Here is a 57,671-nt window from a genome sequence, read left to right as displayed (position 1 = left end):
GCAAAATGGCTTTTAAGGGCGCCGAAAGTACTGATTCTGGATGAGCCGACCAGAGGTATCGACGTAGGAGCAAAATACGAAATCTACAAACTGATGTGCGAACTGGCCCGCAAGGGTGTGGCGATCATTATGATCTCATCTGAAATGCCGGAGATTCTGGGTATGAGCGATCGTATAGCAGTTATGTCTCAGGGATATCTGACGGGAGAACTGCCGGTAGCAGAGGCAACGCAGGAAAAAATAATGGAGAGTGCGATGAAAGGATTCGAGCAATGACAAATACAAAAACGAATAAAAAATGGAGTGTGGCTGAGATTTACAGCCGGTTTGGTATATTCATCATCTTAGTAATAGCAGTGATCGTCGCATCATTCTTAAGTGATGCATTCTTTACAACACGTAACCTGAGCAATATCATCCGCCAGAATGCGGTTATCATGATCATCGCGTTTGGTTCACAGATGGTACTGATCACAGGCGGATGTGATCTGTCACCTGGATCTGTCTGTGCACTGTCAGGAGTTATTTCCACAATGGTCATGGTATCTACAGGGAATCCTGTGATCTCGCTTGTGGTTGGTATTTTGATCGGTGCATTTTGCGGATTTATCAATGGTCTGGTTATTACATCCTGTGGAATCCCGGACTTTATCATGACGCTTGCTTCTCAGTTCATCTGCCGGGGTGCCGTACTGGCATTGACTCAGGCACAGCCGGTTTCCGGATTTGATGAGAGTTACACCGTGTTTGGCCAGGGATATGTTGGTCCGGTTCCGGTTCCTACCATTATTTTGATATTAGTACTTGTTTTCTACTGGGTACTGATGAACCGTCGCCGTTTCGGACGTTACGTATATGCAGTAGGCGGCAATACGGATGCGGCAAGAGCTTCCGGTATCAATACCAAAAAAGTAAAAACTCAGGCGTATCTGTTTGCGGGAGCAGCAGCAGGGCTTGCCGGTGTTATCCTGATGAGCCGTATGAATTCCGGACAGCCAAACGGCGGTGAGCAGTATGAGTTCGATGCGATCACAGCGGCTATCATCGGTGGTACATCCATGAATGGTGGTACAGGTAAAGTATACGGTGTTGTAGTCGGTGCACTGTTTGTCGGTGTACTGCTCAATATCATGACACAGATGGACGTTTCTGCATACTGGCAGAAAATCGTAAAAGGTCTTATCATCGCGCTGGCAGTTATCATCGATGTGCAGGTGCGCAAAACAAGAAAGGCATGATTTTTAAGGTTTCTAAATTTTAAGCAAACAATAAAAAGGAGAGAAAAAGATGAAAAAAAGAATGGTGAAACGGTTATTGGCAATGCTGACGGTATCTGTACTTTGTGTCGGGATGCTTGCGGGCTGCGGCGGTAAGAAAGAGGAGAGCGGCAGCAGCAGTGAAGCGTCTGCTGAGGAAGGCGGATCAGATGATGCAAAAGAAAGCGGAGACTACGTATATCGTGTAGGATTTGCAAACATCGACAACGCAGATAACTGTTGTTATCCTGCAATGCAGAAGTTTGTAGAGTACGTGGAGAGCGATGAATTCGCAAAGTCTGTAGGTGCGGACAAAGTGGAAGCTCTGACGGCGGACTCTGCAAAAGATATCGAAAAACAGACAACAAATGTTGAGACACTGCTCAGCAAAGGTGTGGATATGATGTTCATCATCGGTGTTGATACGCAGGGAAATACAACTGCAGTCAAAGCCTGCAACGAGGAAGGGGTGCCGGTGTTCATGGTTGGTACCGAGGCATCCGGTGGTGAATGGAAATTTATCGGATTTGATGAGAAAGCGCTGGGACTGGGACAGGGCAAATGGTGCGCAGAAAATCTGCCTGAGAATGCTAACATCTGCTATCTGCAGGGAACACCTGGACGTGAAGCAACACTTCTGCGTGAGGAAGGCTTTATGGAAGGAATCTCTTCCCGTGATGACCTGACAGTTCTGTCTTCACAGACAGGTGAGTTTGAAACTGCTACGGCAATGCAGGTTACTGAAGACTGGATTCAGACATACGGTGACAAGATTAACTGTATCGTTGGCGCTGACGGCAAGATGATCGTCGGTGCAGTGGAAGCGCTGAAGGCAGCAGGGATGGCTGATGATGTTACGACAGTAGGCGTTGTCAGTGTTGAAGACGACGGTTATCTGATCAAGAACGGCGAACAGAAATATGCAATCTTTGTAAGCTGGCCAAGCATTGGTACTCTGTGCGGCGAGATCGCAGAGAAAGTTTATAAGGGTGAAGAAATCGAAGAACGTACAAATATCGAAATGTCCGATATGACGCAGGACAATTATGAAGAGCTGATCGCAACAACAAGATAAAAAACTCCTAAACAGGCACTCCCATCTGGGAATGCCTGTTTTTCATAAGTTCTCAGTATTATGATAATCGATCATATCCAGTAAAATAGCCCGACAGGTTTCAAAATCTCTGTTTTCGATGGCGTGGCAGAGATTCCAGTGGTGTTCGATGGAAGTTATGTCATCCGTAGTAGTCAGATGGATCAGCCGTCGGTGGCCAAGCGTTAGTGTATATTCTCTGATTGCTTCCTTTGCGGTGGAATATGCGTAGATCAGCAGCTCATTGTGAGACATTTTGCACAGCTGGCTGTGAAGCTCGATGTCACTGTCATTTAATGCAGTGAGAAGAGTCTTCCTGTCTGGGGAATTATGAGGCGTGGATACATAGGCGATGACTTTATCTTCAAAATCCTTACAGCAGGAGCGCAGTTTTTCAATTTCATCGGGGGTAGCCCGCATGACAGCCAGCCGTGCACATTCAACTTCAATCATGGAGCGAAACTCGGCAACATCATCCAGAAGCTCCGGGGTCATGTAGAATTCAGAGATTGTCTGCAGGTGTTTTTCGAAATCAAAAGAGCAGACGTAGGTTCCGTCTCCGACTTTTGTCTGAAGTACGCCAAGTGTATTTAATTTCTGCAGTGCCATTCTGACGGTGAAACGATTGACGCCAAACGTATCGGCCATTTCGCTTTCTGAGGGGATTTTCTGCCCTTTCTGCCAGATTCCCTGGGCGATCAGGGATTTCATCTCTTCACAAACCAGATCAGGAGCAGATGGTTTTTTGATTTTTAAGTTTCTGCTTAACTCTGCCATATCAGATTACTCCATATCATTTTTATTCATTAATTATAAACTGACTTTGTGAAAAACGCAAGGTTAGTGATTGGATTATTTAATGATGTATGGTATAATTCACTTGTTGAACAAGTGATGCAGGAATGACAGGAGGAATGGTAATGCTGAATGTCAGAACAATTGATCGGTTACTGGTTATTGAAAAATACGGAAGTATCGCAAAAGCTGCAGATGAGCTGCATATATCCAGATCAGCATTAGTGCAGCAGATTAAACAGATTGAAGCGGATGTAGGTTTTGAGATTTTTTCCAGGGATCACAAAGGGGTATATGTTACTGAAGAAGGAAAATATTTTTTGGAAGAAAATCAGATACTTCTGAGAAAATATGAACAGCTGCTGAAACAGTGCCGGAATAGTCAGGACAGTGAAAAGGAAAGAGTCGTGATCGGGTCCATACCAAACCTGAAGCCGATTCTGCTGTCGGATATCTGCCGGGAATTTAAGCAGACACATCCAGATGTAAAAATTGAATTTCGGGATTTTGTTCCGGAAGAATATTTTAAAGAATTTCAGAAAGGCAGCTTTGATATCTGTGCAGAATATACGATGAATTACTATTGCCCGGATCATGCGGATGTTTCGTTTACCGGGCTGCTGGAAACCCGTTTTTCCTGTGCAGTTCTTCCGGACCATCGGCTGGCGGACAGAAAGCTCCTTCGTTTTGAAGATCTAAGAGGCGAAAGACTGCTGATCTATCAACGGGGTATCGCCAGGTGTGAGGACCGTCTGAGGGATTATATCCTCCGTAATGAGCCGGAAATTCAGCTGGCGGATATCGGCAGCTATGACAGCATGCTCCATCTGAAATGCGATATAGAGAAGTCAGTTTTGCTGACCTATGCCAGATACGAGGACAGTTTCTCGGAATTTAAGATTATTCCAACAGACTGGGAAATTCCCATTGTACTGGGGATCGGCTGCCATCGGATATGCCGGCCTGTGATACAGGAGTTTGTAAAGACTGCCGAACGGGTCTGCCGATGATCGGACGTCAGCGTACGTTATTAATATAGAAGAATGGAGATATATGGACAGGAAAAAACTTGTTGATCAAAGCATTGATTATATTATGCAGCATTTAGATGAGGGCTTATCGCTTGATACCATATCTGCTCAATTTTATGTATCAAAGTACTATTTTAGCCGAATGTTCAAAGAAGAAACCGGTGAAAGTGTTTATGCGTTTATTAAACGCTGTAAGGTTGACCAGAGCGCAATTGATATGAAACTAAACCCAAGGAAAGCAATTACAGACATTGGTTTAGATTATGGATATAGTTCCTCCAATTATAGTTCGGTATTTAGAAAGCACCATGATATTTCCCCTGCCATGTTTAAACGGTCAATACCAACGCACAGCATGCCTGTTCCGTTTACACCGGATCGGATTGTCCACTTCAAAACTGTGGAGGAGTATGCCGCCCATACAGAAATTCAGGAGCTTAAAGATTTTTTAGTGATATATGAGCGGTTTATTGGAAACTATTCGGATATTGAAAAACACTGGTATCATTTTTTAGATAAATACAACTCGTTTTTGAATGAGAGGACAATCCTGATAGAGCGCTTTTTTAATGACCCGGCCATTACAGACTTGTCACAGTGCATTTGCGATATCTGTATGACGGTGGAACAGGATTGTGACCTGGACAATGTTATGCTGATCAGAGGCGGCAAATGGATTGTGTATCATTTCGATGGAGAAATCAGCGATATCTTTGAGACATTACAAGGTGTTTTTAACGTTTGGCTGCCCCAAAGCGGTTACAATATGGCGCAGAGATATGGATTGAATATTTATCGCCATATTGAACGTGGCAATCACAGTGTTGTTATGGATTTATGTATCCCCGTTTTATAAAAGCAAGAATTCAGAAGTCAGCGGGATGACTTTCTTTCTATAATTTAGAAGTGTTTAGAAATACTTCAAATAGAAAGGAGGTCATTTTTTAATTTGCAGAAAATTTCTGCGTCAATCAATGAGTGAAGAATACGGAGGAGATTATGTTTGACATAAGAAAAATTCAGGAGAAAGTAATTTATGAAGCAGTTAAAACGGAAAGCAGTGCGGCTGTGGCGAATGAGGTGGTGTATGGTAAGGAGCAGCCTGACAATGCAGAAAAGAATCCTGCCTGGGTGAAATCTGCAATGCAACGTCTGGAGAGTAAATTTGAATTTGAGACCATAAAGAAAATACGAATGAACTGCCAATGTGGTTACGGAATGGACGAAAAACTTGCGCTTGTAGAGGAATTGAAGTCAACTGCAGCAAGCATAGAAGAATTAACAGATTCAGAGAAAGCGAGAGCCGCAGGGCTTTTCTGTAAAGACGGGGAGCTTTATCTGCAATTTGGTTATTGTCCCTGCCCGATGCTTGCGGACGTGGAAAAATTGGAGACAAATACATGGTGCCAGTGTACTACCGGCTACAGCAAGGACCTGTTTGAAAAGGCGTTTGACTGCAGTGCTGATGTGGAGCTGCTGAAGAGCATAAAGATGGGCGACAGAGTATGCCTGATGAAGATTACGCTCCACAATCCCAAATGGCAATGAAAAAAGCTTTTATTGTGCAAAAACGACAATAAAACCTCCGAATATTTTGCATGTATATATTTTGTGAACAAATGTTAAGGAAATTCAATCTTCTCAGATGGCGGTTTACAGTGTAAGCTGAATACATGTAGAGTTGTTGAACAAGTCAAACAGTTGAGAGGGATAAGGAAAGGATATGTCGAGATGGCGAATATGTGTGAGATCATCATGCTGCTCTGTTTTGGAGCTTCATGGCCAATTAATTTCAGAAAGGCATTTCTGGCGAAAACTACGAAAGGTGTCAGTCTGACCTTTCTGTGTTTCATCGAAATCGGATACCTGTGTGGAATGGCGGCAAAAATTCTAAGTCACAACATCTCCTATGTGCTGTTCTTCTATATTTTAAACCTTATCGTTGTTGCGGCCAATATTGTCCTCTATTTTGTAAATAAACAAAGGGAACAGAGAAACTAAAAGGAATACTGAGGGAGGGATGAGATGACAGAAATTCTGAATATCCTGTCAGGGCTGATGACAGAACATCTGTGGATTGCACCGCTGCTGTCTCTGATGGCAGGCATACTGACATCTTTTACACCATGCTCTCTGTCCAGTGTTCCGGTAGTTGTTGCTTATATTGGAAGCTCTGCAGGTGATGACCGGGGAATAGCACTGAGGTTATCACTTACCATGGCGTTTGCCATGGCTCTGACATTCGGGGCTTTCGGCACGATGGCTTCTGCGATCATTCCGCACTGCCATCATCCGGAAACAGCAAAAAAAGGATATATCGGAGCGTTTACCGCAGGCATTTTAAGTGGGTATTTGCCTCACACTGTGCCACTCCGGTTATGATCGCTCTGCCGGCTGAGGATACAGCGCAGTGGACCGATGGATACACGATCCAAAGTATGAAAGAAGCAGCAAAAGGCTGCGTGCCTTACTGGCAATCGCTATTGGCTTGCTCGGTGTGCTCATGACTGGCTTTGCGTTTTTACCTGATTAAACGGGTAAGAACTCAAGAATACATGAAATATGGGAGGAGGTTTCAAATGACACTGGTAAAAAAGTTTATAGAGGACGTGGACAAAAATGATTTTTTTATCCTGGCAGCACAGGTGCGTAAGGATGGGGAAGTCGCGGACGAGTGGACACGGTTCGAGGCAAAACCGCGGTTTGAACTTTATTCCGTCGGAAAGACCTTTATTGGAGCTGCAGCGGGGCTTGCTCTGGAAGAGGGACTGATCACGCTGGATGAGCGGGTGATGGAAAGCTTTCCGGAGGCCAGCTACGATATTACCAATGAAAATGCGGCGGATATTACAGTCCGGGATTTACTGACGATGCGGACCGGACTCAGCGAGACGATGTTCTGGCGGGATGGTTATGAACGGAAACATGTCCGTGACTGGGTACGGTTCTTCTATACGGACGGCAAATTCGATCAGAAACCGGGATCAGCTTTTCTGTACAATAATGCAAACCCATATATACTGGGGTGCCTGATTGAGAAAAAGTGTGGACAGAATATGCGGGAGTATCTTCGCTATCGCCTGTTTGAGCCTATTGGCATTCATAATGTGGAATGGACCAGCTGCCCGATGGGACACACGATCGCAGCAAATGCACTGCAGCTGAATGTTGACGAAGTCGGACGCTTCGGTCAGATGCTGGTCAATGGCGGTGAATACAAAGGAAAGCGGATTCTTTCAGAAGAATATGTAAAAGCCATGACGACTTCTTACTCTGTAACGGGAGAATTCATTCCGGGCGATCCCCCGGCTGCGGCAGGATATGGTTATCAGACCTGGATTGATCCGGTCAATCATGCGTCGTATATGTGGGGAATCTTCGGGCAGTATTGTGTCATGCTCCCGGAGAAAAATGCGGTAGTCAGTGTGATAGCTCTGGAAAAGTCCGATGGCGGATCAAATGGTGTATATGCCACTTCACCCCTGCGAAAACTGATCTGGGAGGATCTTGTGACACAGGTTTAAAACCGGTAGCAATTAACATTTAAACGATATAATTTTAAGGAGGTAACACCTATGAGTACTAACAAAGACATTAAGATCTGTATCAACCCTCATTTCGACGCTGTTTCTCTCTGGATTGGATCGTGGGGAGGCGAGGACTCTCCCTGTGATATCTCACGTGGTGTGCATGGAGCAAAGCGCGGTGTTCCGCGACTGATCGATCTGTTTAACCGCTGCAGTATTCCGGTAACCTGGGGTGTGACCGGTCATTCTATGGAGAGCTTTCCAAAGGCAGCTGACATGATCTGTGACCGGGTGAACAATGCCGGTGATGAAATTGCGATCCACGGATACGTTCATGAAAATCCGCTGGCTATGACGAGACAGCAGGAGGCGGATGTTCTGGACCGTACGATCAGTGCCATCGAAAAAATCTCCGGAAAGAAGCCTGTGGGATACCAGGCGCCCTGGTGGGAGCTGAGCAATAATACCGTGGAACTTCTGTTTGAACGGGGCATTACTTATGACAGCAGTCTGATGGAAGACGATTACTGGCCATACTATGTACGCATCGGCGACAGCTGGACAAAGATCAACTACAACGGACCGGCGGAAGACTGGATGAAACCATGGGTTCCGGGAAAAGAAGTAGATCTTGTGGAAATTCCCTGCAGCTGGCACCTGGATGACGCACCGCCGATGATGTTTGTAAAAGCATCCTCCAACAGCCATGGCTGGGTAACAGGAACGGCACTTGGTGAGATCTGGCAGGATCAGTTTGACTGGGTATATCGTCATTATGACTATGCAGTTATCAATATCACGATCCATCCGGATGTTTCCGGTTGTAAGCCGCACGTTCTTATGATGCTGGAGCGTCTGATCGACCATATGAAACGCCACGATGGCGTCAGCTTCTGTACAATGGAAGATGCAGCAGCTGATTACCGCAGACGTGTTCCTTTCGGGACAAAGGATGACCTGGGTGTTGTCAGCGGTCTGCACGTATAACAAAAAGATATGGAGCTGTTTATCTGCGACTGTAAAGCTGCACCTTTATGGTGCGGCTTTTACTGCTTCGCCAGGACTTTTTCGTTGCATGGTCAGGAGGGATTTTTATGTGTGCAGCATGCGGTGTGTTAAATGGAGGCGCCGACTGGTTGGAACGTGCCGGAAATCCGGAAGGGATCGGTACAGATGATGGGGTGACAAAAACCGGAGAACGCGCAAATCTGGTGCGGATGGTAAATATACTGCTGTCCCCGGGCAGGACTAAATTAAGAGATTTTTATACGAAACTCACCATCCAGGGTCCGACCGGACAATCAAAGGTGGTAGACGATCTTGCTCATGTCTGGATGACTGCAGATACGATAGGTATGTGCCCGGTGGATCCTCTGGATCAGGATTATCTGGAAGCAATACAACAATTAAAGGGGTGAGAAAGATGGATGACAGGATTCCTGTTACGGTATTAACAGGTTTTTTGGGAAGTGGCAAAACCACAATCTTACAGCGTTTACTGAGCTGTGAAGAAGGAGCAGGTGTCGCAGTGATCGTCAACGAACTGGGAGAGGTGTCTCTGGATCATCTCTTCGTGCAGAAACTTACGGAGAGTACGATCGTGCTGAAAAACGGCTGTATCTGCTGTACCCTGAGGGAGGATCTTCAGACGGGGCTGCGGGAACTGATCGATAACCGGGATCGCGGTCTGATTGCTCCTTTTGACCGTGTGGTCATAGAGACAACCGGACTGGCAGATCCTACGCCGATCGCCATGACACTGGACGGAGATCTGCTGCTTAAGAGACAGGTTCGGCTAGCCAATATCATTGCAACGATCGACGCGATGTTCGGTGCAGATCAGCTGTGTGACCATGAGGAAAGTATGCGGCAGGCTGCTATTGCAGACCGTCTTGTGCTTACGAAGACAGATATTGCATCAAAGGAGGAGATCACCCGCACACGTGAAAAGATTCATGCAGTCAATCCGATGGCAATGGTGCTGGATGCGGGCAGATCAGAATCCCTTTGGACACAGCTGTTTACTATCGATCCCTTTGATCCGGAGACAAAGTCTTCGGAGGTACAGCACTGGCTGAAACGACTGCCATCGATTGAGGTTCTGAAGTCAAATCGTTCATCTGGCAGGTATCAGGGGAAGAACGGAAAAAATGTTATGATCCGGGGTTACCATAAAGATAAAAATGAAGAGGCAAGCGAGATACAGACATTTGCAATACGCACAGAAGAACCTCTGAACTGGACAGCATTTGCGATTTGGCTTTCCGCGCTGCTGCATCGCCATGGCAAAAGTATTCTGCGGATCAAGGGTCTTTTGAATGTTCCGGGGGCGCTCGGACCTGTAGTGCTGAACGCAGTACAGAGTCATATCACACCACCGATGCATCTGGATGAATGGCCGGATGAGGATCAGACATCCCGTATTGTCTTTATTGTGCAGGGGCTTTCTCCTGCGCTGATACAAAAATCACTGGATTGTTTTCTTTCTGTGTTGGAATAGAAACAAAATATTGGGAGGGATAGAATGGAAAAAATTAAAAAACTTACACCGATCGCACTTTTTGTAGGCCTTCAGGCATGTTCTGTTCAGCTGCTGGATATCTTATTTCATGGAATATTTCCGCCGGCTGCCAACCTGGGATTTTCCGCCATCGTATTTCTTGCATGGCCTACTTATTTCATGTCAGGCTGCAACATCAAAGGGGGAATCAAGTCCTTTGTCGCATTCCTTGTCGGTATTGTGGCAGGTATCATGATCTTTGTGATGGGAGGACTGTTCGGAGCGCTTGGTGCATTTGCATCGGTGCCTGCTGTTTTCATTGTCGCATGGCTGTTATTCTATTACGAACTGCTGCCGGGAGTATTCAATCATCTTGCGGCATGTTATATATCCTGCGGTACGTTCTTCCTGTTCATGAATTATGTTCCGGGAGCCACATTTATAAACTGTTTTATTACAGAAATGGTTTATCTGACAATCGGATTGTTTTATGGATGGATGACGATCGCATTCAGGACCTGGGTCGAGGGAAGGCAGAATAAGTAAAGGAGTATATCGATGAGTATTTTCCCCTATATTGAAATTGAAGGAACTTCTTACGAAATCGGGTTTCAGGAAGGTGAGAACTTTCGGGAACATATTCAGGGAAGTATTGAGTGCTATAAGAAAATGTTTATGGACTACTCCAATCTGGAGTGGTGCAGGGCGAAAGAACTTTCCAGAAAATTTATTGATGTGATCAGAGAATTTAATGCTGACTATCTGGAAGAGATTCGGGGAGTAGCTGACGGATCCGGCTTCGAATTTGAAGATATTCTGGCATTGAACTGCCGCAGTGAGATCGTGTTTGTGGGTAAGGAATTTGATAAACAGGACGGCGGCTGTACGTCCATCGGCATCACCCGCGACAGAGCGATGAATGGTGAAGCGCTCTGTGCCCATAACTGGGACTGGAAAACCAGTCAGAGAGCCAATATGGTCATGATGAAAATTCATCAGAAGAATGGAAAGCCAAGTATTTTTATGGTTACGGAGGCGGGAATCATCGGAAAGACCGGATTTAACAGCGCGGGACTGAACGTCTATCTGAATGCCCTGTCCACGGATCAGGCTCCGGGCGGTCTGCCTCTGCACATAGCCATGCGGGCAGTCATGGACTGTGAGACGCTGTCGGAAGCTTTGACGGAGGTAACCCGTATGCAGCTTGGCTGCTGCGCAAATTTTATGCTGGGGCATAGAAACGGGGAATGTGTTGATGTGGAGATAGAAAATGCGGATTTCGATGTTTTATACCCGCACGACGGAATCATCGTACATACGAATCATTTTCTAAGTGCCAGACTGCCGATTCTGCCGAGAAAAGATACGACAAAATATAAACTGACTGACAGTTTTGTCAGACTGGGCAGGGCAGACAAGCTGCTGCGGAAAATGGGAAATTATATCAGTGTGGATCATATTAAGGAAGTACTGAAGGATCATGTGGAATTTCCAAATTCCATCTGCCGTCACGACAATCCAAAAGTTCCGGAGGGACTGCGGATGGGAACCGTATTCTCCATGATCGTCAATCTGACGGCAGGGGATATCTATTTTTGTAAAGGCAGCCCCTGCGAAACGGAATATGAACATTATCATATCTAAATGGAAGAGCCGTCCGTTGAAAAAACGGACGGCTTTTTGTGAAAAGTCCCTCTTTACTTTTGAGTATTTTCCGCTTATAGTAAAAATTATCTGGGATTAGAATGGAGGGCAGAAGAATATGAAAGTGACACTGGAACAGGTGGCAAAATATGCTGGAGTGTCAAGAGGAACGGTTGACCGTGTGGTTAACAGGAGGGGGAATGTTAAACCGGAGGTAGAGCAGCGGGTTCGGGAAGCACTTCAGGCTTTGGGCTATGAACGAAATAAAATAGCGAGTGCGCTTGCGTACAGCAAAAATGAAAAGAAAGTATGCGCGATGTTTCAGAAAACAGATTCTGAAGATTATAACGCGAAAATCATGCAGGGGATCCATGATGCAAAAAAGGAACTCAAGGATTTCGGTATTACAGTGGAAGTAGCAATCTGTAATTCATCCGATGCCGGGGAATTTATTCGGAAAATTGACGTTATGATTCAGGAGGAAATCTGTGGTTTTGCGATCAAGGCGCCAAGTTTTCCTGAGATATCGGAGAAAATTGACTGGCTGGTGCAGCAGGGGATGCCGGTCATTACGTTTAACTCAGATATTCCGGAAAGTCACAGGACGTGTTTCGTAGGGCAGAATCTGTATCAGAGCGGCAGAGTTGCCGGAAATATTATGGCAAGTCTTATAAGACCTGGTGAAAAAATAGTAATCGGCTGCGGCATACCTCAGTATAATGCTCATCAGGAACGTGTAGACGGATTTGTGTATGAATTGAAAAAACGCGGCTTTCAGGAAGAGCAGTGGAAGGTATTTCATACCGACCAGAATTACGAGGTCACGTACCGGTGTCTGGAAGAAATTTTTAAAGAGGAAGAGAATATACGGGGAATTTATATGTCGGTGGAGCCGAATGAGGCATGTGGAGCTTTTTTAGAAGAGCATTCATCCCTCCAGCCTCCGTATGTCGTCTGCCATGATACAGCACCGGAAACGATCGAGTATCTAAAAAAGGGAGTATTTGATTATATTATCGATCAGGATGTTTATATGCAGAGCTATTATTCACTGCTGCTCCTGAGAGATGCCTTTCGTTATGGGACTTGTGACCCAGGGAAGATATTGGATGTTAACATCTACAATGCGGCCTGTTTTGAATAAATATAGACAAAAAATGAAGGTGGTTTATGGATAATACAGCAAAATATACAAAAAATATTGACAGGATTTGAAGTTTGAGGTAAGATAAATTCATAATAACTGTGCGCGCGAACAGTCATACAACATGGGACTATACAGCGAACAGTTTTTAATAAGCCCAAACTGTGCGCGCGAACAATTGGGCTGGATGAGAATATGAACAGTGTAAATGAAAGGCGTAAGATAAATATGACATCAAAAGAGAGAGTTCTGGCATCGCTGGATCATAAACAGCCTGATAAGATACCCATAGATTTCGGCGGCCATGTATGTTCCATGATGAATGCAACGTGTGTGGCAGCCTTAAGAGATTATTATGGACTGGAAAAAAGACCGGTACGTATTTGGGATGTCTCCACTATGACGGGCGAGATTGAGAAAGACTTGCGGGATGTGATGGGGGTTGACTGTGAACCTTTTCCTACGTATGATCTGTGTTTCGGTCTGAAAAACACAGAAAACTGGAAAAGCTGGGAATACAGAGGGATGGAAGTGCTGGTTCCGGAGAATTTTGAAGTGAGGGATGATGGGAAAGGAGGATATTACATATATCCCGAAGGGGATACCAGCGTCGCGCCAAGCGGTCATCTTCCCGCAGGAGGTTATTATTTTGATGATCTTGTCCGGCAAAAAGACCTGGATGAAGATGATATGAACTATGAAGACAATCTGGAAGAGTATGGACCGATTTCAGATATGAGTCTTGAGTTCCTTCGTCAGCGGGTAGATGCTTTCAGAAATTCAGATAAAGCTGTTGTGATGATTCCAGGCGGATCAGCACTTGGAGATGCGGCAAACATACCGGGCAACAGTCTGAAAGATCCAAAAGGAATCCGCAGTATACCGGATTGGTTTGCAGCACCTCTTTTATATCCGGACTATGTGCACGATGTTTATTCTCATCAGGTTGACCGTATGATCGAGAACTGGACGAAAATATATGATATCGTAGGAGACGCCGTAGATGTTGCTTATATCTGCGGAGCTGATTTCGGCACACAGATCTCGCAGATGTGTTCAATGGAAGTGTTTGATGAGTTTTATCTGCCTTATTATAAAAGAATCAATGACTGGGTGCATGAACATACAGAATGGAAAACGTTAAAGCATACCTGTGGAGCCGTGTATCCGTTTATTCCCAGGCTGATTGAAGCTGGGTTTGATGCGGTAAATCCAGTTCAGTGTTCCGCAAGAGGGATGGACCCCAGACGGCTTAAAAAAGATTTTGGCAGTAAAATCACGTTCTGGGGCGGAGGCGTTGATACACAGAAATTACTCCCATTCGGAACACCGGAGCAGATCAGGGAGCAGGTATTGGAACGGTGTGAAATTTTTGGGGAGGGCGGAGGGTTTATTTTTAACTCCATACATATTGTTCAGTGCAATACACCGGTTGAGAACATTGTGGCAATGATAAATGCAGTGCATGAGTATAATGGCAACTAAATAAGGAATTATAATTATTGAGAGATCAGGAGGTATGATCATAATGAAAAGAAAAATGGCAAAACGATGGTTGGCGATGGTTACAGCTTCAATGCTTTGTATCGGGACTCTGGCCGGGTGTGGAAACGGCTCGGGTGGTAACAGTTCCGGAGATGACGGCAGTGGGGGAAAGCAGGAAAGCAGTTCTGATTCCGGGGAAGCGTCAGAAGATGCATCTGAGAAAAGCGGAGACTATGTTTATCGTGTCGGATTTGTAAATATCGATAATGGTGATACTGCATGTTATCCGGCAATGCAGAAATTTATAGAATACGTTGAGAGTGACGAGTTTGCAAAGTCTGTCGGTGCAGATAAAGTGGAAGCGCTGACAGCAGATTCCGCAAAAGACATTGAAAAACAGACCACGAATGTTGAGACTCTGCTCAGCAAAGGCGTTGATATGATGTTTATCATCGGAGTTGACACAGAAGGAAATACGACTTCAGTGAAGGCCTGCAATGAAGAGGGCATTCCGGTATTCATGGTCGGGACGGAAGCATCCGGCGGAGAGTGGAAGTTTGTTGGGTTTGATGAAGTAGAACTGGGTAAAAGACAAGGTGAGTGGTGTGCAGAAAATCTTCCGGAGAACTCTAATATCTGTTATCTGCAGGGGACACCGGGGCGTGAGGCATCCGTTCAGCGTGAAGAAGGTTTTATGCAGGGAATTGAATCACGCGATGATCTGACAGTCCTCTCCTCACAGTCAGGGGATTTTGACGCAGCGACTGCAATGCAGGTGACAGAAGACTGGATTCAGACCCATGGTGAAAAGATAAATTGTATTGTTTCAGCAAACAGCACAATGATCGCCGGAGCGATTGAAGCACTGAAAGCGGCCCGGATGAATGAAGAGGTCACATCCGTTGGTGTCGTGCATCTCGGGGCTGAGGACGGATATCCGATACCTGACGGAGATGAAGATTACGCAATCTTTGTAAGCTGGCCAAGTATCGGTACACTGTGCGGCGAAATTGCTGAGCGTGTATACAAAGGCGAAGAAATTGATGAAAGAACAAATATTGAACTGGAAGATATGACGGCTGAGAACTTCGATGAGATAGTCGCAGCACAGTAGTCTGTTGAGAAAGGTGTCTCTGATTTCTGGAGACACCTTTTATCCATTTGAAAGGTAAAGGATCCGGGTGTATAATAAAAAATATTAAACTGACAGAATTGGAGGATTAACAGATGAAGACAATTATGTTTTTTGGTGATTCCCTCACGTGGGGATATGATGCGGTTTCAACAAGGAGGTTTCCGTCAGATGTACGCTTTACAGGAATTATCGGTCAGCGCTTTCAGGGGTGCCGTATAGTAGAGGAAGGACTAAAGGGGCGCACCAATGCACTCGACGACTGCCTGGAACCGGACAGAAACGGCAGCAAAGTGCTGCCAATGCTTCTGTGTACACATGATCCAATCGACATTTTTGTTATTATGCTTGGCACGAATGATACGAAAAGAAAATTTCGCAATTCCGCTGTTGAGATAGCCAAAGCGCTGGAACGAAATGTCAGGATGGTGCAGTCACCACAGATGTGGGACGGCGTGGAGGCACCAAAGATTCTGATCGTCTGCCCTCCGGGGGTTACTGCGGACTATGCGGGAGACACGATGGAAGGGTATTTTGATGAAGGTTCCGTGGAGGTATCGAGGCAGCTGGACAAAGAGTATCGGAAAGTTGCAGAAGCTTATGGGTGTGAGTATCTGAACGCCATGGAAGTTACCGGTCCGTGCAGGGAGGATGGGGTACATCTGGACAGGGAAGGCCACAGGGCACTTGCGGATGCACTGGAAGCTAAGCTGAATGAAATGTTGAAAGCGTAGCCGCAGACAGGAGAATTTTATGCGTTGTGTGGAACCGGGATTGCTGCCGGAATCGGAATGCTTTTTTAATATGCCGACTGTGATTGCACAGCCTGTGCTGTACCATATGGAAACGAGCGGGAAAAGAAATAATTTTGGAAGCTTTCTGATGGTCTTTGTGTCAGGCGGCAAATTCCGTAAGCTTTTAATATAATTACCATGATTCTGTGAAAGCAGACTCACCAGCAGGAGGTGTGTCTGCTTTTTGTCTGTCCGCTATTTGTGACTTTGGGGTGAATTTAAAAGGGGTGCAGAAGGGTCACAGAATATTCACAAAAAATGTCGGCGCTTCCTATTGACGGATGAGCGAATGTGTGTTATAACACAAATAGAACAAGAGAGGACGGAAGAAAGAAAGCAGTCAGAGGTTTACTGTTTCTTCCTGATCATCCCCAGTTCCAGCTGACAGGTTATTTTTAACAGGAAAAGGAGCGATGACTTATGATGACACCCGGTATTTTTGGAGAGAGTTTATTCGACGATTTATTTGACGACTTTTTTGATTTTTCTGTATTCGATGATAAGGCAATACAGAAAGCACAGAAAAAACTGTACGGACGCCATGCGGCAAATATGATGAAAACAGACGTACAGGAACACAGTGACCATTACGAAGTAGATATTGATCTGCCCGGTTTCAGGAAAGAGGAACTGTCCCTGGAGCTTAAGGACGGATATCTGGTAATCAGTGCGTCAAAGGGAATTGACAAAGACGAGAAAGAAAAGAAAACTGGAAAGTTTGTACGCAGGGAACGTTATGCGGGCAGCATGAGCAGATCTTTCTACGTTGGGGAAGACGTGAAGCGGGAGGATATCCGTGCCAGATACGAGAGTGGTGTATTAAAATTGTGCATCCCAAAGGCTGAACAGAAAGAGCCGGAGGTTGAAGAGAAGAAGTATATCGCCATTGAGGGATAAAGGTCCCCTCACAATAAATAAAGTAAGTGGGTTATGGCCCGGAGCGCCGTGTTTTGACAGGGTGGCTCCGGGCCTTTTTCCTGCACAGGAATCCCTGCCCCCAGTACAAAACGCCCGGCGGGATCGCACAGCGGCGTAGGCGCTGTCCTGTACGCTTATATACTGGCATGAGTTTTGCGGTACTGCAGAGGGGTGCTTCCTACTTTCTTTTTGAAAATCTTAATAAAGTGAGCCGGACTGTTAAATCCGCATTGCTCAGCTATCGATGCCACGGAATCAAAAGCAGTCATCAGAAGCATTTTGGCATGGGAGATCCTCAGGTTCAGCAGATAGTCGTAGGGGGAAGAATCAGTATACTGTTTAAACAGTTTGCTGAAGTAATAAGAGTTCAAACCAGCCTGGTCGGACAGGTCATCCAGAGTGATATCCTGATTCAAATGTTCTTCCATGAAATGAACTGCTGATGCAACACGCTTGGCATTGAGAGAAGAAAACGTCTCCCGGCTGGTCATCATCAGACTGAGGAGCTGGTGAATGTCACTGGAGATCAGATGTTCGTTCGGGATGTTTTCTTCTGTGGATTCCAGTATTCTGGAAAAACATGCCGATATCGCCTGTGGATTCAGAGGTTTAAAAACGTGTTGCTGGTTTTCGCATAGTTTCTGTATGTAATAGTCGCTGATATTTCCGCCGAAATGCACAAACTGAAAAATTGTGTTGTCATCTGCGTAATAGCAGTGTGCCTGGCGGCAGTCAAATAAAAGGCACTCATTACGGTATGCGGAATAATTCTTCCCCAGATAATCCAGATGCATGCAGCCTTTATTGACGAAGACAAACAGATACGGCTCATAAAATTCGTTCATTGCCCGCTGTATCCGATAGGTTGAATTACAGTAAAACAGTCCGGAATAATTATAATAGAACAGGTAATCAAGAGCGGTTGTGCTGGGTGTATGAAAACACATCACAGAGTTTCCGATCACACCTTTTTCGTTGTGCAGCATAGAGGTCACCTCCTGTGGAAAGCTTTTCTCAATCATACTACATTTTGAGAAAATGTAAAAGCCAAGATTACACTATTTTTCATCAAGAAAAACTAATGATTCACGAAATAATGGGTGTTAAAATCATATTATCAACAGAGGAAAAAGTTACATATATTGAAATTTGAAAGGGGATATCACTATGAACTCGAGAGAACGGGTATTAGCATCATTAAACCACAAACAGCCGGATAAGGTACCGATTGATCTGGGATCCACCTATAATTCCGGAATCAGTGCGTGCGCGCTGTACCGCCTTCGCAAATATTATGGACTGGAGGAGAAACCGATCCAGATTTACGAGACATCCCAGATGATTGGTGCGATGGATGCAGACATTGTCGACAGGATGGATATCGATGTGATCGGGCTGACATGTGCCAACGACTGTGTCGGGGTTCCGCTGCACGGACCAATGCAGGATTTCACTATGCCGGACGGTACACCTGTAAAAATATCAGCAAAACATAAATATGAGATCGATGCGTCAGGAAAAAGCTATCTGCACCCGCAGGGAAATGAAAACTATGCGCCGAGTTATGTGATGCCGGAAGGAGGGTATTTCTTTGATGCGATCAACCGCTCCCCGGGATTTGATGAAGATAACCTGACACCCGCGGAGGACTTCAAAGACGATTTCAACCCGATCAGCGACGAGGATGCCGACTGGTATGCGGAGAACGCGAAGCTGCTTCGTGATACGACGGACAAGGCAGTCTTCGGATGTTTTGGCATGGGCGGGATCGGGGATCCTTCCGGGATTCCGGGTGGTCATGTGCTGGAGCCGAAGGGAATCCGTACTTATCAGGACTGGTGCATGGCACAGCTGCTGTACCCGGAATATATCCATGAGGTATTCGAAATGCAGACAGAGAATGCGCTGAAGAGTCTGGAAATCTACTATCAGGCAGTCGGTGACAATATCGATGCCATCAACATCAGCGGAACAGATTTCGGAACGCAGGTGGGACCGATCATGTCCCTGGATACATTCCGCGAGCTGTATAAGCCGTACTACAAACGAATGAATGACTGGGTACATGAGCATACGAACTGGAAGACGCATTTCCACTGCTGCGGCGCCATGAAGATCTTCATCGAAGATTTCATCGATATGGGAGTGGATATCCTGAATCCAGTACAGCTGAGTGCAGTGGGAATGGATATGCATGAACTGAAAGAAAAATACGGCAGCCGTATAACCTTCTGGGGAGGCGGAGTCGATACACAGGGTCTGCTCCCGACGGGGACACCGGAAGAGGTGAAAGCACAGGTCAAAGAGCGTCTGGACGTACTGGCCAGAGGCGGTGGATATGTATTTAACACAATCCACAACATCATGGGCAATGTGCCTGCGGAAAATATTGCAGCATGCTTTGAGGCAGTCAGGGAATTTCAATTTTAATCCCTTAACATAAAATCCTAAACTTAAATCCTTTTTTAGAACCTTTACTTTAAAAGAAATCCGGTCAGAATCTGATTCTGGCCGGATTTCTTTTTGAATTATTATTGAGAGGTATAAAAGAGTGCGTCAAACGCAACGTAAAATGTTAATTTAAAAAATATTGTGTGTGATATCAGGAAAATAATGCCAGTAACACACCGGTACATAAAAGGGCTGCGCAATACAAAATGCGGGATACTGTTATCTGCTTTGTCATGTAAAACCCTCCTTTCTGTATGTCTATATTCTATCGTGTTTTCCTTCTGTTGTCTATACGTTTACTGTACGAATATAACAAAAAACAAAGCATAAAATTGTGCATAATATACAAAAGAAGGATAAAAAAGAAAGCCGCTGGATAAATTCAGCGACTTTCCGTCCGTCAGTGAGATGGCATTTATGCTCCGAAAACGAGTGGAGAAAATACAATATATGCAACAACCATGACGCACAATACGATGGCAGCGACCACTTTTCCACTTTTCCAGGGAGTCATATCGACAGCCTTGGAATCACGCAGTTCGTAGTCAGTTTCTCTTGGATGCAGTTTTGTGATAACATATACAAGAATCATGTCAAAGACAAACAGTGCGGCTGTAAAATAAAGGTAATGGATATCTGCCAGCGCAGGAATGACCCGGCGCAGTCCAAAATTTAATATACAGTACAGTACCACATGGACAGGAATAACGATCTTTGGCATGAAAGCCGGTGTTTTCTTTGAGAAGAATCCTACGATCAGGCATACAAACAATGGTGTATTAAATGCTGCAAAGCATGAGTTCACAAATGTTGTAATACCACCCATGTAGAGCATAAACGGCGCTATAATGACCGAGAAGATAGCAACGATTAGACCAAATTTCTGTCCGATCTTTACCAGCCGGGCGTCCTCCGCTTCAGGAGCAAACATGGGTTTATGTACATCCAGCGCGTAAATAGTGGAAGCTGAATTCAGCACAGAGTTATAGGATGACAAAATAGCTCCAAACATCACTGCGGCAAAGAATCCGAGCAGTGCTGTAGGCATAACATTGGCTACAATCATAGGATACGCGTCGTCACCGTTGTTGCCGAGTGCGGATGCACCGTATAAATAGTATGCGATGATACCCGGTACGATGATGATGATCGGTGTCAGGATTTTCAGGAAACCTGCAAAGACGGCACCTTTCTGAGCTTCTTTTAGATTCCTGGCTGCAAAAGTTCTCTGGATGATCGACTGGTTGGTTGCCCAGTAGTACAGGTTATTGATCAGCAGTCCCGTGAACAGGAGCGGCCATGGAAGGTATGGCTCATTCAGGGTTGGGGCATCAATTGCATTCAGCATGGTTGGATCCTGATGCAGAAAAATGTCAAGACCTTCTGCAAATCCTCCGCCGGACGCTTTCCCAAGTGCTATCAATCCGAAAACAGGAACCAGCAGTCCACCCAGGATCAGTCCGATACCGTTGATTGAATCAGACAGCGCGACGGCGTGAAGGCCGCCACAGATAGAGTAGATGGAACCGATAACAGCAATCAGTACACACAGCAGTGCAATTGCAGCAAACTGGTTGCAGCCCAGAATGTCTGAGACATGGAAAATATTTTCAAATACCAGCGCTCCCGCATACAGAATGTTGGGAAGCATGATGATGACATAAGAAAAGAGGACGATAAATGATACCAGTCTCCTTGTGGCGGCGTCATATCTCTCCTCGAAAAATTGTGGTACAGTGGTAAGTCCAACCTTCAGGTATTTTGGCATCAGTACGAATGCAAGGATGACAAGTGCAACGGCGGAAGTGACCTCCCAGCCCATAGGACTCATCCCAATCCGAACAGATTGACCGTTCATTCCCACCAGCTGTTCTGCAGACAGGTTCGTCATCAGAAGTGAACCCGCGATTACAGGGCCCATCAGACCTCTGCCGGCAAGAAAATATCCCTCTTCGGTGTCAAGTTTGTCGTTTCTGGTTTTCCACCAGGAAATTATGGCTACCAGTGCGGTAAAACCAACGAATGTTACTGGAACTATCCAGCTCATAATAAATCCCTCCTCTAATATAATCTCTCGAAGAACTATGATATGTTAATATTTTATCTAAGTCAATAGAAAGGTTGAAAAAGGTAAAATATTGCGAAAATTGGGAAATTATTAAATAAATATGATTGTATTTTTATAGAAACAGCAGGAATTTGATAGAAACAGTGAGATTATACTTGTTTTGCAGACTCATGTTTTGTGGTAAAATGGAACCAGATATAAGAGAAGGAGGTAAGCCTATGTTATGCCAACTGGAAGGTGTGCTCTCAGGATCAGACTTTTATTTTTTTACACCATCAGCTACGGCCAAGAACCAACTGTTTTATTTTACATCGATCGGTCATTTTTTCTGCGATTACGGATACCGGGTGGAGCGGCAGGACTACGGGAATTACCTGCTGCTTTATGTGAAAAAAGGCAAACTGTCTGTGACTACAGAAGGAGAAACCTTTAATGCCAGGGAAGGGGATATGGCATTCGTCAACTGTCATCTTCCGCACGAATACCATGCGATTGGTTTCACGGAGTTCATGTGGATCCATTTTGATGGTTCCAATTCAGGACAGTTTCACAGCGATATAACGAAAAATATCTGCGGACATCCGGTGTTTCATCTGGAACAGGGTGAGCACATTGAGAGGACATTTAAGGAAATAATATCAAACTGCAGATACGAAAAATTCTGTTCCGAATACGAAGATTCCCTGAACATTTATAAAATGCTGATAGAGCTTTGTAAAAACATCACAGGGAGCGGACGTGAATCGAAGGATATAAAGGAACAGGTAGTCGAGGAGGCGATCAGTTTTATCGGTGAGAACCTGGATAAGGATTTGTCAGTAGGGATGATCGCGGAACACGTTGGCTTAAGTGAATCGCATTTTTCCAGAAAGTTCCGTCAGGCCATGAACAGCTCACCCAAAGAATATATTATCAGAAGACGCCTGAATGAGGCGAAACATCTGCTGAAGACGACGGCACTTCCGGTCAAGGAAATTGCTCTCTCTGTAGGATTTAACAGTGAATCACATTTTATCAATACGTTCACGGCGCAGAATGGTCTGTCACCGAAAAAATTTCGGGAATTTCCGATGTAAAAGTAAGCAGAAAATTGCAATTGTATGGCCAGAATCTTTATTGGAATACGCCTGAAAATGTACTATCATGAATCTAACGGTTGAGAAAAAAACCGAAAGAAAACGGGAAAAAGCAAATGTAAGAGAGGGCGAAAGTATGATATCACCAAAAGAGAGAGAACGGCTTAGAGAACTGGCGAACACACAGTTAGAAATTGCAAAAAGCGATAAGAATGTAAAACGTACAAAAGAATGGATTGCGCATAATTCATGTAAGGGTGAGCGCCCGATGATTCATCTGGAAATCGATAATTTTACGCAGGAAGTACTATTCCCACGGATGCAGTGTGAAGATCCGATGGCGCGCAGAATTGAGGAACGTCTGCTGCATAACTTTTATAATATGCAGGTTCTGGATGATGATAAGGTTGTGGCACCATATTTCGGTGTATGGTGGGATCTGGATCTGAAACCATGGGGTTTTGATGTGCAGAAAGAAGTAGCATCTGATGGAGGACTGGGACAGCATTTTACAGAGCAGGTAGAAGAACTCGGGGAAGAAATTGACAAGTTCAGACCTTCAGAATTTAAAATTAAGGTTGACGAGACAAATGAATATTTTAAAGCGGCAGAGGATGCATTCGGCGATATTCTTCCTGTAAAACATGTCGGTAAATCTCTGACATGCTGGCTGACACAGGATCTTGTACATATCATGGGCATGCAGAATATGTGCTATGCGCTGTATGACTATCCGGATGAGTTTGTTCAGGTTCTGAACCAGCTTGCGGATGATTATCTGAAATTCTTTGAGGAGTGGAGAGACAGTGGCCTTCTCTACCCAACATCAGGATATGAAGAGTGCAATCAGGGTTCCATCTGCCTGACAGACGAACTGCCGTCCGAAGGACCGGTTGATCTGAACCAGATCTGGCTGCATATGGATTCTCAGGAGACGATCAACGTATCTCAGGAAATGTTTGAGTCTATGGTATGGGATTCTTATAAGAAAGTGGCTGACCGCTTTGGTCTGGTATCTTTTGGGTGCTGCGATCCGCTGGAGCGTCTGTGGCCGTGCCTGAGTCAGCTGACCAACCTCAGAAAAGCTTCCATTTCACCGTGGACTAATGAAGAATTCATGGGTGAAGTGCTTGCAGGCAGAAAGACTATTTATCAGAGAAAACCGAGCCCGAACTATATCGGCGTCTCAGAAGTTCTGGATGAGGATGCATGGCGTGCGCATATCACAAAAACACTGCAGTGTGCAAAGGATTGTACCGTAGAGCTTACAATCAGGGATGCCTACACGATTCATAACAATGTTGACAAGGCAAAACGCTGTGTTGAGATCATGAAAGAGTGTATTGCTGATAACTGGAATGCGTAACATCAATTTTGATGACTGCGTTCATTGCTGTCATTAATGTTAAATACAGAGAAGAAAGAGTGACTTGCAGGGGCATATCAACCAGCCCTCACAGGTCGCTCTTTCTTTCTGCAAACAATAAATTTTGTTAATGGGTTTTATCAGGGAGCAGATCAGAAAAAATAAGTCAATTTTTGAATGTTTTCTCAACATTGCTGTAATTTCCGCACGGCGGTAAAAATCCGGTTATTTTCTTCTTCGTGGAATAAATGCATTTTGCACAGCGTCTTCCTCGAGGTCCTGCCCGATGACGATGAACAGGCCTTTCCTGACATTGGACGGTCTGATATAGAAACCATCCAGAGAACAGTTTATCTCGTACCAGTTGCCGCCTGTATCTGCGATATGTCCCTTGACACGAAGGATATTTCCGTAACTGGGGTCGGACAACAGCTTCTGAATTCGCTCTTCCAGATCATGCTGATCCGTGCAGAGGTGTGCCATAACCCTTGCTGTAAAAACGCGTCCGTGCTGCATGAATTCACGTTCATGTTCGATCAGCTGGTAACCGCAGCTGGCAAAAGATTCGAAATCATCGTCCGTGAGATCGTCCCAGTTCTTCCGGCAGACGTCATCGCCAAAGACACGTCGGCTGCCGCGGTCAGAGATGATCTGATTAAGCCTGCTGATGGTTGCATTCTGTGTGGCTTCGTCGGCGGTCTGAGTTTTGCTCATAATCAGCTTTCCTGTACACAGCAGCTGAGAGAACATGATGTACTGAGCCTCGTCGGAGAGTTTTTCGTCGAAGCGGGCATCCGCAATCGTCAGGATGCTTCCGATCTGGCAGCAGTCCTTGACAGGTTCCGTCATGAGGATTTCAAAAAATTCATCGACATCATAGATTCCAGACGGCTCTACGAGAATACGGTCATAGCCTTCAGCTGACATATCGAGGAGCATATTCTGGAACGCTACCTTGGCAGTACAACACATACAGCCTCCGGACAGCTGGGTGATATCGCATGCTTCATCTTTCAGGATAATGGAATCAACGCTGACATTGCCGAATTCATTTTCAATAATGTTGATCTTCTGACCTTTTTTAATAAAATAATCGGCATATTTCTGGATAAACGTGGTTTTTCCGGCGCCTAAAAATCCGGTGATTAAGTCTACCTTGACCATTTTACTACCTCATACTTTCTTAAATTGTGGTTGATGCTTCCTCCGGTTGTTTTGGTATTTTTTTAAAATATCGCGGGGGGTATCCCATTACTTTTTTAAAGACCCGTGTGAAATAATTAGAGTCGATAATGCCGACTTTGGCAGCGGCTTCCGAGATGGGAAGATCCTCGCTTTGCAGGTATTCGAGTGCCTTGATTACCCGGATACGGTTCAGATAATCAAGCGGAGCCAGACCGGTGACTTCTTTGAAAATATTCCGAAAATAACTCTCGGAGAGCGAAGAAGCGGCAGCAATATCACTGACGGTAAGTGCCTCGGGATAATGTTCTTCGAGAAAAATCAAAGAGTCAATGATCATCTGCTTTTTTCGTTCCGGCTGCTTTGGAAGTTTTTGCGGCTGATTATTCTTGGCACGTTTGAATATGACGAGTATCATCTGAAGAATTGCAGATTTCATATACTCTGAATCATACTGGAGATTCAGATGCTCTTCGTGAATCCTGCCAAGAAGAGATTCAACATCCATAGCCTCGGCAGGTGCAAGATGCAGGACGCCCTGTTTGGTCATGTTATCTGTGACCAGGAGAGGTTCTTCTGCAATAGTGCCGCTGCGCAGAGTGATCGTGGAAAGCAGGCTGTCCCACTGATTTTTGATATCCTCCAGACCAAATGGGATTTCTGATTGCTGAAACGTGCCGGTTTTTACGTATTCGGAAAACTGTCCGAGACGCTCCGGGAAAAAATAGCAGTTGGTAATTGCAGAATTGGAATCCAGCAAATATCCATGCTCTTCATCCGGGGGAATCAGAAAAACATCACCGGCAATCAAAGGGACCTCAACACCGCGAAATTTATGAATGCAGGTTCCGCGGTTAACGAGAGTAAACTCATAATGGTGGTGCATGTGAAGTTCCACTTCCTCAGGATCCCGATACTGCTCGAAAGCAACAGCTATAGAAGAGGTATCAGAGGAAGGAAAGTCATAATAAATTCCCATATGCTAAGTCCTCCTTTGTTTTTTATTTTAGCTTATCTAAGCATAAATGTAAAGTAGAAAAAGTTGATATGTGCTAAAAATAGAGTTCTTTGTTCTCACCAGAAAGTATGATGGGTGATACACTAAAACCATCAAAGCAATAATGCGGAAATATGAAAATGTTGGAGGTTTGATCGCATGAGAATTGACAAAGGATATTGGGGAAACTGGATCACAGAAGGATGGCCGATTGAGGAAGTAAAGGTTACTGAGAAAGACAGGGAAATTCTTCGCAGTCTCGCAAAAGAATTCCGGGCGTTATGTGAAAGGCCGCAGGAAACTGAAAAAATCAGATTATGGAAAGACCATAATGACCTGAAGCCTACAAGACCGCTGATTCTGGTTGACATGGAAAATGGCTGGAACGAGGCGGTCAGATTTGACCGGGATATCAGATGTGAAGGCTATATGGCACAGGACTGGGAGATGTGGTTTCGGAAAGAAATCTTCTGGGCAACACAGCTGAAAGATGATAAGCCACTGACTCCGGTGTTTTACCTTCCGCACAGAGCGGTCAACACGGAATGGGGTATCGGAGAGAACAAGACGGAGATTGATAAAGACGATAAGAATAAAGCGTATTCCTGGGTAGCAACCATGAAAGATATGGATGATGAGGAATTCGAAGAGCTGGATGTGGAAAAAAGCATCGAGGATCCGGTAGTAGTCGTAGATGAAAAAGCAACGAATGCCGCACTGGAACTGGCGAGAGAGATATTTGACGGTATCGTGGAAGTAAAAATGCGTACCTGGTGGTTCTGGTCTTCCCATATCGCACTTGCCTATGCAAACTTCCGTGGACTGGACGGCCTGATGTATGATTTCTATGATTTTCCGGAAAAAGTACATGAGATCTTTGCCAAATTAACAAACGGATATATTAAAAAACTCCGGTTTCTGGAAGCGCAGAATCTGCTGTATGACAATACAGACAATACATTTGTGGGTTCGGGAGGCCTTGGTTTGACCGACAGCCTTTACAATCCTGCAGAGCCGGTGACATTAAAGACGATGTGGGGATTATGTGAGGCGCAGGAGTGCGGTGATATCTCTCCGGAGATGTTTAAAGAGTTTATCTATCCTTATCACAAACAGGTTGCTGAGCTTTTCGGACTGACATGCTATGCCTGCTGCGAAGGCATTGACACAAAGTGGGACTGGATCAGCAAGCTGCCTAACATGCGCCGGGTATCTGTTTCCCAGTGGTCAGATATGGAGAAAATGGCTGAATATCTGAAGTCTGACTTCGTGTACTCTTACAAAGCAAATTCAGCACACGTGACAGTTCCGGATATGAATGAGGATGTGATCCGCACAGAACTTCGAAGAATGTACGAGAAGACCAGAGAGAATCAGAATCATGTGGAGGTTGTGCTGAAAGACCTGCACACGATCAGTAATAAGCCGGAACAGGTTATCCGCTGGGTGGAGATTGCACGGGAAGAACTGGAGAGAGCATACTGATTGTATGAATAAAAAATTAATTTGTGCTATCTTTTTATTGAAATGTGATGTTTTAATAAAAAAAAGCATGATATAATAGGCCTAACAGAATGTCAAACGTGCTGTTCGTTTTAAGAAAAACATGAATTGGAAAGGAAGCAAAAAATGAGTGATGTATTAAGAGTTGGGGTTGTCGGAACAGGCGCCATCGGAAGAACACATATCGAGAGAATCAACAATACTCTGCAGGGAGCACGCGCAGTAGCATGCTCAGATGTTAATGTGGAATTTGGAACAAGCGTAGCTGAAAAATATGGCTGCAAATTCTATGAAGACGGAGAAGAAATGATTGCATCTGATGAAGTAGATGCAGTTGTCGTTACGACAATCGATGAATTTCATGAGAAATACGTGACTGCTGCAGTAAAAGCGGGTAAATTTGTCCTCTGCGAGAAACCGCTGGCACCGAAAGCGGATGCGTGCAAACGTATCATGGAAGCAGAGATGGCAGGCGGCAGGCACCTGGTACAGGTTGGTTTCATGAGACGTTATGATCCTGGATACAATCAGCTGAAAAAAATGCTGGATTCCGGTGAATTTGGAGATGCCCTGATGGTACACTGCTGCCACAGAAATGCAACATGCCCGGATTACACGACAACAGCAATGTCTGTTGAGAACACGATGATTCATGAGATCGATGTGATGAGATGGCTGCTCGGGGAAGAATACGATGAAGTGGAGGTTGTATTCCCGAAGGCATCCAGAAAATCAACTGAGATTTTAAGGGATCCGCAGATTATGTACCTGACCACAAAGTCCGGTGTCAGAATTGACGTCGAAGCATTTGTAAAATGCGGCTACGGATATGACATCAAATGCGAAGTCTGCTGTGAAGAAGGAACACTGAACCTGCCGGAGCCGCCTAATGCCATGATCAGAACAAACGCATCCCGCGTGACACCGATCTGTAAAGACTGGTCCGAACGTTTTATTGATGCTTACAACATTGAATTCCAGGCATGGATCAATGCGTGCAAGGAAAACAGAGTAGACGGACCGACGTCCTGGGATGGATATGTAGGTCAGGTTACAGCATCTACTGCATCCATCGCAAGGGATACTCAGACAAAACAGAAAATCGTGATCGAAGAGTGCCCGGAATTTTATAAATAATTTGTACATAAACGGAGGTAGAAGGATTATGTATTTATCAATCTGTACAGGTGTGTACGGGGACTTTTCTTACCCGGACATGCTGGATAAGGTAAAAGCACATGGACTGAACCATGTAGAATTATGTGTCGGCGGATGGGGACCGAATCCTCACGGCTATGCGACGGATCTCCTCGCGGATGAAGATAAATTAAAAGCATTCAAAGAAGAACTTAATAAACGTGGAATGGAAATTTCCGCATTTAACTGCTCAGGCAATCCGCTCGCACCCGGACCTATGGGAGAAAAACACAGCAAGAGCGCATATGATACCGTGACTTTGGCTGGAAAACTTGGTGTTAAGACGATCGTTATGATGTCCGGACTTCCGGCTGGAGCTCCTGGTGATAAAACACCGAACTGGGTGGTTGCAACACAGTCCGTACCGCCGGATGATCCATACCTGGAAGAGACTGTCCGCTACCAGTGGGAGGATGTGGCGATCCCGTGGTGGAAAGAATTTGCAAAACATGCGGATGCAAACGGTGTGAAAATTGCCCTGGAAGAATTTCCGGGACAGCTGGTGTATAATGTCAGCACTTTATTCAAACTGCGTGAAGCCGTGGGGCCGACGATCGGTATGAATCTTGACCCGTCACATCTGCTGATCATGGGGGCAGACCCGATCGCTTCAGCGCGAGCACTGGGTGATGCCATCTACTACGTACACGGAAAAGATGCCCGAATCGAACGAGGACTGTGTGATGTTGACGGTCTTCTGGACAACCGCCATGTGGAAGACGTGGCAGAGCGTACCTGGAATTACGTTGCAGTCGGCTGCGGACAGGATCTGAAATGGTGGAAGGAATTCTTCTCCGTACTCAGCATGGTAGGCTATAAAGGTGTGGTATCGCTGGAAATGGAAGACCTTACGATGTCTGTTGAGGCAGGCGTTGTGACTTCGATCGATGCACTGGAGGCTACAATCAGTAAATAAGCAATAATGAATATTTTATGCTTCCTGAAAATGTGATATAATGAGCGTCAGTGAGGAAAGCGTGCCTGCACGTTTGACGAACGGCGAATGGCGATCATGAATCAAAGATTCATGGTATAATGAGTGTCAGTGGGCAAAGTATGCCTGTTTGGGCTGCTTTCTCATGTTTCAGGGGTCTCAGAGCCATGCTTTTGACCCTGGTATCAACACATAGATTCAAGAAGGAGTGCAAAGAGAATGAAGATAGCATTTGATGTTGATGTTTTGGCAAAACAGATGGATATCAACCGTATGGTGCATCAGGTTGCAGACTGGGGGTATAAATATATCGAACAGTCACCGCATCCGCGCATCAATCCATTTTATAAACACCCGCTTTTTTCAGAAGAATGTGAAGCCGAGTACCGGCAGGCACTGAAGGAAACAGGCGTTGAGATCTCTTCCTTTATTGTGGTTTACAGATGGTCCGGACCGACAGAGGAACAGAGACAGTTTGCAGTTGCAAACTGGAAGAAGATCATTGAGATTGCTGTTAATATGGGGGTTACCGTTATCAATACGGAATTGTCAGGCGATCCGAATCAGCAGGAGATCTGCAATGGCATGTGGTTTAAATCCATGGAAGAGCTGCTGCCGCTGTTTGAAAAAGAAGGAATCCGGGTTGAGATCCAGTCTCATCCTTATGATTTCTGTGAGCTGAATAATGAGACGTGCGATATGGTCAAATCTTTCCGCTCCAGAAACCTGGGATACGTATATTCTTCACCGCACGGCTTTTTCTACGATGAAGGTAAAGGCGATGTGCGCCCCATGCTGCAGTATGCCGGTGATGAGCTGACGCACGTGCTGTTTGCTGACACGTACAACCAGACTCTGGACTGCCGCTATATTGCGAATCCACCATGGCTGAATGGCCGCGGAAAAGCAGACGTTACCATCCATCAGCACCTGGCAATGGGTGAGGGAGATGTCGATTTCGACGGTATCTTCGAGACATTGAGAGATATGGATTTTGCTAATAAACAGATGAAAGCGGATGCGCCTAAGGCAGGCGGGGACAATATCGCGTGCGTATCGATGTTTGGTTTCCCTGAGAAAATGGACAAACAGGCACCGGAAGCAAGAGAGCGGATTGAAAAAGAGCTGCTTGGCAAATAATGATGTAATGACTGCTGTATCCAAAAAAGGATACAGCAGTTTTTGATATGGGGAAAAAGGACGGATTTCCTAAAGGATGCGTGAAAGAAGTCTAAAAGTTGTATAAAATACACATTGTGGATTTCGGATTGTGATAGTATAATATTGTAGTGTTATGTGAAACGAATGGAAGGAGTGCACAATGGGAAGAAAGATAGTGAGCACCGCCCTGGTATTTGTTTTATGTACCGGTATTTTTACGGGATGCAATCCATTTCCGCTTCGGGAAGAGGCGAAAGTGACCCAGCCGAAGACTCCGGGACAATTGGAAGATGAAGCAGAGAATGCTCAGAATGAAGGGTACGACAGCGATGTGATCGCTCCGGACGAAACACCGGACGGTACTGTGATGTACTGCAGTTCCGCGGTTAATGTACGGACTATGCCCAGCACACAGGGAACTGTGATCGGTGAACTGACAGCCGGAGAAAAAGTTACAGTCACCGGAAAAGAAGATGGTTGGTATGAAATTGTATTTGATGGCAAAACTGCCTATGTCTACAAGGATTACCTGACTGACACAATACAGGATGAAGAATGAGAGGGATAAAAGTTATGCTGGATAATAAAGTTGCACTTGTGACAGGTGCGAGCAGGGGAATCGGACGTGCAGTTGCAGTAAAACTGGCTGCAAATGGAGCTCACGTGATCGTCAATTACAATCAGTCGAAAGAGAAGGCTGAGGAAGTTGTACAGGAGATTCTTGCAAAGGGCGGGCAGGCTGAGAGTTATGCCTGTGACGTTGCCGACTATCAGGCTGTTGGCGACATGATTCAGGACTTGCTTGCGAAACACGGCCATATTGATATTCTGGTCAATAATGCGGGTATTACGAGGGATCAGTTCATTGGAAAGATCAATGAAGCTGATTATGATCTGGTGATGAATACAAATTGCAAGAGCTGCTTTAACACCATGCACCATCTGGCTGCTCATTTCCTGGAGAGAAAGAGCGGGAGAGTCATCAACCTGACTTCCACATCCGGAGTACTCGGCAATGTGGCACAGGCCAACTATGCGGCATCCAAGGCGGGTATTATAGGTCTGACCAAGACGATGGGAAGAGAGTGGGCAAGCCGCGGAATCACAGTGAATGCGATTGCTCCGGGTTTTATCAGGACAGATATGACGGAAGTACTTTCTGACAAGATCAAGGAGAAGACGATTGCGAGGATCCCGATGCAGCGCATTGGTGAGCCGGAAGACGTTGCCGGCATGGCGGCTTTCTTTGCTTCGGATGAGGCTGGATACATAACAGGGCAGATCATCTGTGTGGATGGAGGTATGGCCATCTAGGGCTGATGAATATGTTTTTTTCAAACAAAGACCTGAGAAAATTAATAATCCCATTGATCATCGAACAGGTTCTGGCGATAACCGTCGGAATGGTTGATACGGCAATGGTATCTATGGCCGGAGAAGCTGCAATCTCCGGCGTTTCTCTTGTAGATATGATCGTGAATCTGATGATTAATATATTCGCTGCACTGGCAACAGGAGGGGCGGTCATTGTTTCACAGTATCTTGGGAAACGTAAAAGAGATACGGCATGTGAAGCTGCCAATCAGCTGCTGCTGATATCGCTTGTTATTTCCGTTGTCATTATGGCGGTTATGCTGCTTTTCAGGCAGCCGATCCTGAGTCTGATCTACGGGGATATTGAGCCGGAAGTCATGCAGAATGCACTGACCTATCTGATTTATATTTCCATCGGGTTCCCATTTCTCGCACTGTTTAACTCGTGCGCTGCATTATTTCGCTCCATGGGAAATTCCAGGATTTCCATGCAGGCTGCACTTATCATGAATATCATCAACGTGGCAGGAGATACTCTGCTGATCTACGGACTTCACATGGGGGCAGCGGGGGCAGCCATTGCTTCTACGTTCTCGAGATTCTGTTCCGCAGTTATTTTGATTTACTGTGCGCGCAGTCAGAAGAATGAAGTGTATATCCGTATCCGTCATATTTTCCGGGCAGATCTGGTGCTGATCAAAAAAATATTGTACATTGGCATTCCAAGCGGTATAGAAAGCGGACTGTTTCAGCTGGGGCGGGTGCTGGTAGTCAGTATTATTGCCGGTTTTGGTACGGCACAGATCGCTGCCAATGCGGTGGCAAATAACCTCGACGCCCTTGGTGTTATAGCCGGATTGTCGGTTAATCTGGCAGTCATCACGGTGATTGGCCGCTGCATGGGTGCGGGTGATGGCCGGCAGGCGGCGTTTTACATGAAAAAATTATTGAAAATCACATACTTGCTCACGCTCTGTACAAATATCGTACTGCTGGGCGGACTTCCGTGGATTCTGAATATCTATTCTCTTTCTCCGGAAGCGTACCACTATGCCTTTATTCTGGTATGGATTCACAACGTGGCGGGTACGCTGATCTGGCCTCTGTCCTTTATGGTTCCGAATGCACTTCGGGCGGCAGGCGATGTGAAGTATACCATGTTTATCTCCATCTTTTCGATGGTGGTATTTCGCCTGGCTGCCAGCGTGATACTTGGAAGCTATCTGCAGTGGGGAGCAATTGGCGTCTGGATTGCCATGGTTCTTGACTGGTCTTTCCGGACGATCATGTTTGGTGTCCGCTACAAAAAAGGAAAATGGAAGAAAATGAGGATAGTCTGAGAGTATGTTGTTTTCTAATAAGGATCTTAAAAAGCTGATTATTCCGCTGATCGTGGAGCAGATTCTGTCTGTTGCGGTTGGAATGGTTGATACAACGATGGTTTCACTTGCCGGTGAGGCGGCTATTTCGGGTGTATCACTTGTGGATATGGTAGTAAATCTGCTGAACAGTATCTTTGCTGCACTGGCTACAGGGGGAGCCGTCATTGTCTCACAGTATATCGGAAAGAAAAAGAGAGAAACTGCCTGCGAGGCCGCCAGTCAGCTGCTGCTGATCGCCATGGCAATCTCTGTTGTGATAATGGCGGTAATGCTGGTGTTCAAGGCACCTCTGCTCAGACTGATCTATGGGGAGATCGACTCAGATGTTATGCGAAATGCACAGATATATCTGGTGTATATCGCGCTGGGCTTTCCGTTTCTTGCAATTTTTAACTGCTGTGCGGCATTGTTCCGCTCCATGGGGAATTCAAAGATATCCATGCAGGCGGCGTTGGGGATGAATGCGGTCAACATCATCGGCGATACATTTTTAATCTACGGTCTTCATATGGGTGTGGCAGGAGCGGCGATCGCGTCAACGATCTCCAGGATATTTGCAGCAGGCATCCTGCTGTATCAGGTGAGAAATCCGGATAATCTGATTTATATACGGTTCGCTTCGGTGTTCCGACCGGCACCGAAGCTGATTAAAAAGATTTTGTATATTGCGATTCCGAGCGGCATCGAAAACGGACTGTTCCAGCTGGGCCGGGTACTGGTGGTCAGCATCATCGCAGGGTTTGGGACGGCTCAGATTGCCGCCAACGCAGTGGCGAATAATCTGGACAACCTTGGTCTTTTGCCGGGACATGCGATCAATCTGGCGGTCATCACTGTGATCGGGCGGTGCATGGGAGCGGGAGACAGTGCGCAGGCGAAGTATTACCTGAAAAAGCTGCTGAAGATCACTTATATAATGCTCGCCTGCCTGAATATTGTGCTGCTCGCCTGCCTTCCGTGGATTCTGAAGGTCTATTCGCTCTCGGAGGAAGCGTACCACTGTGCCTTTGTGCTGGTGTGGATCCATGACGGCGTCGGCACCTTCTTGTGGCCGCTGTCGTTCACTGTCGCTCATGCACTGCGTGCTTCCGGGGATGTGAAATATACGATGTTTATCTCGATTTTTTCAATGATCACGTTCCGCCTGGTGTTCAGCGTGATACTGGGACAATATCTGGGCTGGGGAGCGATCGGCGTCTGGGTGGCCATGGTGATCGACTGGGTGTTCCGGACGGTCGCTTTCGGTGTACGCTATAAAAAGGGAAAATGGAAACAGATACGGGTGGTTTAGTATTTACGAATGAGCCTGCATTTGATAGAATGGAAAAAAGTGTACGAGGAGGTACCTGATATGGTAAGAAAACCTGAGGTAAAGGTAGTTGAAGGCCTGCGCGGCGGAATGGGAAGCGTGGAATTTCATTATATTGTGTCGGAGGAGGAGTTAAACGGGCATGGTAAAATGTATGCGATGCTCCGGATAATGCCACACAGCAGCATTGGACGCCATCAGCATGTGGGTAATACGGAGCCGTATTATATCCTGAGCGGACATGGTATTTTTGAGGATCATGATGGTTCCAGGACGGAGGTCGGACCGGGCGACGTATGTGTGATTAATTTCAATGAATCTCATTCTATTGAGAATAACTCGGATGAGCCTCTGGATCTGATGGCGCTTATATATTATGAATAATTGATCAGTTTCGGTAATCCGGCGTGATGAATGTCACGCCGGATTTGTTTGGTGAAAAACTCTCTTGACATTAGTCCGATTCTGTACTATATTATATTGGTACGGAATTGGACTAAATTCATGGAGGGCAATATGTTGAAAAATTCAGTTTTGATGGAACAGTTGAGCAGATACTATACGAGCTGGCGCGAGGCTAATTTTGTTTATGAAGAATGGTCAAAAGCTCATGGACTGTCCTTTAACAGTGTTATGGTCTTGTATTCACTCTACGAAGAAGAAGGAATCTGTACACAGAAAATAATCAGTCAGAAATGGGTGATTCCCAAGCAGACAGTCAATATGATTCTGAAGGATTTTGAAAAACGCAGGCTTATAGAATTGGTTCCTATGCCGTCAGATAAACGGAATAAGCTGATTAAGCCCACCCCTGCAGGGAAAGAGTATGCAAATAAAATAATTTCTGAGCTGCGTCATCTGGAACTGTTTGTAATAAAGACGATGGGGGCGGACCGTATGAAAAGAATGAGTGATGACCTCACTCTGTTTACAGATTTATTCCGAAAAGGAGATCAAAACGAGAATGAATAACAATAAAATGTTTTTTAAATTTGTTATCCCTTCTGTACTGGCGTTTGCTCTTTCCGGTGTATACACCATTGTGGATGGATTCTTTGTCGGTCAGAGTATCGGGGATATTGGACTGGCATCTATTACGTTGGGCTTTCCTGTTGCGGCTTTTATTCAGGCGGTTGGAACGGGAATCGGATTGTCGGGTGCAATTCGTTTCACAATCCTCAGCGGTCAGGAAAAGAAAAAGGAAGCAGAGGAATGTTTCAGCAGCACGGCATTTCTGCTGTTTCTTGTCAGCGTCTTCATTATGACGGCAATCTTGCTGCTGATTCATCCGCTGCTCAGCCTGCTGGGAGCGGAAGGGGAAGCGTACCGATTGACTGCCGAGTATGTGCGGATCATTGCCCTGGGAACCGTTTTTCAGGTTTTTGCTACGGGGCTTGTACCGTTTATCCGTAATCTGGGCGGAGCTACCTTTGCAATGGCCGCAATGATTGCCGGTTTTTTGTCTAATATCCTGCTGGATTATCTGTTCGTATGGATATATGGTTTTGGAATGGCCGGTGCGGCGTGGGCAACGATCATCGGGCAGTCTGTAACAATGCTGGCTGCAATTTCATTTCTGACCGTGAAGAGGATAGGATTTAAACTGCCGGAATTAAAGAAACTGCTGAGTTTTTCCGGAACCATCCTCAAGGTTTCCATTGCACCGTTTGGGCTCACCTTCTCACCGCAGATCACAACGATCCTTATGAATCGCTTTTTACTGATGCACGGTGGAGAACAGTCTGTTGCCGTATATGGCTGTATTGCCTATATTACGGCTGTTGTCTATCTTCTTCTGCAGGGGGTTGGGGATGGGAGTCAGCCACTGATCAGCCGTTATTACAGCGAAAATAAAAAGGACATTATGAAACAAATACGAAAGCTGGCTTATTTGACCAGCGGTGCAATTGGGCTTATATGTATGACGGGATTGTTTTTTGCGCGGAGATATGCAGGCTTTCTGTTTGGCGCTTCCGTTAAGACAAATCAGGATGTATCCAGTTATCTCCCGATGTTTTTGGTGACCCTTGTATTTCTTGCCTATGTCAGAATTACGACTGCATATTTTTATGCTACGGAAAAAAGTATACTTTCATATCTGCTGGTGTATGCGGAACCGGTGCTGCTGTTTGTTTTGCTGATCTTACTGCCGTCTGTCCCGGTCCTTGGATTGTCAGGGGTGTGGATGTCAGTTCCTCTTGCCCAGTTTATAACCTGGATGATCTCCGTGTTCGCCAAGCGCGGGGTTGACCGCGTGACAGCGAAGAAAGCATGCGATGAAAAAAAGAGAACGATGTCGAATGCGTAATAGTTACCGGAACAGCTGTTCAGCGGTCAGGAGGTTTACAGCGGGGATTGTCTCTTCAGCAGTGCAATTAGAATAACAGTAACGGGCAGTGCGGCGGTGACGGCAGAAACAATCACGAAAACGATTCGTTTTATACGTCTCAGAAAAATCAAGCTTCCGGAGTTCCTCCGACAGTCCTGTGCCCAGATATTTGATATAGCATTCCTTTAAAACCCAGAACGTGGTAAATGCGATATCCGGACAAGGGCTGTCTGTGATAATGGAAATTTCTTTCTCAGTCATTACCCTGCGCATCACCTTGCTGTAAGTGTTCTCAATCTCCTGGATGTCAGCGCCAACAGGTGCGTCTGATATGCTGCACAGGGCACCGGCACGGCAGTGTGAAATGCTGAAATGAATATCCGGATATTTTTTCAGGGATGGTTTTCCATGCAAACCGAGATCAAATTCAACAGGCTCATCAATGCCATACTCCAATTTCAGACCGTAATGCAGAAGAAGATATGCGGTGATTCCCAGATTACGGTCGCGTTCAAAATGATAACAGCTGATTTTTTCCATACGCTGTCTGGGCAGGATTTGACAGGCCTGCTGTATCATATCTTTCGTAAGAGTCTGTAAGTCATCGAAAATGTAGATCATTGTGCCAGATTTTTCCTCCATCTTCCGCTGAAATAAAACCATATAATAAGAAACAGGGAGCCGGCTGAAGCTATCGGAGCTCCCATGCCTACGCCTGCGATGCCGAGCCCCAGGACGGTAGAGATCAGGATACATGCCGGTATGCGCAGCACCAGGGCGGACATCATGCTGTTGATCAACGAGAAGGTCGTGTGACCAGAGGCAATATACAGCCCGTTGATGCAGAAACAGAAAGGCACGATCAGGTAATCCAGGGCAAATGGCCGGATATAAGTGATGCCGTATGCAATCATGTCCGGATTGTTATCAAACATTGACAGGATCCGGGCAGGAAATAATTCTGCCAGAATAAAAATGGCAAAGCTCACGGCAGCAGCGATACCAGTTCCGATCCTGCACGCTTTCAGTGCACGGTCCCAGCGGTTCGCACCGATATTCTGCGCGCACATGGTGGAAATGGATGCGCCCATCGCAACCGCAGGCATGATCGCAAAACCGTTGAATTTGGAGACGACACCTACCGCGGCGGAGGCCTCCACACCGCCGATGACATTGGCAAGTGTAGTGATGATCATAAAGGAGAGACCCGTAACCCCGTTCTGCACTGCGCTGGGCAGCCCGATCTGGAATATTTTCTTGAGGCTGAAACGGTCGATCCGAAAGGAAGACAGTCTGAAATCAAAGATAAAATCGTTTCTTATCAGATAAATCATACAGAGGATCATACTGAGAGCCTGCGAAAAGACAGTTGCAACGGCAGCACCGAATGCACCGAGATGAAAAACTCCAACCAGCAGAAGATCCATCACGATATTTGTGACACATGCGATCAGTACAAAGTAAAAGGGACGTTTACTGTCACCCATACCGCGAAGAATTGCGCTGAATGCATTGTAACCAAAGATAAAGATGATTCCGCTGACTGTCACGGTCAGATAGCGGTTGGCTTCTGAAAAAGATTCTGAAGGTGTCTGCATCAGGCGCAGCAGCGGAACCTTTATGATCAGCATTGCGGCGGTGATGACGATGGCGCCGATCAGCAGGGTGGTCATCAAAGTGGCTGTTACTTTTTTCATGTTCTGACGTTTGCCTGCTCCCAGATACTGTGCGATCAGAACGGTACCACCGGTGCAGAGCCCTACGATGATATTGGTCAGGACAAACGTGATCTGTCCGCCGATATTGACCCCCGACAGACTGTTCGTACCGCTGAAGTTCCCGACGATCAGCATATCAGCAACATTGTAGAGTGATTGTATGAGATTGGACACCAGAAAAGGAAGGGAAAATTTAATAAGCTGTGTGGCAACATTCCCCTCCGATAAGTTGGTTTCGAATTTACTCATTTGTATTATTCCTCCCCGTTATAAAAAAATTGCGCTCTCGCGCAATCTCCGCGCGCGAGCGGACTGCAAAGCAGTAGTTTCCTTTCCGCGAGCTGCGCATCTATGCACGAAGTGCATTTTATTACATAGGGGATTCCGGAGGAATTTCCTATGTAATAAAAAATCTGTATTACTTATAATAATAGAAGCGACCCGGTATTGTGTCAAGAAATATAAAAAGTTGATTGACAAAGCATAAACCAGAGGGTATCATATTTCAGAACGATAAATATTATAGGAGGGGCAAGTGATGAAAAATATCAAGAAATTTATTAGTCTTGCGTTGGTTGCTGCGTTAGCTGTATCAAGTCTCGCAGCATGTGGAAAGAAAGAATCATCTGACAGCGGAGAAAATGCTGGTACAGAGAATGCCGGTACAGAAAATACCGGCGGAGAGAGCGGCTCTGTGTTCAAGATCGGCGGGATTGGACCAACCACAGGCGGTGCTGCTGTTTACGGTCAGGCTGTTAAAAACGGTGCTGAGATGGCGGCTAAGGAAATCAACGCTGCCGGCGGAATTAATGGTGTTCAGATTGAACTGAATTTTCAGGATGATGAGCACGATGCTGAGAAAGCTGTAAATGCATATAATACTCTGAAAGACTGGGGGATGCAGGCACTGCTCGGTGCTGTAACATCCGTACCGTGTATCGCAGTGGCAGAAGAGTCACAGAAGGACAATATCTTCCAGCTGACACCGTCAGGGACAGCTGTGGAGTGTGTACAGTATGAGAATGCATACCGTGTGTGTTTCTCTGACCCGAATCAGGGTGTGGCTTCTGCAGATTATATCGCGGAAAACCAGCTGGCTACAAAAATCGCTGTAATCTATGACAGTTCTGATACGTATTCTTCAGGAATCTATCAGGCATTTGCAGCAGAAGCAAAGACGAAAGGACTGGAAATCGTCGCAGCAGAAGCATTTACCGCTGACAACAAGACAGATTTCTCTGTTCAGATTCAGAAGGCTAAAGATGCCGGTGCTGAACTGGTATTCCTGCCATTCTACTATCAGGAAGCTTCTCTGGTACTGAAGCAGGCGAAGAGCATGAGCTACAGCCCGATTTTCTTCAGCTGTGACGGACTGGACGGCATTCTGGATGTTGATGGATTTGATGCGTCTCTGGCGGAGGGAGCAATGTTCCTGGCACCGTTCTGTGCAACCTCAGAGGATGAGACTGTGAAGACATTCGTAACAGCATTTGAGGAAGCTTACGGTGAGACACCGAACCAGTTTGCGGCAGATGCCTATGACGGAGTTTACATTCTGAAAGAAGCCATGGAAAAAGCTGAAGTGACTGCTGATATGAGTGCATCTGATATCTGTGATGCGGTGAAGGCAGCAATGACGGAAATCACGTTCAGCGGTGTGACAGCAAAAGAGATGACATGGACAGCTGATGGGGAGCCGGAAAAAGCTCCGATGGTACTTCAGATTGAAAACGGAAAATACAAAGAGTTATAATTTTACCGCTTATATTTATGGTATGAAGATGCCGCATTAGAAGATATGCACAGGCACTCTCGAAGGAGAGCAGCCTGTGCATATTTTTTTGCAGATTTGTAACAGCTCAGACGGCGCATTTTCTGAACTGGAAAATACGTTCAGGAAGCATCGGATGTTTCCGCGCCGTCTGAACTGTTACACAAATTTACAATAAATACAACAACTGTCTTGTCAGATGTAATGACGCGTGCTATAATGAACAGCAATATGTTAAGGAGGAACTGATGATGAGTCAGATTGTTGAGGAAATACGGGCATTGAAAGAGCAGAAAGACGCTGTGATTCTAGCCCATTATTATGTGAATGATGAAGTACAGGAACTTGCAGATTATATAGGGGACTCTTATTACCTGGCAAAGCTTGCGACAGAGGTGACACAGAAAACCATTGTGTTCTGCGGCGTCTCTTTTATGGGTGAAAGTGCCAAGATACTCAATCCTGAGAAAACTGTACTGATGCCGGATGCTGCGGCTGACTGCCCGATGGCACATATGGCGGATATCGATAAAATAAAAAAAGTAAAGGAAGAGTACGAGGATGTAGCTGTCGTCTGTTATGTGAATTCCACAGCGGAGATCAAAGCATATTCAGACGTATGTGTGACCTCATCCAATGCGCTGAGGATCGTAAAAGCACTTCCGAACAGGCGAATATATTTTATACCGGATGAGAACCTGGGGCGGTATATCGCATCCAAGGTTCCGGAGAAAGAATTCATTTTCAATGACGGGTTCTGCCATGTACATACCAGCATATCACTGGAAAACGTAAAAAAAGCAAAAGAGGCAAAGCCAGAAGCGAAAGTTCTCGTACATCCGGAATGTAAGCTGGAGATCCTGAATGAGGCGGACTATATCGGAAGCACATCCGGTATCATCGATTACGCGACGGCGAGCGACGCCAAAGAATTCATCATCTGTACGGAGATGGGGGTCCTCTATGAGCTGAAGCAAAAGAATCCGGATAAGAAATTCTATTCCGTGGGACACCGCCAGTACTGTCCCAACATGAAGAAGATTTCACCGGAAAAGGTACTGCATGTACTGAAGACGGGCGAAAATGAAGTAGTACTTGAGGAAACCATGCGTGTGAAATCAAATGAGCCCCTGGTGCGTATGCTTCAGCTGGCCAGATAAAGAAGGTAAGGAAAATGAAAAAGAAAACAGATATTTTAATTGTAGGTACCGGTGTCGGAGGATTGTTCTGTGCGCTGAATCTTCCGGGAGACAAAGAGGTCCTGATGATCACAAAAGATGAAGCCGAAAACAGTGATTCCTATCTGGCGCAGGGCGGCATCTGCATGCTGCGCAGTGAGTCTGATTACGACAGTTACTATGAGGATACCATGCGTGCGGGCCATTATAAAAACAGAGAAGAGTCAGTGGACATTATGATACGGTCGTCACAGGAGATCATCCGTGAACTGATCAGTTTCGGAGTTGACTTCGCAACGGAGAACGGCGAACTGGCATTTACAAGAGAAGGCGGTCACTCTCGGCCGAGGATTTTGTTTCATGAGGATATCACAGGGGAAGAGATCACGAAAAAACTGCTGGAAGAAGTGAGAAGACGTGACAATATTTCGATCCTGGAGCACGTTACGATGATCGATCTTGTCTGTCAGGACAATATCTGTTATGGTATTGTATGCAGGACGGCAGACGGAGGACAGATGGTGATCGAGGCCCGGGAGACGGTACTGGCCTGCGGCGGTGTGGGCGGACTGTACGAGCATTCTACGAACTTTCCGCATCTGACAGGCGACGGACTCGCCATCGCAATAAAAAATGGAGTAGAGCTGGAAAATATAGACTATGTACAGATTCACCCGACTACGCTTTATTCCAAAAAACCGGGCAGGCGCTTTCTGATCTCTGAGTCTGTCAGGGGAGAAGGCGCTGTGCTGTATGATGCCCATCATCAAAGGTTTGTCGATGAACTTCTGCCCAGGGATCTGCTCACCGCGGCCATACATCAACAGATGGAAAAAGACGGCATGCCATACGTATGGCTGTCCATGGAAAAAATTCCGGAGGCGGAGATTAAGTCTCATTTTCCAAATATTTATAAGCGGTGTCTGGAAGAAGGATATGATGTGACCAAAGAGTGTATTCCGGTGGTTCCCGCACAGCATTATTTCATGGGAGGGATTCATGTCGATAAATACAGCCATACGTCCATGGATCAGCTGTATGCTGTCGGCGAGACAAGCTGCAACGGTGTACATGGGGCTAACAGGCTGGCGAGCAACTCACTGCTTGAAAGCCTGGTGTTTGCAAAACGGGCAGCAGGACAGATTCAGGAACAGATCGAAGCTGCTAAAGCCAGGGAAGACATTATGGAGATCGTTGACTTCAGCCAGTACACAGATTATGAGGCGATCAGAGAGAAGTATCGGAACGCTATTATCGAAGAGACAGAAAGGATGAAAAAGGAACATGAACAATCCAATCACAACGAAGCTAAATGTGGATGATTTGATTTTACAGGCATTGAAAGAGGATATCACATCGGAGGATATCACGACCAATGCGGTTATGAGAAAAGCATGCCAGGGGCAGGTTGACCTGATCTGCAAACAGGATGGGATCGTGGCAGGCATGGGGGTGTTTGAAAGAGTGTTTGAACTGCTGGATGACACGGTTAAAGTTGAAGCCTTTGTGGAAGACGGTGACTTTGTGACTAATGGAACCAGGATGGCGGTTGTGACAGGCGATATCCGGGTACTGCTGTCCGGTGAGCGCACGGCGCTCAACTATCTGCAGCGTATGTCCGGGATTGCTACGTATACGCACTCAATCGCAGTGCTTCTGGAGGGGAGTAAGACAAAACTTCTCGATACGAGGAAAACGACGCCAAACATGAGGATATTTGAAAAATATGCGGTAAAAGTTGGCGGCGGGTGCAATCACCGCTATAATCTCTCGGACGGGATCCTGCTCAAAGACAATCATATCGGTGCGGCGGGAAGCGTGTCAAATGCGATCAGGATGGCGAAAGAGTATGCTCCGTTTGTCCGGAAGATTGAAGTTGAAGTTGAGAATCTGGATATGGTAAAAGAGGCGGTGGATGCCGGCGCGGATATCATCATGCTGGACAATATGACGCCGGAAATGATGAAAGAAGCGATCCAGCTGATCGGCGGGCGCGCACAGACAGAGTGTTCCGGTAATGTGACGAAGGAAAATATTGAGAAATATCTGTCTGTCGGTGTTGATTTTATTTCAAGCGGTGCGCTGACGCACTCAGCTCCGATTATGGATATTTCACTGAAAAATCTGCATGCAGTATAGGTTTAATGGTGATAGCTTATGAATGGTGAGGCAAGACGAAAGGAAATATTGAATTACATTCAGTGCAGTGCAGCTCCGGTATCGGGGAACAGGCTGTCAGAAGAATTTCACGTCAGCAGGCAGGTGATCGTGCAGGATATTGCTCTTCTGCGGGCAGCCAACCAGGATATTGTATCCACGAACAGAGGATATGTGCTGAATGCCTGGAAAAAGGCACAGCGTATCTTTAAAGTCTGCCATGCGGATGATGAAATTGTGGATGAACTCTATACGATTGTGGATATGGGCGGCAGAGTAGCTGATGTGTTTGTGAACCATAAAGTTTACGGACAGCTGAAAGCGGACATGCTGATCAATTCCAGAAGAGATGTGGAAGAGTTTATGGAAGGAATCCGTATGGGAAAGTCCAGTCCGCTGAAAAATATCACTTCTGGTTATCATTACCACACAGTAACAGCGGATTCTGAGGAAATACTAAATTTGATAGAAAATGCCTTGAAAATGAAAGGATATCTGGTAAAATAAAAGAATACCAGGCAATGGCTGTCTCAGAAAAAGGAGACAGCCATTGCCGTTTCATACAAAAGTTCCAGAAAACATAGGGTTTTCCTTGAAAATTTGTCGAATGGGATGGTATAATAAAGCATTATGAAAATTATACGACAGAGGGGTGTGCTATGAGCTTTTTATCTTACTTGATTAATGGCATTAGCCTGGGCAGCGTCTATGCGATCATTGCCCTTGGTTACACCATGGTATATGGAATTGCAAAGATGCTGAACTTTGCGCATGGTGATGTAATTATGGTAGGCGGCTACGCGGTTCTGCTGGCAACAACGAACCTGGGTCTTCCGCCGATTATAGGAATTTTAGTAGCAGTTGTATTCTGTACGGTACTCGGTGTGACGATCGAACGTGTCGCATACCGTCCGCTTCGGAATGCCGCATCGCCGCTGGCAGTGCTGATCACTGCGATCGGTGTCAGCTATCTGCTGCAGAATATTGCGCTTCTGCTATTTGGAGCGAATACAAAATCTTTTAAGTCTGTTGTGACAGTTCCTGCCATTTCACTGGCAGATGGTGCGCTGCTCATAACCGGTGAGACAATTGTGACTATCGTATCCTGTGTTGTGATCATGATTGTTCTTACATTGTTTATCAGAAAGTCAAAATCCGGTCAGGCGATGCTGGCGGTTTCAGAGGACAAAGGGGCGGCTCAGCTGATGGGGATCAATGTCAACAAGACGATCGCGCTGACATTTGCGATCGGGTCGGGGCTTGCTGCACTGGCGGGTGTCCTGCTGTGTTCAGCTTATCCGTCTCTGTCTCCCTACACAGGAGCGATGCCGGGTATTAAGGCATTTGTAGCCGCGGTGTTCGGTGGTATCGGCTCCATTCCCGGAGCGATGATCGGAGGTATTCTTCTGGGTATTATTGAAATTCTGGGCAAGGCATATATCTCGTCGCAGCTTGCGGATGCGATTGTTTTTGCTGTGCTTATTATCGTACTGCTCGTGAAGCCTACCGGCATTCTCGGCAAAAATATTCAGGAGAAAGTGTAGGTGAAAACGATGTTAAAGAAGATGAATAAAACGACAAAAAACAATATGATAACGTATGGTATTGTCATCGCGGCATTTATCATCGTTCAGATCCTGGTGTCAGCGGGAAGCCTGTCAAGCCTGATGCAGGGACTTTTGGTACCTCTCTGCGTCTATGTGATCCTGGCGCTTTCTCTCAACCTTACCGTAGGTATTCTTGGGGAACTCAGTCTTGGACATGCAGGATTCATGTGTGTCGGCGCTTTTTCCAGTGCATTCTTTTCAAAATGTATGGAGGAAGTCATCCCTTCCGCGGGACTCCGCTTTTTCCTGGCACTGCTGATCGGTGCAGTACTTGCCGGAATCTTCGGCATTCTTATCGGTATCCCGGTTCTTCGGCTGAAGGGAGACTATCTGGCGATTGTTACGCTTGCATTCGGCGAAATCATTAAAAATGTCATCAATGTGTTTTTTATTGGAAAAGACAGCAATGGTTTTCATTTTTCCATGAAAGATGCCGTGGCACTTGATATGGAGCCGGATGGTATGGTCATTATCAACGGTCCGCAGGGAATCACGGGGACGCCGAAAGATTCAACGTTTCTGATCGGCATTGTACTGATCCTGATCACGCTTGTCATCATTTTGAATATGGTAAATTCAAGAGACGGCCGTGCGATTATGGCGATCCGTGACAATCGTATTGCAGCGGAATCAATTGGAATTAATATCACAAAATACAAACTGATGGCATTCTCTGTTTCAGCCGCACTGGCGGGTGTGGCAGGAGTTCTGTATGCACACAATCTTTCGACACTTACGGCACTGCCCAAAAACTTTGGATATAATATGTCCATCATGATCCTGGTATTTGTTGTGCTGGGGGGAATCGGAAACATGAGAGGGTCCATAATAGCTGCTGTTATTCTGACCTTGCTTCCGGAACTCTTAAGAGGACTTTCAGATTACCGGATGCTGATCTATGCCATTGTGCTGATCCTTATGATGCTCTTTAACTGGGCGCCGAAATCAATCGAGTGGCGTGAAAAACATTCATTCAGACGGATGGCTGCGAAAAAGAAGACAGCGAAGGGGGCAGAATAAAATGGCACTGTTGGAAGTGAAAAATCTGGGTATTTCCTTTGGAGGTCTGCGTGCAGTTAATGCAGTGGATATGAACATTGAAGCAGGTCAGCTGTACGGACTGATCGGTCCGAACGGAGCGGGAAAGACAACGTTTTTTAACCTGCTGACCGGCGTATATAAACCAGACGAAGGTATTGTAAAACTTGGAGGTAACGATATTACCGGAAAAAAGACGATTGAAATCAACAGAGCCGGCATTGCCCGGACTTTCCAGAATATCCGTCTGTTTAAAGATCTTCCGGTTCTCGACAATGTTAAGGTGGGACTTCACAATCACCACCATTACACGACAATAGAAGGTATTCTGCGTTTGCCCAGATACCGAAAAGTAGAAAAAGAAATGAATGAAAGGGCAATGGAGCTGCTGCGGGTATTCGGACTGGAAAAAGAAGCAGACTTCCTGGCGTCCAATCTTCCCTATGGAAAACAGAGAAAGCTGGAAATAGCGCGTGCGCTTGCGACGGATCCTCAGCTTATTCTGCTGGATGAGCCGGCGGCAGGAATGAATCCGAATGAGACCAGCGAGCTTATGGAGACCATACAGTTTGTCAGAGAAAAATTTGATATGACCATTCTGCTCATTGAACATGATATGAAGCTGGTAGCCGGTATCTGCGAAGAATTGACCGTACTGAACTTCGGTGAAGTTCTGGCACAGGGAGAGACGAGCGTGGTATTGAATAATCCGGAAGTCATCACGGCATATCTGGGAGAATAGGAGGAGAGAAGAATGGCAATGCTTGAAGTTAAGGACCTGGAAGTATTCTATGGAATGATCCAGGCGATCAAAGGTGTCTCCTTCGAGGTAAACGAGGGAGAAGTGATCGCATTGATCGGAGCTAACGGTGCAGGTAAAACTACGATCCTTCATACGATCACCGGATTGCTGACACCGAAGAACGGTTCTGTCATATTTGAAGGGCAGGATATTACCAGGACACCGGCGCATAAAATAGTAGGACTTGGTATGGCTCATGTTCCGGAAGGACGCCGCGTCTTTGCACAGCTGAGTGTGTATGAGAATCTGCGGATGGGAGCATTTACCAGAAGTGATAAACAGGAGATCGAAGAGACACTGGAGATGGTATACAAACGTTTTCCGCGTCTTGAGGAGAGACGGAATCAGCTGGCGGGTACGTTATCCGGAGGAGAACAGCAGATGCTCGCCATGGGGCGTGCGCTGATGTCCCACCCGAAGATCATTGTGATGGATGAGCCGTCCATGGGGCTGTCCCCGATTCTCGTCAATGAGATTTTTGACATTATTCAGGAAGTGAGTGCAGGAAACACCACGGTGCTTCTGGTTGAACAGAATGCCAAGAAGGCACTTTCCATTGCAGACCGCGCTTACGTGCTGGAGACCGGAAATATCGTCCTGAACGGAGATGCAAAAGATCTGATGAATGATGACTCCATTAAAAAAGCATATCTGGGTGAATAGGCAAGGGGGAAGTAGTATGGAAAATGTGGTAATTACAATTGCGAGACAGTATGGAAGCGGCGGTAAGACGATCGGTGAGATGCTGGCAAAAGAACTGGGTATTCACTGCTATAACCGCGAAATCCTGCGGATGGCGTCTGAGGACAGCGGTATTTCTGAGAAGTTGTTTGGAAAGGTTGATGAGCGGCTGGATATCGGACTGCTTCAGAAGCTGACGACAAAAGTGTACAGTGGGGACCTGATCAATCCGGAATGTGATGGGTTTGTCTCCAATGATAACCTGTTTAACTATCAGGCCAAGATTATAAAACAGCTTGCGCGTCAGGAGTCCTGCGTGATCATCGGTCGATGCGCGGATTTCGTGCTCCGCAATTTTGACAATGTTGCGAGTGTATTTGTCCATGCGGACCGGGAATTCTGCTTCGACCGTGCGATGGAGAGGAACAGTATGACGAAGCGTGAGATGGAGCGCTATATCTCCAAAGTGGATAAATACCGCGGCGATTTTTACCATCACTACACAGGGCGCGACTGGACAGATGCGAGAAATTACGACCTTTGTATCAACAGCGGAAAGCTGGGATTCGAGAAATGTGTGGAAGAGATCAAAAGCTATTTAAAAATCAGGTTTAAAGAATAGGGATGAAAAGGGGAGGCTGCGATACGCAAGGCATCCCCTTTTTAGGGTAAAAACGGGGAGACATTATGAACACACTTTGGATTGTGATGCCGGCATATAATGAGGCGGAGAATATTAAAACAGTCGTGCGGCAGTGGTACCCTGTGATCAGCAGGATCCAGAATGGCAGCCGCCTGCTCGTTGTGGATGATGGGAGCACGGATACTACATATGAGATACTGATGAGCCTGATGGAACAGTATCCATATCTGGAGGCAGTGAAAAAAAAGAATGGCGGTCACGGAGCCGCGGTACTTTACGGATATCGCTATGCAATCGCGCATGGGGCGGAGTATATCTTTCAAACGGATTCAGATGGCCAGACGCTTCCGTCGGATTTTGGCCAGATGTGGAAGGACCGTCTGGAGGCGGGACTGCTGCTCGGGTACCGGAAGCATCGTCAGGATGGATTTTCCAGGAAGGTTGTGACAAAAACACTGCGCCTGGTAGTGCTTCTCAATTTCCGCACATGGATGAGAGATATCAATACACCGTTCCGTCTGATGCGGGCGGACGAGTTAAGTGAGATTCTGAAAAGTATTCCAAGAGATTATCACCTGGCAAATGTGATGGTCAGCGTACTGTATAAAAAGAGGGGGAAGACGGTCCTGTACTATCCGATCACATTCCGGATGCGCCAGGGCGGAGTTAATTCTGTCAATATTCCGAAGATCATTGCCATGGGCCGCCGTGCAGTGGCTGAATTTCATTCGATGCGAAGGAGGATATGATGGGTACGTGTCTGATTTGGTGGCTGATGATGCTGGTACTGGGCATGGCGTTTATGCCTTTGACAGCAATCGTGTTTAAAAATTATCGTGACTGCGGATGGATTTTTTCCAAGGTACTGGGGGCTGTGCTGCCGGGATATTTTGTGTGGCTGCTGGTCAGTACCGGATTATTTAAATTCACGACAACCTTCTGCGTAGTCATCGTGCTTCTGGGAATCGTTCTGAATACTGCAATTTTCTGGTGTCGGCTCAAAAAAGGAAAATCCGTGTTCTGGATCACGCGTGAAAATGGAAAACTGATCATCTGTGAAGAACTGTTATTTCTGCTGCTGTTCCTGTTCTGGACATATCTGGCGGGTTTTCATCCGGCGGCCAAAGGAACGGAAAAGTTCATGGACTACGGGTTCATGGCGAGCATGATGCGGAGCACAGAGATTCCGGCGCCGGACATCTGGTATGCGGGAGAGTCTCTCAACTACTATTACGGGGGACAGTACTTCGCAGTATTTTTGACGAAAATATCATTTACCCGGATACAGGAGACATATAACGTGATGCGCACGCTCGTGGCTGCATTTGCGTTTATGATGCCGTTTGCCGTCGGGCGCCAGCTCTGGGAAGACCGGGCCGTTAATGTGAGCGGAAAGAAGCGTACAGGTGCGTCAGTGCCTGTCGGTCTGCTGGCCGGAGCTGCCGTGTCTTTTGCCGGCAACATGCATTATGTGCTGGCCGGGCCGCTGCTGCGATTCTTTGGAAAGTTTCTGGGACATGACAGTGACTACACCTACTGGTTTTCAAATTCGACGCGCTATATCGGCTACTACCCGAAAGGCAGCGACCGGACGATCCATGAATATCCGGCGTATTCCTTTATACTTGGAGATCTGCATGCTCATGTTGTGAACCTGATGTTTGTACTGTGTCTTGTCGGCATTATCTATGCATTTATGAAATCTCCACTCCTTATATCGAAAACGAAGCAAAGGGATTCGCTGCCCCGCCGGCTTATGCGCTCATTGAAAAATCCTTATAATCTGATGTTTGGGATTTTCCTGGGAGTTTTTCATTTTACAAATTACTGGGACTTTCCCATCTATTTCGTGGTGATCATGGCGGTTGTCGTGTACCGTAATCTGAGGGAAGGGCAGTTTTCACCGGGGTATACGATCGGCCGCAGCCTGCTGCACGGTGCCTGGATACTGATGATCTCTGAACTTGTTGCACTGCCGTTTACTCTGCAGTTTGACAGTATGGTGTCGGGGATTGCATTGGCGAAGAATCACACCTCTTTAAAACAACTGCTGGTCGTGTGGGGATTTCCGCTGATTCTGTGCAGTATATTTGTGGTGTGGACGATCATAAAAAATGCCAGAAAAACAGAGAACAGAGGATGGTTTCGAAATCTGCTTGAAAAAACACATCCATCAGATCTGTTTGTGGCGGGGCTGGTACTCTGTGCGGTAGGACTTGTACTGATTCCGGAACTTGTGTATGTGCGTGATATATATGAGGAGAATTCGGCCAGAGCGAATACGATGTTTAAACTGACGTATCAGGCGTTTACACTCTTTGGCATCAGTATGGCATATATTCTGGTGCGTTTTCTGCTGAACAAGTCACATGTGCTGTATGTGACGGGAATCCTGGGAAGTATCTGTCTGTTTTCGACGATCGGTTACTTCGGCACTGCTGTTTCCGACTGGTTTGGAAATGTTCTGGACCGCTCCGGATTTCAGGGACTGGATGCGACTGCGTACCTGGAGAATGATTATCCGACAGATGCAGGCGCCATTGACTGGCTGAATGAAAATGTGGACGGGAGTCCTGTTATCGTGGAAGCCTGTGGAGACAGCTACTCGGAATACCAGCGGATCTCTGCAATGACCGGACTGCCTTGTGTTCTTGGCTGGTATGTACATGAGTGGCTGTGGAGGAATGACACCGAAGATCTTAACGAGAGAAAAAGTGATGTGGAGCTCATCTATACCTCCCGGGATGGAGCAGAGGTGAGTGAATTGCTGGAAAAATATGATGTAGATTATATTTATGTAGGAGATCTTGAGCGTGAAAAGTATAAAGTGGTCAATGATTCTCTGCTGAAGTCTGCGGGAGAGGTCGTTTTTGAAAGAAATGGCACGTATATCATTGCAATTTCGGAATGATTTCTATATAATAAGCAAAGAATCTGCATGCAGAAAAAGGAGAATAATCCGATGTTAAATGGAAAAACAGTGCTGCTCGGTGTATCGGGCGGAATTGCAGCCTATAAAAGTGCAGCTCTTGCGAGTGCGCTCATGAAGCAGCATGCCAATATCCATGTGATCATGACACAGAATGCCGTCAATTTTATAAACCCGATTACATTTGAGACATTAACGGGAAATAAATGCCTGATTGATACATTTGACAGGAATTTTCAGCACAGTGTGGAGCACGTCGCTATCGCAAAACAGGCGGATGTAATGATGATAGCGCCCGCAACAGCGGATGTGATCGGAAAACTTGCCCATGGAATAGCGGATGATATGCTCACGACAACCGCATTGGCCTGCCGCTGCAGGAAGATCGTTGCGCCTGCGATGAACACAGCAATGTATGAGAATCCTGTAGTGCGCGACAATATGCGCACGCTGAAGCAGTATGGATTTGAAGTGATACCGTCAGCAGCGGGCAGGCTTGCCTGCGGGGATACGGGGGCCGGCAAGATGCCTGAGCCTGAGGTGCTGATGGAATATATTGAACGGGAGATCGCATTTAAAAAAGATATGCGCGGGAAACGGATACTGGTGACAGCCGGACCGACGCGGGAGGCGATGGACCCGGTACGCTTTATCACGAATCACTCATCCGGAAAAATGGGATATGCGATTGCCAGAATCGCCATGCTCCGAGGAGCTGAGGTGACGCTGGTGAGCGGAAGGACGAATCTCACACCGCCGCCTTTTGTGAAGGTGATCCATGTAACCAGCGCACAGGAGATGTTCGATGCGGTAACCGGTGAGTTTCCGGATCAGGATATTGTGATCAAAGCGGCGGCAGTTGCTGATTACCGTCCCCGCCATGTCAGTGATGAGAAAATGAAGAAAAAGGGAGACAGTCTTACCGTTTTGATGGAACGGACGGAAGACATTTTAAAATATCTGGGAGAGCACAAGAAGCCGCATCAGTATCTGTGCGGATTTTCCATGGAGACGGAGAATGTAATTGGTAATTCCAGGGACAAGCTTGCAAAAAAGCATCTGGACATGATTGTAGCCAACAATCTGAGAGAACCCGGAGCTGGATTTGAAGCGAACACCAATGTGGTGACCCTGATTACACAGGATGAGGAAATCTCTCTTGACCTGATGAGCAAAGAAGAGGTTGCCGTTCACATCCTGGATAGAATTATGAGCAACCCGTAAACTCCCGAGAGGGCACATGTATTGTATCCTTACAGAAGAAGGAACAGTAACAGGAGGAAAAAAATGAATAACACGTCAACAGCAACTATGTCAAAAACGAAGGGAATGGCACAGGTGGCACTTTTCGCTGCACTGATTTTAGTCATGGCCTTCACACCGTTTCTGGGCTACATTCCACTCGGTTTCACCAGAGCGACCATCATCCATATTCCGGTCATTATCGGATCGCTGATGCTGGGACCCAAAAAAGGAGCGGCACTTGGTTTTGTCTTTGGACTTACGAGTTTTATCAACAATACGATCAATCCGTCGGTGACCTCCTTTGTATTTACACCGTTCTACTCCCTGGGCGAGTACAGCGGAGGAATCGGCAGCCTGATCATCTGTTTTGTGCCGCGGATCCTCGTCGGCGTCGTACCGTTCTTTGTCTACCGCCTCGTTATGAAGCTGACGAAAAAGCAGACGAACGGCACCTCTGTTTTGGGACTGGCACTTGCAGGCCTGTCCGGTGCGCTGACCAACACACTTCTGGTCATGAACATGATCTATCTGTTTTTCGGGGACAGTTATGCGGCTGCAAGCGGGATTGCGGCAAATGCGGTCTACTCGGCGATCACGGCCATCATCACCGTCAACGGAATTCCGGAGGCGATTGTGGCAGCGGTTATCGTGGCTCTGGTCGGAAAAGTGCTGATGAATACGAAAGTGATGAAGAATATAGGAGTATGATATGATTTTAGCCATTGATATCGGTAATACAAACATTGTGGTCGGATGTGTGGACGAGAAACAGACATATTTTGTTGAACGGCTCTCCACCGTGCGGACGAAGACAGAGCTGGAATACGCGATTGATATAAAAGTAGTCCTGGATCTCTATGGGATTGAGTATGAGAAAATCCAGGGAGGGATCATCTCTTCGGTTGTTCCGCAGATCACGAATATCATGCGGATCGCCACGGAAAAAATCCTTCGCAGAAAGGTGCTGGTAGTGGGGCCCGGAATCAAGACGGGACTGAATATCCTGATGGATAATCCGGCACAGCTTGGAAGTGACCTGGTGGCTGATTCTGTAGCCGCTATCAATGAATATCCGGCGCCTCTGATCGTATTTGACATGGGCACGGCCACGACGGTCTGTGTTATCGATGAGAACCGGAATTATATTGGGGGAATGATACTCCCCGGTGTGCTCGTATCGCTGGATTCTCTGACTGCCCATGCGGCACAGCTGCAGGGAATCAGCCTGGAACCACCGAAACACATGATTGGCAAGAATACGATCGACTGCATGAAAAGCGGTGTGATCTACAGCAGTGCATCGATGGTGGACGGGCTGATCACACGAATCGAAGATGAGCTGGGCAAAAAAGCGACCGCGATCGCAACCGGCGGGCTGGCGAAATCGATTATCCCGCACTGCAGAAGAGAGGTTATCATGGATGATGACCTTCTTTTAAAAGGATTACTTATCATCTATAACAAAAACAAATCTTAAGAATTATAAGGACTGTTGCACTGACTGTGCAGCGGTCTTTTTAAATAATGTATGATTGACAGACGGAAAGAAACATTGTAAGCTAAGATTAATCTCAACTAACTGAGAAAAAACACCGATAAGGAAGAGGGAGCGAGATGAAACTGATAGAGGGAGAGGTTGACAGCAGCTACCGTGTGGTGAGGATGGATCTGCCGCTGAATGTTGACCGGCGTCTGGAGGCACTTGGTATGACAGGTGACTCCAGGGTTCTGGTTATGAATAAGAAGAAAAGAGGAGCGATGGTGATTAAGGTGCGGGGCACCCGGTTTGCCATCGGAAAGAGTATTGCAGAGCATATCGAAGTGAGGGAGGATGACAGCGATGGGCAATAAGATACGTGTGGGATTCATGGGGAATCCGAACTGCGGAAAGACGACGCTGTTCAATGCCTATACCGGTGCTAATCTGAAGGTTGCAAACTGGCCGGGGGTTACGGTGGAGAAAGTGGAAGGCTCCATGAAATTTCAGGAGTTTGATATCCAGCTGGTGGACCTGCCGGGAACTTACAGTCTGACCTCCTACACGATGGAAGAAGTGGTGGCAAGGCAGTATGTGCTGAGTGACGAGGTGGATGTGATCGTGGATGTAGCCGATGCATCCTCTCTTGAGAGGAATCTCTATCTGACGCTTCAGCTCATAGAGCTTGGGAAACCTGTCGTGCTGGCTCTGAATATGATGGATATCGTAGAAAAACGCGGGATGGAGATCGACCTTCACCGTCTGCCGGAGATGCTGGGGATACCCGTGATTCCGGTCTGTGCGCGCAAGAAAAAGGGACTGGATATCCTGATGCATGCAGTGGTGCATCATAAAGATTTCGAAGAAAAACAGCCGCTCATTCACCACCATGATATCTCCACAGAGCACAGACATCAGCATCATAATGAATTTGTGATGGTGTACAGCGATGAGATAGAAGACAAGATTGATGCAGTCAGAGTACGTCTGAAAGAGACATATCCGGGAATCCCGAAGGCACGTTACTACGCGATCAAACTTCTGGAGTGCGATGAGGAGACACAGAAGATATATCCATTGGATCTGACAGACATTACGGAAAAATGCTACGAGTCGCAGATCATCAATGAAAAGTATGATTTTATCGAAGAGGTCATTCATGAGGTTTTGGTAAACAAGGAGCAGAAGGAAGAGAGCACAGACCGGATCGACCAGCTGCTGACGCATAGGATCTGGGGATTCCCGATGTTTCTTTGCATCATGGCCCTTGTATTTCTGCTGACATTCACGCTGGGTGACTGGCTGAAAGGATATATGGGGATTCTGCTGGACTTCATAGCGCAGGAAGTGACTGTCGGAATGCATGCTGTCGGTGCTGCCGGGTGGCTGGTTTCACTGGTAGTGGACGGCATCATCTCCGGGGTGGGCGGCATTCTGACCTTCCTGCCAAATATTTTTATCCTGTTTCTGGCACTGGCATTTTTGGAAGACAGCGGTTATATGGCGCGTGCAGCGTATGTGATGGACAGTCTGATGGGAAGGCTGGGACTGTCCGGTCGTGCATTCATTCCGATGATCCTCGGATTTGGATGTACGGTTCCGGCTGTCATGGCCTCGCGTACGCTTGAAAACCGTGCCGACCGTATGAAGACGATCCTGATAACGCCTTTCATGTCCTGCAGTGCAAGACTCCCGGTTTATGTTCTGTTTTCACAGATGTTTTTTGGTGACTACGCGATGTTTGCAGCATTTTCCATGTATGTACTGGGCCTTTTTGTGGCGATCCTGGTGGCGTTTGTATTACATATACTTGACCGGAAAGAGGCAAAAAACAATCTGCTGATCGAACTGCCGGAATATAAGGCGCCGAGTGCGCAGACCGTGTGGATCTATGTATGGGAAAAAGTAAAGGACTATCTCACAAAAGCCGGAACCACGATCTTTATCGCGTCCATTGTGATGTGGTTTGTACTGAACTTTGGTCCGCAGGGATTTGTCAGTGATATCACACAGAGCTTCGGATCTCTGATCGGAAAGGCGGTAGTTCCTGTTTTTGCGCCGATCGGATTGGGATACTGGCAGATCATCGTGGCGCTGATCGCCGGGATTTCGGCAAAAGAAGTCGTGGTATCCAGCTGTTCGGTACTGTTCGGCGTGGGTAATGCCACGAGTGCTGCTGGCATGGCGACGCTGGCAGGTATCCTGGGAACGGCAGGATTCGGTATGCTCAATGCGTACTGTATGATGACGTTCAGCCTGCTGTACATACCATGTATCGCGACGCTCGCCACGATCAAGAGGGAATCCGGAAGTTGGAGGATGACGTTCCTTACGGCAGGATTTCAGCTGTGCGTGGCATGGGCAGTTACATTTTTAATCTATCAGATAGGGAGTATGTTTTGACATTCCACGCTGATATACCTTTAGGAGAAATGCAGGAATGTTAATTTCGGAATTTTGGGGGGCCGACGTTTAAATAAGAGGTGTAAAATAATTGCCCGGAAGAGTAAACGTATCTTTCGGGCTTTTACATTGTTCCGAAAAATGGAAAGTATTATTCCGATGGCGTTGCTGTTATTCCGATAATAGGGTATACTATTGTCTGAAGCGAGGTGCAGAAATATGTATATGTCAGTTAAACAGGCCGCAGAGAAATGGGGCATTTCAGATAGAAGAGTACGAATATTATGTTCAGAAGGTAAAATTCCAGGTGTTATCCGTGAGGGTCGCAGTTGGAAGGTTCCGGCAAAGGCGCAAAAACCGGAGGATGGCCGGTATAAGTCTGCGGAAAGCCTGCTTGAGAGTATTGACAGGAAGAAAACAGAACTGGATTCCAG

General features: G+C 46.3%; 59 protein-coding genes (2 of these 59 running past the window's edge). 52 read left to right on the top strand and 7 right to left on the bottom strand.

Annotated elements, in window-relative coordinates:
* The 3 genes in view from MCG98_RS15765 to MCG98_RS15755 are tightly spaced (at most 49 nt apart) and all read left to right on the top strand, a layout consistent with a single transcriptional unit that may run on beyond the window.
* A protein-coding gene (locus MCG98_RS15765) for a sugar ABC transporter ATP-binding protein (RefSeq protein WP_240302841.1) crosses the window boundary here: on the top strand, positions 1–276 show its final stretch. Its footprint begins 1,227 nt before the window's first position; the window shows 276 of its 1,503 coding nt (coding positions 1,228–1,503); its start codon lies beyond the left edge, outside the window; it ends in the stop codon at positions 274–276.
* Complete coding sequence (locus MCG98_RS15760) at positions 273–1,238, top strand: ABC transporter permease (protein WP_240302840.1); 966 nt, start codon at positions 273–275, stop codon at positions 1,236–1,238. The genes MCG98_RS15765 and MCG98_RS15760 overlap by 4 nt, the downstream gene beginning before the upstream one ends.
* A gap of 49 nt (positions 1,239–1,287) precedes the next feature.
* On the top strand, positions 1,288–2,331 hold the full coding sequence (locus MCG98_RS15755; RefSeq protein WP_240302839.1) for a sugar ABC transporter substrate-binding protein: 1,044 nt from the start codon (positions 1,288–1,290) through the stop codon (positions 2,329–2,331).
* 42 nt (positions 2,332–2,373) lie between these two features.
* Here MCG98_RS15755 and MCG98_RS15750 read toward each other — a convergent pair whose 3' ends face one another.
* The gene (locus MCG98_RS15750) at positions 2,374–3,126 is read right to left on the bottom strand and encodes an FCD domain-containing protein (protein WP_240302838.1); all 753 of its coding nucleotides are present in this window, start codon (positions 3,124–3,126) and stop codon (positions 2,374–2,376) included.
* Between the two features lie 143 nt (positions 3,127–3,269).
* Between MCG98_RS15750 and MCG98_RS15745 the strand changes: the two genes are divergently transcribed.
* The 17 genes from MCG98_RS15745 (at position 3,270) to MCG98_RS15665 (ending at position 17,298) form a co-directional block, all read left to right on the top strand.
* Positions 3,270–4,154 carry a LysR family transcriptional regulator gene (locus MCG98_RS15745; protein ID WP_240302837.1) on the top strand — a complete coding sequence of 295 codons (885 nt, stop codon included), beginning with the start codon at positions 3,270–3,272 and terminating at the stop codon, positions 4,152–4,154.
* 43 nt (positions 4,155–4,197) lie between these two features.
* Positions 4,198–5,031, top strand: coding sequence for a GyrI-like domain-containing protein (locus tag MCG98_RS15740; RefSeq protein WP_240302836.1), 834 nt, complete (start codon positions 4,198–4,200; stop codon positions 5,029–5,031).
* Positions 5,032–5,174: 143 nt separating this feature from the next.
* Positions 5,175–5,723, top strand: coding sequence for a DUF6144 family protein (locus tag MCG98_RS15735; RefSeq protein WP_240302835.1), 549 nt, complete (start codon positions 5,175–5,177; stop codon positions 5,721–5,723).
* Positions 5,724–5,906: 183 nt separating this feature from the next.
* Complete coding sequence (locus MCG98_RS15730) at positions 5,907–6,176, top strand: hypothetical protein (protein WP_240302834.1); 270 nt, start codon at positions 5,907–5,909, stop codon at positions 6,174–6,176.
* Between the two features lie 24 nt (positions 6,177–6,200).
* Complete coding sequence (locus tag MCG98_RS15725; RefSeq protein ID WP_240302833.1) at positions 6,201–6,557, top strand: cytochrome c biogenesis protein CcdA; 357 nt, start codon at positions 6,201–6,203, stop codon at positions 6,555–6,557.
* Between the two features lie 197 nt (positions 6,558–6,754).
* Positions 6,755–7,699 carry a serine hydrolase gene (locus tag MCG98_RS15720; protein WP_240302832.1) on the top strand — a complete coding sequence of 315 codons (945 nt, stop codon included), beginning with the start codon at positions 6,755–6,757 and terminating at the stop codon, positions 7,697–7,699.
* Between the two features lie 51 nt (positions 7,700–7,750).
* Positions 7,751–8,689: a polysaccharide deacetylase gene (locus MCG98_RS15715; protein WP_240302831.1), complete on the top strand. Its 939-nt coding sequence runs from the start codon at positions 7,751–7,753 to the stop codon at positions 8,687–8,689.
* Between the two features lie 107 nt (positions 8,690–8,796).
* The gene (locus MCG98_RS15710) at positions 8,797–9,120 is read left to right on the top strand and encodes a hypothetical protein (RefSeq protein ID WP_240302830.1); all 324 of its coding nucleotides are present in this window, start codon (positions 8,797–8,799) and stop codon (positions 9,118–9,120) included.
* A gap of 5 nt (positions 9,121–9,125) precedes the next feature.
* Positions 9,126–10,202 carry a GTP-binding protein gene (locus MCG98_RS15705; protein ID WP_240302829.1) on the top strand — a complete coding sequence of 359 codons (1,077 nt, stop codon included), beginning with the start codon at positions 9,126–9,128 and terminating at the stop codon, positions 10,200–10,202.
* 24 nt (positions 10,203–10,226) lie between these two features.
* Positions 10,227–10,748, top strand: a complete 522-nt coding sequence (locus MCG98_RS15700; protein WP_240302828.1) for a DUF1097 domain-containing protein — start codon at positions 10,227–10,229, stop codon at positions 10,746–10,748.
* Positions 10,749–10,760: 12 nt separating this feature from the next.
* A complete protein-coding gene (locus MCG98_RS15695) occupies positions 10,761–11,846 on the top strand; it encodes a C45 family peptidase (RefSeq protein ID WP_240302827.1) in 1,086 nt (361 codons plus the stop codon).
* Positions 11,847–11,964: 118 nt separating this feature from the next.
* The gene (locus MCG98_RS15690) at positions 11,965–12,990 is read left to right on the top strand and encodes a LacI family DNA-binding transcriptional regulator (RefSeq protein WP_240302826.1); all 1,026 of its coding nucleotides are present in this window, start codon (positions 11,965–11,967) and stop codon (positions 12,988–12,990) included.
* Positions 12,991–13,185: 195 nt separating this feature from the next.
* On the top strand, positions 13,186–14,475 hold the full coding sequence (locus MCG98_RS15685; RefSeq protein WP_240302825.1) for a uroporphyrinogen decarboxylase family protein: 1,290 nt from the start codon (positions 13,186–13,188) through the stop codon (positions 14,473–14,475).
* Between the two features lie 43 nt (positions 14,476–14,518).
* Positions 14,519–15,589: a sugar ABC transporter substrate-binding protein gene (locus tag MCG98_RS15680; RefSeq protein WP_240302824.1), complete on the top strand. Its 1,071-nt coding sequence runs from the start codon at positions 14,519–14,521 to the stop codon at positions 15,587–15,589.
* A gap of 113 nt (positions 15,590–15,702) precedes the next feature.
* The gene (locus tag MCG98_RS15675; protein WP_240302823.1) at positions 15,703–16,341 is read left to right on the top strand and encodes an SGNH/GDSL hydrolase family protein; all 639 of its coding nucleotides are present in this window, start codon (positions 15,703–15,705) and stop codon (positions 16,339–16,341) included.
* 19 nt (positions 16,342–16,360) lie between these two features.
* A complete protein-coding gene (locus tag MCG98_RS15670; RefSeq protein WP_240302822.1) occupies positions 16,361–16,534 on the top strand; it encodes a hypothetical protein in 174 nt (57 codons plus the stop codon).
* Between the two features lie 287 nt (positions 16,535–16,821).
* Positions 16,822–17,298, top strand: coding sequence for an Hsp20/alpha crystallin family protein (locus MCG98_RS15665; protein WP_240302821.1), 477 nt, complete (start codon positions 16,822–16,824; stop codon positions 17,296–17,298).
* Positions 17,299–17,453: 155 nt separating this feature from the next.
* Here MCG98_RS15665 and MCG98_RS15660 read toward each other — a convergent pair whose 3' ends face one another.
* Entirely contained in the window at positions 17,454–18,305 is an 852-nt protein-coding gene (locus tag MCG98_RS15660) for an AraC family transcriptional regulator (protein WP_240302820.1), read from the bottom strand.
* A 181-nt stretch (positions 18,306–18,486) separates the two neighbouring features.
* On the opposite strand from MCG98_RS15660, the gene MCG98_RS15655 reads away from it, so the two are divergent.
* A complete protein-coding gene (locus MCG98_RS15655; RefSeq protein WP_240302819.1) occupies positions 18,487–19,749 on the top strand; it encodes a uroporphyrinogen decarboxylase family protein in 1,263 nt (420 codons plus the stop codon).
* 436 nt (positions 19,750–20,185) lie between these two features.
* Here the strand turns inward: MCG98_RS15655 and MCG98_RS15650 are convergent, their stop codons facing one another.
* The gene (locus MCG98_RS15650) at positions 20,186–21,817 is read right to left on the bottom strand and encodes a solute:sodium symporter family transporter (RefSeq protein WP_240302818.1); all 1,632 of its coding nucleotides are present in this window, start codon (positions 21,815–21,817) and stop codon (positions 20,186–20,188) included.
* A gap of 239 nt (positions 21,818–22,056) precedes the next feature.
* Between MCG98_RS15650 and MCG98_RS15645 the strand changes: the two genes are divergently transcribed.
* Both MCG98_RS15645 and MCG98_RS15640 read left to right on the top strand, forming a co-directional pair.
* Positions 22,057–22,914: an AraC family transcriptional regulator gene (locus MCG98_RS15645; protein ID WP_240302817.1), complete on the top strand. Its 858-nt coding sequence runs from the start codon at positions 22,057–22,059 to the stop codon at positions 22,912–22,914.
* Between the two features lie 136 nt (positions 22,915–23,050).
* Positions 23,051–24,280, top strand: a complete 1,230-nt coding sequence (locus MCG98_RS15640) for a hypothetical protein (protein WP_240302816.1) — start codon at positions 23,051–23,053, stop codon at positions 24,278–24,280.
* A 225-nt stretch (positions 24,281–24,505) separates the two neighbouring features.
* On the opposite strand, the gene MCG98_RS15635 is transcribed toward MCG98_RS15640, so the two are convergent.
* Both MCG98_RS15635 and MCG98_RS15630 read right to left on the bottom strand, forming a co-directional pair.
* On the bottom strand, positions 24,506–25,444 hold the full coding sequence (locus MCG98_RS15635) for a GTP-binding protein (protein WP_240302815.1): 939 nt from the start codon (positions 25,442–25,444) through the stop codon (positions 24,506–24,508).
* A gap of 19 nt (positions 25,445–25,463) precedes the next feature.
* Entirely contained in the window at positions 25,464–26,441 is a 978-nt protein-coding gene (locus tag MCG98_RS15630; RefSeq protein WP_240302814.1) for an AraC family transcriptional regulator, read from the bottom strand.
* A gap of 177 nt (positions 26,442–26,618) precedes the next feature.
* On the opposite strand from MCG98_RS15630, the gene MCG98_RS15625 reads away from it, so the two are divergent.
* The 11 genes from MCG98_RS15625 to MCG98_RS15575 all read left to right on the top strand — a co-directional run bounded on the left by MCG98_RS15625 (position 26,619) and on the right by MCG98_RS15575 (position 37,567).
* Entirely contained in the window at positions 26,619–27,944 is a 1,326-nt protein-coding gene (locus tag MCG98_RS15625; protein ID WP_240302813.1) for a hypothetical protein, read from the top strand.
* Between the two features lie 144 nt (positions 27,945–28,088).
* The gene (locus MCG98_RS15620) at positions 28,089–29,099 is read left to right on the top strand and encodes a Gfo/Idh/MocA family oxidoreductase (RefSeq protein WP_240302812.1); all 1,011 of its coding nucleotides are present in this window, start codon (positions 28,089–28,091) and stop codon (positions 29,097–29,099) included.
* Between the two features lie 28 nt (positions 29,100–29,127).
* Positions 29,128–30,075 (top strand): sugar phosphate isomerase/epimerase, encoded by a 948-nt coding sequence (locus MCG98_RS15615; RefSeq protein ID WP_240302811.1) that lies wholly within the window; start codon positions 29,128–29,130, stop codon positions 30,073–30,075.
* Between the two features lie 237 nt (positions 30,076–30,312).
* Positions 30,313–31,233 (top strand): sugar phosphate isomerase/epimerase, encoded by a 921-nt coding sequence (locus tag MCG98_RS15610; protein ID WP_240302810.1) that lies wholly within the window; start codon positions 30,313–30,315, stop codon positions 31,231–31,233.
* A 181-nt stretch (positions 31,234–31,414) separates the two neighbouring features.
* Positions 31,415–31,813, top strand: coding sequence for an SH3 domain-containing protein (locus tag MCG98_RS15605; protein ID WP_240302809.1), 399 nt, complete (start codon positions 31,415–31,417; stop codon positions 31,811–31,813).
* 14 nt (positions 31,814–31,827) lie between these two features.
* Positions 31,828–32,568: a 3-oxoacyl-[acyl-carrier-protein] reductase gene (fabG, locus tag MCG98_RS15600; RefSeq protein ID WP_240302808.1), complete on the top strand. Its 741-nt coding sequence runs from the start codon at positions 31,828–31,830 to the stop codon at positions 32,566–32,568.
* Positions 32,569–32,579: 11 nt separating this feature from the next.
* Positions 32,580–33,908: an MATE family efflux transporter gene (locus tag MCG98_RS15595; RefSeq protein WP_345891681.1), complete on the top strand. Its 1,329-nt coding sequence runs from the start codon at positions 32,580–32,582 to the stop codon at positions 33,906–33,908.
* Between the two features lie 4 nt (positions 33,909–33,912).
* Entirely contained in the window at positions 33,913–35,241 is a 1,329-nt protein-coding gene (locus MCG98_RS15590; RefSeq protein ID WP_240302806.1) for an MATE family efflux transporter, read from the top strand.
* Between the two features lie 60 nt (positions 35,242–35,301).
* Positions 35,302–35,643 (top strand): cupin domain-containing protein, encoded by a 342-nt coding sequence (locus tag MCG98_RS15585; RefSeq protein WP_240302805.1) that lies wholly within the window; start codon positions 35,302–35,304, stop codon positions 35,641–35,643.
* Positions 35,644–35,775: 132 nt separating this feature from the next.
* Positions 35,776–36,231 (top strand): MarR family transcriptional regulator, encoded by a 456-nt coding sequence (locus MCG98_RS15580; RefSeq protein WP_240302804.1) that lies wholly within the window; start codon positions 35,776–35,778, stop codon positions 36,229–36,231.
* Positions 36,224–37,567 (top strand): MATE family efflux transporter, encoded by a 1,344-nt coding sequence (locus MCG98_RS15575; RefSeq protein WP_240302803.1) that lies wholly within the window; start codon positions 36,224–36,226, stop codon positions 37,565–37,567. The genes MCG98_RS15580 and MCG98_RS15575 overlap by 8 nt, the downstream gene beginning before the upstream one ends.
* A 3-nt stretch (positions 37,568–37,570) precedes the next feature.
* Here the strand turns inward: MCG98_RS15575 and MCG98_RS15570 are convergent, their stop codons facing one another.
* Both MCG98_RS15570 and MCG98_RS15565 read right to left on the bottom strand, forming a co-directional pair.
* A complete protein-coding gene (locus MCG98_RS15570) occupies positions 37,571–38,209 on the bottom strand; it encodes a 4'-phosphopantetheinyl transferase superfamily protein (RefSeq protein ID WP_240302802.1) in 639 nt (212 codons plus the stop codon).
* Positions 38,206–39,555, bottom strand: a complete 1,350-nt coding sequence (locus tag MCG98_RS15565; protein WP_240302801.1) for an MATE family efflux transporter — start codon at positions 39,553–39,555, stop codon at positions 38,206–38,208. Before MCG98_RS15565 ends, MCG98_RS15570 begins: the two co-directional genes overlap by 4 nt.
* A 289-nt stretch (positions 39,556–39,844) precedes the next feature.
* Here MCG98_RS15565 and MCG98_RS15560 point away from each other — a divergent pair, with 289 nt between their 5' ends.
* The 18 genes from MCG98_RS15560 to MCG98_RS15475 form a co-directional block, all read left to right on the top strand.
* Positions 39,845–41,059 carry an ABC transporter substrate-binding protein gene (locus MCG98_RS15560; RefSeq protein WP_240302800.1) on the top strand — a complete coding sequence of 405 codons (1,215 nt, stop codon included), beginning with the start codon at positions 39,845–39,847 and terminating at the stop codon, positions 41,057–41,059.
* A gap of 266 nt (positions 41,060–41,325) precedes the next feature.
* Positions 41,326–42,237, top strand: coding sequence for a quinolinate synthase NadA (nadA, locus tag MCG98_RS15555; RefSeq protein ID WP_345891680.1), 912 nt, complete (start codon positions 41,326–41,328; stop codon positions 42,235–42,237).
* 14 nt (positions 42,238–42,251) lie between these two features.
* A complete protein-coding gene (locus MCG98_RS15550; RefSeq protein WP_240302799.1) occupies positions 42,252–43,577 on the top strand; it encodes an L-aspartate oxidase in 1,326 nt (441 codons plus the stop codon).
* On the top strand, positions 43,540–44,394 hold the full coding sequence (gene nadC / locus MCG98_RS15545; RefSeq protein ID WP_240302798.1) for a carboxylating nicotinate-nucleotide diphosphorylase: 855 nt from the start codon (positions 43,540–43,542) through the stop codon (positions 44,392–44,394). The genes MCG98_RS15550 and nadC overlap by 38 nt, the downstream gene beginning before the upstream one ends.
* A gap of 18 nt (positions 44,395–44,412) precedes the next feature.
* Positions 44,413–44,919 carry a transcription repressor NadR gene (locus MCG98_RS15540; protein WP_240302797.1) on the top strand — a complete coding sequence of 169 codons (507 nt, stop codon included), beginning with the start codon at positions 44,413–44,415 and terminating at the stop codon, positions 44,917–44,919.
* Positions 44,920–45,071: 152 nt separating this feature from the next.
* A complete protein-coding gene (locus MCG98_RS15535) occupies positions 45,072–45,956 on the top strand; it encodes a branched-chain amino acid ABC transporter permease (protein WP_240302796.1) in 885 nt (294 codons plus the stop codon).
* Positions 45,957–47,039: a branched-chain amino acid ABC transporter permease gene (locus MCG98_RS15530; RefSeq protein WP_345891679.1), complete on the top strand. Its 1,083-nt coding sequence runs from the start codon at positions 45,957–45,959 to the stop codon at positions 47,037–47,039.
* 1 nt (position 47,040) lies between these two features.
* Positions 47,041–47,799 (top strand): ABC transporter ATP-binding protein, encoded by a 759-nt coding sequence (locus MCG98_RS15525; protein WP_240302795.1) that lies wholly within the window; start codon positions 47,041–47,043, stop codon positions 47,797–47,799.
* Positions 47,800–47,811: 12 nt separating this feature from the next.
* Positions 47,812–48,522, top strand: a complete 711-nt coding sequence (locus tag MCG98_RS15520) for an ABC transporter ATP-binding protein (protein ID WP_240302794.1) — start codon at positions 47,812–47,814, stop codon at positions 48,520–48,522.
* Between the two features lie 16 nt (positions 48,523–48,538).
* Positions 48,539–49,162, top strand: coding sequence for a cytidylate kinase-like family protein (locus MCG98_RS15515; protein ID WP_240302793.1), 624 nt, complete (start codon positions 48,539–48,541; stop codon positions 49,160–49,162).
* A 65-nt stretch (positions 49,163–49,227) separates the two neighbouring features.
* A complete protein-coding gene (locus tag MCG98_RS15510; protein ID WP_240302792.1) occupies positions 49,228–49,932 on the top strand; it encodes a glycosyltransferase family 2 protein in 705 nt (234 codons plus the stop codon).
* A complete protein-coding gene (locus MCG98_RS15505; protein WP_240302791.1) occupies positions 49,929–52,094 on the top strand; it encodes a DUF2298 domain-containing protein in 2,166 nt (721 codons plus the stop codon). Before MCG98_RS15510 ends, MCG98_RS15505 begins: the two co-directional genes overlap by 4 nt.
* Before the next feature lie 51 nt (positions 52,095–52,145).
* The gene (gene coaBC, locus MCG98_RS15500) at positions 52,146–53,336 is read left to right on the top strand and encodes a bifunctional phosphopantothenoylcysteine decarboxylase/phosphopantothenate--cysteine ligase CoaBC (RefSeq protein WP_240302790.1); all 1,191 of its coding nucleotides are present in this window, start codon (positions 52,146–52,148) and stop codon (positions 53,334–53,336) included.
* Between the two features lie 63 nt (positions 53,337–53,399).
* Positions 53,400–54,065: an ECF transporter S component gene (locus MCG98_RS15495; RefSeq protein ID WP_028529641.1), complete on the top strand. Its 666-nt coding sequence runs from the start codon at positions 53,400–53,402 to the stop codon at positions 54,063–54,065.
* Position 54,066: 1 nt separating this feature from the next.
* Entirely contained in the window at positions 54,067–54,834 is a 768-nt protein-coding gene (locus MCG98_RS15490; protein ID WP_240302789.1) for a type III pantothenate kinase, read from the top strand.
* Positions 54,835–54,971: 137 nt separating this feature from the next.
* Positions 54,972–55,208 (top strand): FeoA family protein, encoded by a 237-nt coding sequence (locus MCG98_RS15485; RefSeq protein WP_240302788.1) that lies wholly within the window; start codon positions 54,972–54,974, stop codon positions 55,206–55,208.
* A complete protein-coding gene (gene feoB / locus MCG98_RS15480) occupies positions 55,198–57,237 on the top strand; it encodes a ferrous iron transport protein B (RefSeq protein WP_240302787.1) in 2,040 nt (679 codons plus the stop codon). Before MCG98_RS15485 ends, feoB begins: the two co-directional genes overlap by 11 nt.
* Before the next feature lie 219 nt (positions 57,238–57,456).
* Positions 57,457–57,671: the 5' end (the start) of a DNA-binding protein gene (locus MCG98_RS15475; protein WP_240302786.1), read on the top strand. Its footprint extends 679 nt past the window's final position; the window shows 215 of its 894 coding nt (coding positions 1–215); the start codon lies at positions 57,457–57,459; its stop codon lies beyond the right edge, outside the window.

This window comes from Ruminococcus sp. OA3 (assembly GCF_022440845.1).
GTDB lineage: Bacteria > Bacillota > Clostridia > Lachnospirales > Lachnospiraceae > Ruminococcus_G.
This window is presented reverse-complemented; position numbering and strand designations above follow the sequence as displayed.

Coding starts and splice junctions, on each gene's coding strand:
- MCG98_RS15625 (WP_240302813.1), top strand. CDS start 26,619: ATGAGAATTGACAAAGGATATTGGGGAAACTGGATCACAGAAGGATGG.
- MCG98_RS15605 (WP_240302809.1), top strand. CDS start 31,415: ATGGGAAGAAAGATAGTGAGCACCGCCCTGGTATTTGTTTTATGTACC.
- MCG98_RS15690 (WP_240302826.1), top strand. CDS start 11,965: ATGAAAGTGACACTGGAACAGGTGGCAAAATATGCTGGAGTGTCAAGA.
- MCG98_RS15700 (WP_240302828.1), top strand. CDS start 10,227: ATGGAAAAAATTAAAAAACTTACACCGATCGCACTTTTTGTAGGCCTT.
- MCG98_RS15490 (WP_240302789.1), top strand. CDS start 54,067: ATGATTTTAGCCATTGATATCGGTAATACAAACATTGTGGTCGGATGT.
- MCG98_RS15635 (WP_240302815.1), bottom strand. CDS start 25,444: ATGGTCAAGGTAGACTTAATCACCGGATTTTTAGGCGCCGGAAAAACC.
- MCG98_RS15680 (WP_240302824.1), top strand. CDS start 14,519: ATGAAAAGAAAAATGGCAAAACGATGGTTGGCGATGGTTACAGCTTCA.
- MCG98_RS15615 (WP_240302811.1), top strand. CDS start 29,128: ATGTATTTATCAATCTGTACAGGTGTGTACGGGGACTTTTCTTACCCG.
- MCG98_RS15650 (WP_240302818.1), bottom strand. CDS start 21,817: ATGAGCTGGATAGTTCCAGTAACATTCGTTGGTTTTACCGCACTGGTA.
- MCG98_RS15595 (WP_345891681.1), top strand. CDS start 32,580: ATGTTTTTTTCAAACAAAGACCTGAGAAAATTAATAATCCCATTGATC.
- MCG98_RS15620 (WP_240302812.1), top strand. CDS start 28,089: ATGAGTGATGTATTAAGAGTTGGGGTTGTCGGAACAGGCGCCATCGGA.
- fabG (WP_240302808.1), top strand. CDS start 31,828: ATGCTGGATAATAAAGTTGCACTTGTGACAGGTGCGAGCAGGGGAATC.
- coaBC (WP_240302790.1), top strand. CDS start 52,146: ATGTTAAATGGAAAAACAGTGCTGCTCGGTGTATCGGGCGGAATTGCA.
- MCG98_RS15520 (WP_240302794.1), top strand. CDS start 47,812: ATGGCAATGCTTGAAGTTAAGGACCTGGAAGTATTCTATGGAATGATC.
- MCG98_RS15590 (WP_240302806.1), top strand. CDS start 33,913: ATGTTGTTTTCTAATAAGGATCTTAAAAAGCTGATTATTCCGCTGATC.
- MCG98_RS15640 (WP_240302816.1), top strand. CDS start 23,051: ATGATATCACCAAAAGAGAGAGAACGGCTTAGAGAACTGGCGAACACA.
- MCG98_RS15720 (WP_240302832.1), top strand. CDS start 6,755: ATGACACTGGTAAAAAAGTTTATAGAGGACGTGGACAAAAATGATTTT.
- MCG98_RS15695 (WP_240302827.1), top strand. CDS start 10,761: ATGAGTATTTTCCCCTATATTGAAATTGAAGGAACTTCTTACGAAATC.
- MCG98_RS15535 (WP_240302796.1), top strand. CDS start 45,072: ATGAGCTTTTTATCTTACTTGATTAATGGCATTAGCCTGGGCAGCGTC.
- MCG98_RS15740 (WP_240302836.1), top strand. CDS start 4,198: ATGGACAGGAAAAAACTTGTTGATCAAAGCATTGATTATATTATGCAG.
- MCG98_RS15560 (WP_240302800.1), top strand. CDS start 39,845: ATGAAAAATATCAAGAAATTTATTAGTCTTGCGTTGGTTGCTGCGTTA.
- MCG98_RS15645 (WP_240302817.1), top strand. CDS start 22,057: ATGTTATGCCAACTGGAAGGTGTGCTCTCAGGATCAGACTTTTATTTT.
- MCG98_RS15580 (WP_240302804.1), top strand. CDS start 35,776: ATGTTGAAAAATTCAGTTTTGATGGAACAGTTGAGCAGATACTATACG.
- MCG98_RS15665 (WP_240302821.1), top strand. CDS start 16,822: ATGATGACACCCGGTATTTTTGGAGAGAGTTTATTCGACGATTTATTT.
- feoB (WP_240302787.1), top strand. CDS start 55,198: ATGGGCAATAAGATACGTGTGGGATTCATGGGGAATCCGAACTGCGGA.
- MCG98_RS15715 (WP_240302831.1), top strand. CDS start 7,751: ATGAGTACTAACAAAGACATTAAGATCTGTATCAACCCTCATTTCGAC.
- MCG98_RS15670 (WP_240302822.1), top strand. CDS start 16,361: ATGCGTTGTGTGGAACCGGGATTGCTGCCGGAATCGGAATGCTTTTTT.
- MCG98_RS15705 (WP_240302829.1), top strand. CDS start 9,126: ATGGATGACAGGATTCCTGTTACGGTATTAACAGGTTTTTTGGGAAGT.
- MCG98_RS15730 (WP_240302834.1), top strand. CDS start 5,907: ATGGCGAATATGTGTGAGATCATCATGCTGCTCTGTTTTGGAGCTTCA.
- MCG98_RS15585 (WP_240302805.1), top strand. CDS start 35,302: ATGGTAAGAAAACCTGAGGTAAAGGTAGTTGAAGGCCTGCGCGGCGGA.
- MCG98_RS15525 (WP_240302795.1), top strand. CDS start 47,041: ATGGCACTGTTGGAAGTGAAAAATCTGGGTATTTCCTTTGGAGGTCTG.
- MCG98_RS15675 (WP_240302823.1), top strand. CDS start 15,703: ATGAAGACAATTATGTTTTTTGGTGATTCCCTCACGTGGGGATATGAT.
- MCG98_RS15725 (WP_240302833.1), top strand. CDS start 6,201: ATGACAGAAATTCTGAATATCCTGTCAGGGCTGATGACAGAACATCTG.
- MCG98_RS15510 (WP_240302792.1), top strand. CDS start 49,228: ATGAACACACTTTGGATTGTGATGCCGGCATATAATGAGGCGGAGAAT.
- MCG98_RS15565 (WP_240302801.1), bottom strand. CDS start 39,555: ATGAGTAAATTCGAAACCAACTTATCGGAGGGGAATGTTGCCACACAG.
- MCG98_RS15685 (WP_240302825.1), top strand. CDS start 13,186: ATGAACAGTGTAAATGAAAGGCGTAAGATAAATATGACATCAAAAGAG.
- MCG98_RS15515 (WP_240302793.1), top strand. CDS start 48,539: ATGGAAAATGTGGTAATTACAATTGCGAGACAGTATGGAAGCGGCGGT.
- MCG98_RS15550 (WP_240302799.1), top strand. CDS start 42,252: ATGAAAAAGAAAACAGATATTTTAATTGTAGGTACCGGTGTCGGAGGA.
- MCG98_RS15660 (WP_240302820.1), bottom strand. CDS start 18,305: ATGCTGCACAACGAAAAAGGTGTGATCGGAAACTCTGTGATGTGTTTT.
- MCG98_RS15710 (WP_240302830.1), top strand. CDS start 8,797: ATGTGTGCAGCATGCGGTGTGTTAAATGGAGGCGCCGACTGGTTGGAA.
- MCG98_RS15630 (WP_240302814.1), bottom strand. CDS start 26,441: ATGGGAATTTATTATGACTTTCCTTCCTCTGATACCTCTTCTATAGCT.
- MCG98_RS15750 (WP_240302838.1), bottom strand. CDS start 3,126: ATGGCAGAGTTAAGCAGAAACTTAAAAATCAAAAAACCATCTGCTCCT.
- MCG98_RS15575 (WP_240302803.1), top strand. CDS start 36,224: ATGAATAACAATAAAATGTTTTTTAAATTTGTTATCCCTTCTGTACTG.
- MCG98_RS15485 (WP_240302788.1), top strand. CDS start 54,972: ATGAAACTGATAGAGGGAGAGGTTGACAGCAGCTACCGTGTGGTGAGG.
- MCG98_RS15505 (WP_240302791.1), top strand. CDS start 49,929: ATGATGGGTACGTGTCTGATTTGGTGGCTGATGATGCTGGTACTGGGC.
- MCG98_RS15495 (WP_028529641.1), top strand. CDS start 53,400: ATGAATAACACGTCAACAGCAACTATGTCAAAAACGAAGGGAATGGCA.
- MCG98_RS15735 (WP_240302835.1), top strand. CDS start 5,175: ATGTTTGACATAAGAAAAATTCAGGAGAAAGTAATTTATGAAGCAGTT.
- MCG98_RS15610 (WP_240302810.1), top strand. CDS start 30,313: ATGAAGATAGCATTTGATGTTGATGTTTTGGCAAAACAGATGGATATC.
- MCG98_RS15755 (WP_240302839.1), top strand. CDS start 1,288: ATGAAAAAAAGAATGGTGAAACGGTTATTGGCAATGCTGACGGTATCT.
- MCG98_RS15540 (WP_240302797.1), top strand. CDS start 44,413: ATGAATGGTGAGGCAAGACGAAAGGAAATATTGAATTACATTCAGTGC.
- MCG98_RS15570 (WP_240302802.1), bottom strand. CDS start 38,209: ATGATCTACATTTTCGATGACTTACAGACTCTTACGAAAGATATGATA.
- nadA (WP_345891680.1), top strand. CDS start 41,326: ATGATGAGTCAGATTGTTGAGGAAATACGGGCATTGAAAGAGCAGAAA.
- MCG98_RS15760 (WP_240302840.1), top strand. CDS start 273: ATGACAAATACAAAAACGAATAAAAAATGGAGTGTGGCTGAGATTTAC.
- MCG98_RS15745 (WP_240302837.1), top strand. CDS start 3,270: ATGCTGAATGTCAGAACAATTGATCGGTTACTGGTTATTGAAAAATAC.
- nadC (WP_240302798.1), top strand. CDS start 43,540: ATGAACAATCCAATCACAACGAAGCTAAATGTGGATGATTTGATTTTA.
- MCG98_RS15655 (WP_240302819.1), top strand. CDS start 18,487: ATGAACTCGAGAGAACGGGTATTAGCATCATTAAACCACAAACAGCCG.